The organism is Rhodococcus sp. NPDC056743 (assembly GCF_042790355.1).
GTDB lineage: Bacteria > Actinomycetota > Actinomycetes > Mycobacteriales > Mycobacteriaceae > Rhodococcus_F.
The window spans coordinates 113,327-170,997 of the sequence record NZ_JBHTZI010000012.1 but is presented as its reverse complement, the minus strand read 5'-3'; the positions used below and the strand labels follow the sequence as shown (position 1 = coordinate 170,997).

Annotated in this window: 44 protein-coding genes (2 of these 44 running past the window's edge); 22 read left to right on the top strand and 22 right to left on the bottom strand. The window is 62.4% G+C overall.

Annotation, left to right across the window (positions count from 1 at the left end):
- The 9 genes from zomB to ACFRFQ_RS26650 form a co-directional block, all read left to right on the top strand.
- Positions 1-442: the 3' portion of a flagellar motor control protein ZomB gene (gene zomB / locus ACFRFQ_RS26690; protein WP_378664521.1), read on the top strand. Its footprint begins 1,475 nt before the window's first position; only the last 442 of its 1,917 coding nucleotides appear in the window; its start codon lies beyond the left edge, outside the window; the stop codon is at positions 440-442.
- A gap of 317 nt (positions 443-759) precedes the next feature.
- Complete coding sequence (locus tag ACFRFQ_RS26685) at positions 760-1,770, top strand: alpha/beta hydrolase (RefSeq protein ID WP_378664520.1); 1,011 nt, start codon at positions 760-762, stop codon at positions 1,768-1,770.
- A 351-nt stretch (positions 1,771-2,121) separates the two neighbouring features.
- Positions 2,122-4,008: an alpha/beta hydrolase-fold protein gene (locus tag ACFRFQ_RS26680; RefSeq protein ID WP_378664517.1), complete on the top strand. Its 1,887-nt coding sequence runs from the start codon at positions 2,122-2,124 to the stop codon at positions 4,006-4,008.
- A gap of 118 nt (positions 4,009-4,126) precedes the next feature.
- On the top strand, positions 4,127-4,678 hold the full coding sequence (locus tag ACFRFQ_RS26675; RefSeq protein WP_378664516.1) for a DUF732 domain-containing protein: 552 nt from the start codon (positions 4,127-4,129) through the stop codon (positions 4,676-4,678).
- A gap of 3 nt (positions 4,679-4,681) precedes the next feature.
- Positions 4,682-5,635, top strand: a complete 954-nt coding sequence (locus ACFRFQ_RS26670) for a cutinase family protein (RefSeq protein ID WP_378664663.1) — start codon at positions 4,682-4,684, stop codon at positions 5,633-5,635.
- Positions 5,636-5,792: 157 nt separating this feature from the next.
- Positions 5,793-6,068 (top strand): hypothetical protein, encoded by a 276-nt coding sequence (locus tag ACFRFQ_RS26665; RefSeq protein ID WP_378664514.1) that lies wholly within the window; start codon positions 5,793-5,795, stop codon positions 6,066-6,068.
- Positions 6,069-6,232: 164 nt separating this feature from the next.
- A complete protein-coding gene (fadD32, locus tag ACFRFQ_RS26660; protein ID WP_378664512.1) occupies positions 6,233-8,122 on the top strand; it encodes a long-chain-fatty-acid--AMP ligase FadD32 in 1,890 nt (629 codons plus the stop codon).
- A gap of 127 nt (positions 8,123-8,249) precedes the next feature.
- Positions 8,250-13,175, top strand: a complete 4,926-nt coding sequence (pks13, locus tag ACFRFQ_RS26655) for a polyketide synthase Pks13 (RefSeq protein WP_378664661.1) — start codon at positions 8,250-8,252, stop codon at positions 13,173-13,175.
- Positions 13,172-14,713 (top strand): acyl-CoA carboxylase subunit beta, encoded by a 1,542-nt coding sequence (locus tag ACFRFQ_RS26650; protein WP_378664510.1) that lies wholly within the window; start codon positions 13,172-13,174, stop codon positions 14,711-14,713. Before pks13 ends, ACFRFQ_RS26650 begins: the two co-directional genes overlap by 4 nt.
- 84 nt (positions 14,714-14,797) lie before the next feature.
- Here the strand turns inward: ACFRFQ_RS26650 and ACFRFQ_RS26645 are convergent, their stop codons facing one another.
- Positions 14,798-15,706 carry a LysR family transcriptional regulator gene (locus tag ACFRFQ_RS26645; RefSeq protein ID WP_378664508.1) on the bottom strand — a complete coding sequence of 303 codons (909 nt, stop codon included), beginning with the start codon at positions 15,704-15,706 and terminating at the stop codon, positions 14,798-14,800.
- Positions 15,707-15,789: 83 nt separating this feature from the next.
- Between ACFRFQ_RS26645 and ACFRFQ_RS26640 the strand changes: the two genes are divergently transcribed.
- Complete coding sequence (locus ACFRFQ_RS26640) at positions 15,790-16,713, top strand: DMT family transporter (RefSeq protein WP_378664506.1); 924 nt, start codon at positions 15,790-15,792, stop codon at positions 16,711-16,713.
- A 10-nt stretch (positions 16,714-16,723) separates the two neighbouring features.
- On the opposite strand, the gene ACFRFQ_RS26635 is transcribed toward ACFRFQ_RS26640, so the two are convergent.
- The 3 genes from ACFRFQ_RS26635 to ACFRFQ_RS26625 all read right to left on the bottom strand — a co-directional run bounded on the left by ACFRFQ_RS26635 (position 16,724) and on the right by ACFRFQ_RS26625 (position 25,280).
- Entirely contained in the window at positions 16,724-19,957 is a 3,234-nt protein-coding gene (locus ACFRFQ_RS26635) for an arabinosyltransferase domain-containing protein (RefSeq protein ID WP_378664504.1), read from the bottom strand.
- Positions 19,958-20,112: 155 nt separating this feature from the next.
- On the bottom strand, positions 20,113-23,394 hold the full coding sequence (locus ACFRFQ_RS26630) for an arabinosyltransferase domain-containing protein (RefSeq protein ID WP_378664502.1): 3,282 nt from the start codon (positions 23,392-23,394) through the stop codon (positions 20,113-20,115).
- A gap of 59 nt (positions 23,395-23,453) precedes the next feature.
- Positions 23,454-25,280, bottom strand: coding sequence for a glycosyl transferase (locus tag ACFRFQ_RS26625; protein WP_378664500.1), 1,827 nt, complete (start codon positions 25,278-25,280; stop codon positions 23,454-23,456).
- Between the two features lie 353 nt (positions 25,281-25,633).
- Between ACFRFQ_RS26625 and ACFRFQ_RS26620 the strand changes: the two genes are divergently transcribed.
- Entirely contained in the window at positions 25,634-26,380 is a 747-nt protein-coding gene (locus ACFRFQ_RS26620) for an MspA family porin (protein WP_378664498.1), read from the top strand.
- A gap of 30 nt (positions 26,381-26,410) precedes the next feature.
- On the opposite strand, the gene ACFRFQ_RS26615 is transcribed toward ACFRFQ_RS26620, so the two are convergent.
- The 5 genes from ACFRFQ_RS26615 to ACFRFQ_RS26595 form a co-directional block, all read right to left on the bottom strand.
- A complete protein-coding gene (locus ACFRFQ_RS26615) occupies positions 26,411-27,043 on the bottom strand; it encodes an ANTAR domain-containing protein (protein ID WP_378664497.1) in 633 nt (210 codons plus the stop codon).
- Positions 27,044-27,173: 130 nt separating this feature from the next.
- Positions 27,174-27,782 (bottom strand): TetR/AcrR family transcriptional regulator, encoded by a 609-nt coding sequence (locus tag ACFRFQ_RS26610; protein WP_378664495.1) that lies wholly within the window; start codon positions 27,780-27,782, stop codon positions 27,174-27,176.
- 101 nt (positions 27,783-27,883) lie between these two features.
- Positions 27,884-29,728 (bottom strand): galactan 5-O-arabinofuranosyltransferase, encoded by a 1,845-nt coding sequence (locus tag ACFRFQ_RS26605; RefSeq protein ID WP_378664660.1) that lies wholly within the window; start codon positions 29,726-29,728, stop codon positions 27,884-27,886.
- 91 nt (positions 29,729-29,819) lie between these two features.
- Positions 29,820-30,581, bottom strand: a complete 762-nt coding sequence (locus tag ACFRFQ_RS26600) for a decaprenylphospho-beta-D-erythro-pentofuranosid-2-ulose 2-reductase (protein WP_378664493.1) — start codon at positions 30,579-30,581, stop codon at positions 29,820-29,822.
- Positions 30,578-32,011, bottom strand: a complete 1,434-nt coding sequence (locus tag ACFRFQ_RS26595; RefSeq protein ID WP_033235146.1) for an FAD-binding oxidoreductase — start codon at positions 32,009-32,011, stop codon at positions 30,578-30,580. Before ACFRFQ_RS26595 ends, ACFRFQ_RS26600 begins: the two co-directional genes overlap by 4 nt.
- Positions 32,012-32,075: 64 nt before the next feature.
- Between ACFRFQ_RS26595 and ACFRFQ_RS26590 the strand changes: the two genes are divergently transcribed.
- The 4 genes from ACFRFQ_RS26590 (at position 32,076) to ACFRFQ_RS26575 (ending at position 36,164) form a co-directional block, all read left to right on the top strand.
- Positions 32,076-32,549, top strand: coding sequence for a GtrA family protein (locus tag ACFRFQ_RS26590; protein WP_378664491.1), 474 nt, complete (start codon positions 32,076-32,078; stop codon positions 32,547-32,549).
- Between the two features lie 71 nt (positions 32,550-32,620).
- Positions 32,621-33,595: a PIN domain-containing protein gene (locus ACFRFQ_RS26585; RefSeq protein ID WP_378664490.1), complete on the top strand. Its 975-nt coding sequence runs from the start codon at positions 32,621-32,623 to the stop codon at positions 33,593-33,595.
- 19 nt (positions 33,596-33,614) lie between these two features.
- Entirely contained in the window at positions 33,615-34,571 is a 957-nt protein-coding gene (locus tag ACFRFQ_RS26580; protein ID WP_378664488.1) for an alpha/beta hydrolase, read from the top strand.
- A 90-nt stretch (positions 34,572-34,661) separates the two neighbouring features.
- On the top strand, positions 34,662-36,164 hold the full coding sequence (locus ACFRFQ_RS26575) for a DUF222 domain-containing protein (RefSeq protein WP_378664486.1): 1,503 nt from the start codon (positions 34,662-34,664) through the stop codon (positions 36,162-36,164).
- A gap of 15 nt (positions 36,165-36,179) precedes the next feature.
- On the opposite strand, the gene ACFRFQ_RS26570 is transcribed toward ACFRFQ_RS26575, so the two are convergent.
- From ACFRFQ_RS26570 to rfbA, 3 genes are all read right to left on the bottom strand, one after another.
- Positions 36,180-37,310: a S1C family serine protease gene (locus tag ACFRFQ_RS26570; RefSeq protein WP_378664485.1), complete on the bottom strand. Its 1,131-nt coding sequence runs from the start codon at positions 37,308-37,310 to the stop codon at positions 36,180-36,182.
- 124 nt (positions 37,311-37,434) lie between these two features.
- Complete coding sequence (locus ACFRFQ_RS26565) at positions 37,435-38,031, bottom strand: dTDP-4-dehydrorhamnose 3,5-epimerase family protein (protein WP_378664483.1); 597 nt, start codon at positions 38,029-38,031, stop codon at positions 37,435-37,437.
- A gap of 1 nt (position 38,032) precedes the next feature.
- Positions 38,033-38,908, bottom strand: coding sequence for a glucose-1-phosphate thymidylyltransferase RfbA (gene rfbA / locus ACFRFQ_RS26560; protein ID WP_378664481.1), 876 nt, complete (start codon positions 38,906-38,908; stop codon positions 38,033-38,035).
- A gap of 98 nt (positions 38,909-39,006) precedes the next feature.
- On the opposite strand from rfbA, the gene rfbB reads away from it, so the two are divergent.
- Entirely contained in the window at positions 39,007-40,011 is a 1,005-nt protein-coding gene (gene rfbB, locus ACFRFQ_RS26555; protein WP_378664658.1) for a dTDP-glucose 4,6-dehydratase, read from the top strand.
- 4 nt (positions 40,012-40,015) lie between these two features.
- Here rfbB and ACFRFQ_RS26550 read toward each other — a convergent pair whose 3' ends face one another.
- Together ACFRFQ_RS26550 and ACFRFQ_RS26545 are read right to left on the bottom strand one after the other, a co-directional pair.
- On the bottom strand, positions 40,016-40,969 hold the full coding sequence (locus tag ACFRFQ_RS26550) for a YbhN family protein (RefSeq protein WP_378664656.1): 954 nt from the start codon (positions 40,967-40,969) through the stop codon (positions 40,016-40,018).
- A gap of 133 nt (positions 40,970-41,102) precedes the next feature.
- Positions 41,103-41,819 carry a DapH/DapD/GlmU-related protein gene (locus ACFRFQ_RS26545; RefSeq protein WP_378664479.1) on the bottom strand — a complete coding sequence of 239 codons (717 nt, stop codon included), beginning with the start codon at positions 41,817-41,819 and terminating at the stop codon, positions 41,103-41,105.
- A gap of 110 nt (positions 41,820-41,929) precedes the next feature.
- Between ACFRFQ_RS26545 and ACFRFQ_RS26540 the strand changes: the two genes are divergently transcribed.
- On the top strand, positions 41,930-43,030 hold the full coding sequence (locus tag ACFRFQ_RS26540; protein ID WP_378664477.1) for a DegT/DnrJ/EryC1/StrS family aminotransferase: 1,101 nt from the start codon (positions 41,930-41,932) through the stop codon (positions 43,028-43,030).
- A gap of 2 nt (positions 43,031-43,032) precedes the next feature.
- A complete protein-coding gene (locus ACFRFQ_RS26535) occupies positions 43,033-44,031 on the top strand; it encodes a Gfo/Idh/MocA family oxidoreductase (protein WP_378664475.1) in 999 nt (332 codons plus the stop codon).
- Here the strand turns inward: ACFRFQ_RS26535 and ACFRFQ_RS26530 are convergent.
- Positions 43,986-46,196, bottom strand: coding sequence for a hypothetical protein (locus ACFRFQ_RS26530; protein ID WP_378664473.1), 2,211 nt, complete (start codon positions 46,194-46,196; stop codon positions 43,986-43,988). The genes ACFRFQ_RS26535 and ACFRFQ_RS26530 overlap by 46 nt on opposite strands.
- Before the next feature lie 145 nt (positions 46,197-46,341).
- Between ACFRFQ_RS26530 and ACFRFQ_RS26525 the strand changes: the two genes are divergently transcribed.
- Both ACFRFQ_RS26525 and ACFRFQ_RS26520 read left to right on the top strand, forming a co-directional pair.
- Positions 46,342-47,187, top strand: coding sequence for a glycosyltransferase (locus ACFRFQ_RS26525; RefSeq protein WP_378664472.1), 846 nt, complete (start codon positions 46,342-46,344; stop codon positions 47,185-47,187).
- Between the two features lie 119 nt (positions 47,188-47,306).
- Positions 47,307-49,226 carry a glycosyltransferase gene (locus ACFRFQ_RS26520; RefSeq protein WP_378664470.1) on the top strand — a complete coding sequence of 640 codons (1,920 nt, stop codon included), beginning with the start codon at positions 47,307-47,309 and terminating at the stop codon, positions 49,224-49,226.
- Between the two features lie 3 nt (positions 49,227-49,229).
- Here the strand turns inward: ACFRFQ_RS26520 and ACFRFQ_RS26515 are convergent, their stop codons facing one another.
- The 6 genes from ACFRFQ_RS26515 to ACFRFQ_RS26490 all read right to left on the bottom strand — a co-directional run bounded on the left by ACFRFQ_RS26515 (position 49,230) and on the right by ACFRFQ_RS26490 (position 54,561).
- The gene (locus ACFRFQ_RS26515; protein WP_378664468.1) at positions 49,230-50,057 is read right to left on the bottom strand and encodes a TylF/MycF/NovP-related O-methyltransferase; all 828 of its coding nucleotides are present in this window, start codon (positions 50,055-50,057) and stop codon (positions 49,230-49,232) included.
- Positions 50,058-50,104: 47 nt separating this feature from the next.
- The gene (rsgA, locus tag ACFRFQ_RS26510) at positions 50,105-51,196 is read right to left on the bottom strand and encodes a ribosome small subunit-dependent GTPase A (RefSeq protein WP_378664466.1); all 1,092 of its coding nucleotides are present in this window, start codon (positions 51,194-51,196) and stop codon (positions 50,105-50,107) included.
- A 155-nt stretch (positions 51,197-51,351) separates the two neighbouring features.
- The gene (locus tag ACFRFQ_RS26505; protein WP_378664464.1) at positions 51,352-52,248 is read right to left on the bottom strand and encodes a glycosyltransferase; all 897 of its coding nucleotides are present in this window, start codon (positions 52,246-52,248) and stop codon (positions 51,352-51,354) included.
- Positions 52,245-53,051, bottom strand: a complete 807-nt coding sequence (locus ACFRFQ_RS26500; protein ID WP_138871390.1) for an ABC transporter ATP-binding protein — start codon at positions 53,049-53,051, stop codon at positions 52,245-52,247. Before ACFRFQ_RS26500 ends, ACFRFQ_RS26505 begins: the two co-directional genes overlap by 4 nt.
- 24 nt (positions 53,052-53,075) lie before the next feature.
- Positions 53,076-53,948 carry an ABC transporter permease gene (locus tag ACFRFQ_RS26495; protein WP_378664461.1) on the bottom strand — a complete coding sequence of 291 codons (873 nt, stop codon included), beginning with the start codon at positions 53,946-53,948 and terminating at the stop codon, positions 53,076-53,078.
- Positions 53,949-54,012: 64 nt separating this feature from the next.
- Positions 54,013-54,561: a bacterial proteasome activator family protein gene (locus ACFRFQ_RS26490; protein WP_138871392.1), complete on the bottom strand. Its 549-nt coding sequence runs from the start codon at positions 54,559-54,561 to the stop codon at positions 54,013-54,015.
- A gap of 131 nt (positions 54,562-54,692) precedes the next feature.
- Here ACFRFQ_RS26490 and ACFRFQ_RS26485 point away from each other — a divergent pair, with 131 nt between their 5' ends.
- Complete coding sequence (locus tag ACFRFQ_RS26485) at positions 54,693-55,895, top strand: cysteine desulfurase-like protein (RefSeq protein ID WP_138871393.1); 1,203 nt, start codon at positions 54,693-54,695, stop codon at positions 55,893-55,895.
- A 16-nt stretch (positions 55,896-55,911) separates the two neighbouring features.
- On the opposite strand, the gene ACFRFQ_RS26480 is transcribed toward ACFRFQ_RS26485, so the two are convergent.
- The gene (locus tag ACFRFQ_RS26480) at positions 55,912-56,901 is read right to left on the bottom strand and encodes an NAD(P)H-quinone oxidoreductase (RefSeq protein ID WP_378664459.1); all 990 of its coding nucleotides are present in this window, start codon (positions 56,899-56,901) and stop codon (positions 55,912-55,914) included.
- Between ACFRFQ_RS26480 and ACFRFQ_RS26475 the strand changes: the two genes are divergently transcribed.
- A protein-coding gene (locus ACFRFQ_RS26475) for an alpha-hydroxy-acid oxidizing protein (protein WP_378664457.1) crosses the window boundary here: on the top strand, positions 56,900-57,671 show its 5' portion. Its footprint extends 473 nt past the window's final position; 772 of the gene's 1,245 nt are visible here — the first part of the coding sequence; its start codon is at positions 56,900-56,902; its stop codon lies beyond the right edge, outside the window. The genes ACFRFQ_RS26480 and ACFRFQ_RS26475 overlap by 2 nt on opposite strands.

The window sequence follows — 57,671 nt, the reverse complement described above, 5'->3', positions numbered from 1 at the left end:
GCCGATCGACGAATCGGGCGAGCATGTCGTCTTCTTCCTGAACCTCGGTATGACAAGCATGAATGTCGGACTCGACGTTCGCGTGCTCGATCAGATGGGGTTGGCGTACCCGCTCGCCGCGCACACGGAGAGGCTGGAAGACGGCCGTATCGGTCACGACAAGAACCTGTATCCGGACTGGGTGGTTGCCGACACCGGGATGGTCGACGTCCATCCGTGGCTGCCCTTCTTCCTCGACGAGGAATGGGTAGCTGACGCGAAGCTGGCGCTGACCTGCCCGGAAACGCAGGAGTTGCTGACCTCCTACCGCAGTGAGTTGACGTGGGCGAGATTCAAGCAGAACTTCCGTCAGGCATTCGACTTGGCAAAATATCGGTTCGATCGAGTGCCCGCCTACGAACTACAGCGATGTGGTCTTGTGCCACTTGAAACCCAAAAGTGACGCGTATCACTATGCCGTCGGAGAAATCATGTTGCGATCCCGTAACGCTCCCGTGATCGGCGCCGATGTATCCGAAGACGATTCACCTACCCGAAATGCTCCCGTGAGCACCAGGGGAGAAGCGCCCGGTGGCCGAGATCCATTTGTCACAACCAAACCTGTGACATAGGGTCCACCGAGCGCAGTGTGACTGGAACGAGGTCCGCTGCCAGTCTGGTTTGTCCAGGCTGGCGCACATACCTGTTCCCCGACGGAATCCGTCGGTACTTCCCCTTGTCGGGGGTAGCTACCGCAGACGAAGAGAGAGAGCAGTATCCATGCGATTTGCCCCGACGAGGCTGACACAGCGCCTCAAGCACCGAGCACTTGCCATCGGTGCGGCAGCACTCGTGCTTCCCCTTGCCGCAGGCGTCGCCGGTAGCGCAGTTGCTACCGCTGCTCCCGCGCACGCTGCGCCGGTCCAGACCGCGCCGTGGGGCGGATTCGAAGAACTGTGGGTGCCCTCCACGATGGGCAACATCAAGGTTCAGGTCCAGTGGGCCGCTCGCGGCGGAAACGCTGCCCTTTACTTGCTCGACGGCCTCCGCGCTCGTGACGACGCCAATGCGTGGTCCTTCGAGACCAACGCTCTCGAGCAGTACCGCAACGACAACATCACCCTCGTGATGCCGGTCGGCGGACAGTCCAGCTTCTACACCGACTGGTACGCACCCTCGAACTTCAACGGTCAGCAGATGACCTACAAGTGGGAGACCTTCCTCACGGAAGAACTGCCTGACTTCCTCGAGAACTACGGCGTCTCGCGCAACAACAACGCTGTCCTCGGCCTGTCGATGGGTGGCAGCGCCGCACTGACTCTCGCTGCGTACCACCGCGACCAGTTCAAGTTCGCCGGCTCGCTGTCGGGTTACCTGAACATCTCGGCTCCCGGTATGCGTGAAGCGATCCGCGTCGCGATGCTCGATGCCGGCCGCTTCAACGTCGACTCCATGTGGGGACCCCCGTGGAGCCCGGCATGGCTGCGCAACGACCCGTTCGTCTTCGCTCCTCGCCTCGAGGGCCTGTCGATGTACATCTCCGCAGCAAGTGGTCTGACCGGCAAGTACGACAACCCCAAGGGCTTGGTCGGCTACTACAACACGGCAAACGCCATGGGCCTCGAAGCACTTGCACTCGCCAACACGCGCGCATTCCAGATCCGGATGAACACGCTCGGCATCCCGGCCACCTACAGCTTCCCGTCCAACGGCACCCACTCGTGGGCATACTGGTCCGAGGAACTGTTCAAGGCCCGCGGCCAGATCCTCGACACCATGAACGCCTGGTGACCATGCTTCACCGCAAGACTTAATACAGACAAGTGCCGTTCCGGACTTCCGACAAGGAAGACCGGGACGGCACTTCTGTTTGGTTGGGGATGCCGTAAACAGGAACTTCGGTAACAATTGCACCACCAGTAACAGCGCGGCTACCCCTAGGCGGAGTCGTTTCCGTGTAGAAAGAGTTTCGACAGGGCTCTGGTCGCCGAGGTGGTGTGCGAGGCAGAGATGCCTCGCCGCGTAGGCACTGAACACGTGAGACGCCGAGTACGTGAGACACCGAGTACGTGAGACACCGAGTACGTGAGACGCCGGGTAGTAAGACACGCGGACCGGAAGTAAGGGAAAGAGAGTGAACTCATGCGAGTAGGCCTTGCCAAGAGGGACCGCAGACGGTCCTCCGGGACCTATCGAACCAAGGTCGTCGGAGCGTTGGCAGCTCTGCTGGTTCTGCCGATCGCAGCAGGCCTGACCACGGCGGGCACCGCTGCCGCTGCGCCGAGTCCGGCTCTCACCGCGCCCGCCGCAACCCAGAACCAGGGCGGCGCCACCGTCGGCAAGGTCGAATGGCTCAGCGAGCGCCGGGTCGCACTCTGGATCAACTCCCCGTCGATGGGAATCCCCATTCAGGTTCAGATTCTTCTGGCCCGTGACTGGAACGTGAACCCGTCGGCCACCTTCCCGTCCGTCTGGATGCTCGACGGCCTTCGCGCCACCGACATCGAAAACGGCTGGACCGCCGAAACCGATGCCGAGTCGTTCTACGCGGACAAGAACGTCAACGTGATTCTCCCCGTCGGTGGACAGTCCAGCTTCTACTCCGACTGGCTCGAAGCCGACAACGGTGTGTTCTACCAGTGGGAAACGTTCCTCACCAAGGAACTTCCGTCCATCCTCGAGAACGATTGGCGCACAACGCAGACCCGCGGAGTGGTCGGTCTCTCCATGGGTGGCACCGCCGCGATGTCTCTTGCCGCGCGCAACCCCGGATTCTTCAAGTTCGCCGCGTCGCTCTCCGGCATCCTCACCACGACGTCCCTCGGAATGCCGCAGGCAATCCAGTTCGCGATGAACGACGCAGGCAAGTTCAACTCCGCAGCTATGTGGGGCCCGCCGTCGAACCCGCAGTGGGCTGCCCACGATCCGTACACCCAGGCCGACAAGCTCAAGGGCGTCAGCCTGTACGTGTCGAGCGGTAGCGGCACCACCGGACCGTACGATCAGCCGTCGGGAATCCCCGGTGTCAGCACCAACTACGCCGGCATGGGCCTCGAGATTCTTGCGCGCCTGACCTCGCAGACGTTTGCGACCAAGCTCAACTCGCTCGGCATTCCCGCGCAGATCAATTACCGTCCGTCCGGCACGCACTCGTGGCCGTACTGGCAGTTCGAGCTTCATCAGCTGTGGCCGCAGCTCGCCAACGCGCTCGGCACCGAGGTCGAGAAGCCGGCGTGCGGCGCTTCGGGTGCCATTGCGGCAACTGCAGCGGCAAACAGCTGGATCGGTGACTGCGTCACCGCCGAGTACAGCGTCGCGGGTGGTCTGGCTCAGGACTTCCGCAACGGTCGCATCTACTGGACCTCCGCCACGGGTGCGAACCCCATTGCGGGCCGTATCGCCGGCGAATACATGAACACCGGTGCAGCTGCCGGTCCGCTCGGCTTCCCGACCACCCCTGAACTCGGAACCCCGGACGGTCAGGGACGGTTCAACCACTTCCAGAACGGCTCCATCTACTGGACCTGGTGGACCGGCGCCCACGCCGTCCGCGGAGCGATCCTTTCCGAATGGGCCGCACAGGGTTACGAAGGTGGTCCGCTCAAGTACCCCACCGCAGCGGAGATCGCGACCCCCGGCAAGGCCGGCAGCGTGCAGGGCTTCGAAATCGGCGCCATGTACAACAGTGCAAACGGCACGTACGCCGTGCTCGGCATGATCATGGGCAAGTACGGCGAACTCGGTTGGGAAAACGGATGGCTCGGGTTCCCGAAGTCCAACGAGGTGGCGATCAAGGACAACGGTCGCTTCACTGAATTCGACGGCGGCAACATCTACTGGAGCCCCGCGACCGGCGCCTGGTCCGTCGCCAACGGCCCGATCTTCGACGGATGGAAGAGCGTCGGCTACGAAACCGGCAAGCTCGGATATCCGCTCAGTGACAAGTTCGACATCCCCGGTGGAAATCAGCAGAACTTCCAGTTCGGCTGGATCACCGTGATCGACGGCAAGACCGAGATTCACCAGTAGGACGCAACGTACGACACACAACGCACGGCGGGCGGGCCCGATCACGGATCGGTGCCTGCCCGCTGTGCGTTGCGTAACCTGATGATGGACTTTCGACTGAAGGCAAGGACGGACATTGATGTCGCTTTTCTCGGGTAACCGAAATACTTTTGCGCGCGCGATCGCAGTGGGCTCTCTGACACTGATCACCGGTGGGATGCTCGTCGCTTGTGGAAGTGACGACTCGACGGTCACCTCCACTCCGCCCACGACGTCCGCCGCGGCATCATCGTCGGCTGCGAGCAGTTCGGCATCCGCGAGCGCGACCACAACGGCATCCGCAGCGCCCACCAGTCCCGGAGCGGCAGCCACGGCTCCGCCGGAGCAGCCGCAGAGCATCGAGGGTTTCCCGGGCCCGACAGAAGTAGAGGTCAGTCCCGAAGCGCAAGCGTTCCTCGACGGTCTGAAGGCCAAGGGAATTACGCCGGAGGGTGACGGCAGCATCGCGGTCAACACGGCTAACTACATCTGCGCCGCCAACGTCCAGGGAACGTCGGACGAGGAAATCCTTGCTCTGGTGACGGCCGTTGTGGGTTCCGCGTCGACGGATGGCACCGCGATCACGTCCGAGCAGGCCACCGCGAATGCTCAGGTCTACATCGATGTCGCCAACGCCACATTCTGCAAATAAATGATGGCGCGAGGCGGAAAGCGTCGGGGTTGCCTGATCCCGCTGCTGATCATTCTGGTGGTCGCAGCCGTAGTGATCGGCGGTTGGTACATCCTTGCCGGGCGGGTGCCGACACCCGAGCCGTTGCCACCCGGACCGGAGAAGCCGGCGTCGCAGCCGGCTAGTTGTCCCGATGTCCAGGTAGTTGCCATCCCCGGAACGTGGGAGTCCAGCGCGACCGACGACCCGTACGCGCCGTCGGCAAATCCGGCTTCGTTGATGCTCAACGTCACGGGGCCGTTGCAGAATCAGTTCGACGCTTCACGTGCGGACGTCTACACGGTTCCGTATGTTGCACAGTTCTCGAATCCGGTGGCGTTTCCGCCGGACGGGCAGCAGTCGTACAACAACAGCCGGGCTGCGGGAACTGCTGCCACCAACGACTTTCTGGTGCAGCGGCACGCTGAGTGCCCGCTGACGAGTTACGTGCTCACCGGCTTTTCGCAGGGCGCGGTCATCGCCGGTGACGTTGCCGCGAGTATCGGCAACGGTACGGGCGCAGTACCGGCGGATCTTGTGCTCGGCGTCGGTTTGATCGCAGACGGGCGTCGTGATCCCGCGTACGGAATCACCGTTGGCCCGAGCGTTGCCGGCGTGGGTGCCGAGTTGTCGCTGAACGGTTTGAAGTTGCCAGGTCTGACGATGACGGGTGCCCGTGAGGGTGGGTTCGGCAAACTGAACGATCGCACCTATCAGATCTGTGCACCGAGTGACGGTATCTGTGACGCACCGGCAGGAGCCTTGAATCCCGGAAACCTTCTGACGTCGCTGCCTCGCTTGACGGAGTACTACAACAATCCTGTGCATGCGCTGTACAACACCTTCCAAGTTGATCCGGAGGGCACGACGGCGACCCAATGGATGGCACAGTGGGCAGCGGACAAGATCAACGGTGCGCCGACGCCGCCACACAGTTGATCCTTTTTGTCGGGTTGGGGTGCGTAGGCAGGTACTCTGCTGGATTGGTCGTGGCAAAGTGCGACCACTGCTCGCCTCGTCCTCTAAAGTGCTGTCACGAACGTGACTGGCGAGTAAGTTCGGATGTTCAAGCCTGTTGACAACGGAGGAGTGATTCATGGGTTCCACCCATAGCCTTGGTGCGCGCCGCGCGCCCCGGCTCGCAGTTCTCTGCAGGGTGGGAATGATCACAACTCCAGGTCATGGCATCTTGCGGGCTGCTGCCGTGGAGCGCACGCGCGGCGCCACGGAGCCGCCAGGCTCTCCGTGCCTGGCAAGTGGCACTTTCGAGGAGCGTGAGTCGGCTGCGTCGATTCAGCTGGGCGGGATCGCGTCGATCGGTTCCTCGCTCGCCACGATCGCTGAGGCCGAGCACGCGCGGCGATGCGGATGATGCCGATCTGTAACATATCGATGGTTTGGGATCGATGAAGAGATTCAGGTGAGTTGCGCACGTAGTGCGATTCGATTGATTGACGATATACCCGAGAGAGCGAAGGAAGTCTGGGGCGCAAGCATGACCAAAAATGCTTGTGTGATCGCTTCGGAGGAGATGGAATGAACGCGCTGTTCGATGGTTTTCTCGACGAGAAGGGCCGGATTCGCCTGAAAGAGGGCTTCACTCTGGTCGACTACGTCGAGCAACACTCGCGTGTGAACGCGGACGAGCTCGCGTACCGCTACATCGATTACTCGCGTGAGCGTGACGGTGAAGCGCAAGAGCTGACGTGGCACCAGTTCGGTGTGCGTCTGCGCGCTGTTGCCGCCCGCCTCCAGCAGGTCACCAAGCCTGGCGACCGCGTGGCGATCCTGGCACCTCAGGGTCTCGACTACGTCATTTCGTTCTTCGCGGCAATCCAGGCCGGTTCCATCGCCGTTCCGCTTTTCGATCCGGACGAGCCCGGCCACTCCGATCGCCTGCACGCCGTTCTCGGGGACTGTAAGCCGTCGGCAATCCTGACTGCCGGATCTTCGGCCGCCGGCGTCCGTGCGTTGTTCCGTTCGCTGCCCGCCGCCGAACGCCCGCGCATCATCGCCGTCGACGCCATTCCCGATACCGTCGGCGAAACCTGGGTTCGCCCGGACATCGGCTTCGACGACATCGCCTACCTGCAGTACACGTCGGGTTCGACACGAGTTCCGGCCGGCGTCGAGATCACCCACCGCGCTGTCGGTACCAATGCACTGCAGATGGTCGACTCCATCGAGCTCACCGAAGATTCACGCGGCGTCACCTGGCTGCCCCTGTTCCACGACATGGGTCTGCTGACGGTCATCCTGCCTGCGTTCGGCGGCAAGTACATCACCATCATGAGCCCGCGCGCCTTCGTTCAGCGGCCCAACCGCTGGATCAAGGAACTCGCTGCGGCGTCGGACGGCGCAGGCACCTTCGCGGCCGCCCCCAACTTCGCTTTCGAGCATGCCGCTGCGCGTGGTCTGCCCAAGGACGGCGAGAACCTCGACCTGAGCAACGTCATCGGCCTGATCAACGGCAGTGAGCCGGTCACGACGGCGTCGATGCGCAAGTTCAACGAAGCGTTTGCGCCGTACGGTCTGCCCAAGACGGCGATCAAGCCGTCGTACGGCATGGCCGAGGCGACGCTTTTCGTGTCCTCGACCAAGCATTCCGACGAGGCCAAGGTCATCTACGTCGACCGCAACGAACTCAACAACGGCCGCATGGTCCTCGTCGATCAGTACGCCGACAACGCCATCGCGCAGGTGTCGTGCGGATACGTCTCACGCAGCCAGTGGGCCGCCATCGTCGACCCCGAAACGCAGACCGAGGTTCCGGACAATCACGTCGGTGAGATCTGGTTGCACGGCGAGAACATCGGTGTCGGTTACTGGGGTCGCCCCGAAGAGACCGCCGAGACGTTCCACAACACCCTGATCAACCGCCTGCCGGAAGACAGCCACACCGACGATCTGCCGTTGGACGCCCACTGGATGCGTACCGGCGACTACGGCGTCTACGTCGACGGCGAGCTGTACATCACCGGTCGCGTCAAGGACCTCGTGATCGTCGACGGCCGCAATCACTACCCGCAGGATCTCGAGTCTTCCGCTCAGGACGCCAGCCCAGCATTGCGTCCGGGATTCATCGCGGCGTTTGCCGTTCCGGCAAACCAGTTGCCTGCCGTCGTCTTCTCGAATTCCCACTCGGGTCTGTCGTTCGACGACGACGATTCCTCGGAGCAGTTGGTCATCGTCGCCGAGCGTGCGCCCGGCGCCGGTAAAGCCGACCCGCAGCCGATCGCGGATACGGTCCGCGCCGCGATTTCGACTCGTCACGGTGTGACCGCACGCGACATCCTGCTTGTTCCGGCCGGTTCCATTCCTCGCACGTCCAGCGGCAAGATCGCCCGCCGCGCGTGCAAGGCAAGCTACATCGAGGGAACGCTGCGTGGTGGCTATCAGCAGACGGCATTCCCCGATAGCGTTTGAGGAATATCCCCTTCATGATCGGTAGCTTGGTGAGTTGATGGTTGAACAAGATGGTGCGCAGGACAGTTCCGTAGACGTGAGCGCTGCTGGTGATGCGAGCGGTGTCGACATGAGCAGCGGTGTCAACATGAGCGCTGCGCAGCTCCGCGAGTGGTTGCGCAACTGGATCGCCGACGCGACCGGTCAGCCGGCCGGCGCGATCACGGACGATCGTCCGATGGAGGAGTTCGGGCTCGCATCACGTGATGCGGTTGCCCTGAGCGGCGACATCGAGGATCTGCTCGGAATCACATTGACCGCGACCGTTGCGTATCAACACCCGACCATCGCGTCACTGGCTACTCGCATCATCGAGGGTGAGTCCGAGGTGCCGGAAGAGAGCGTCGACGCGTCGTACTACGCGTCAGGCGGCAACACGGACGCTCACGACATCGCCATCGTCGGCTTGTCGACGCGTTTCCCCGGCGCCGGACATACACCGTCGCAGATGTGGGAGATGCTGGCCGCCGGCCGCGACGGCATCAGTGACCTGCCGGACGATCGTTGGGCCGAATTCAAGTCCGATCCCGCGCTCGCGGCCGCGATCGAGAACGCCAACACCAAGGGCGGCTACCTCGACGACGTCAAGGGATTCGACGCGGAGTTCTTCGCGATGTCCCCGCTCGAGGTCGTCAACGTCGATCCGCAGCAGCGCCTCGCTCTCGAATTGACGTGGGAAGCGCTCGAGCATGCGCACATTCCCGCGAGCGATCTCAAAGGCAAGCAGGTCGGTGTCTTCATCGGCAGTTCTGCCAACGACTACCAGCTGCTCGCGGTCAGCGACCCCACGAACGCGCACCCGTACGCACTGACGGGAACGTCGACAGCTGTCGTCGCGAACCGTGTCTCGTATTTCTTCGATTTCCGCGGGCCGTCCATCGCGTTGGACACCGCGTGCTCGTCTTCGCTGGTCGCAGTGCACGAGGCTGTGCGCTCGCTGCGCAGCGGTGATTCCAACATCGCACTTGCCGGCGGCATCAACATGCTGCTGGCCCCTCCCGGAACTCTCGGGTTCGATCAGATCGGCATGCTCGCTCCCGACGGAAAACTGCGCGCCTTCTCGGCGCAGGCGCAGGGAATCGTTCGCAGCGAGGGCGGCGGACTTGTTGTGCTCAAGCGTCTCGAAGACGCCGAGCGTGACGGAGATTCCATCCTTGCGGTCATCGCCGGTTCCGCCGTCAACCAGGACGGGCGCTCCAACGGACTGCTCGCGCCCAACCCGGACGCTCAGGCCGACGTGCTGCGTTTTGCGTACCGCGACGCCGGCATTCTGCCCAGCACCGTCGACTACATCGAAGCTCACGGCACGGGCACCGATCTCGGTGATCCGATCGAGGCCGACGCGCTCAGCCGGGTTGTCGGGCGTGGACGTGACGACGACAAGCCGGCACTGCTCGGCAGTGCAAAGACCAACTTCGGGCACCTCGAGGCGGCAGCCGGCGCTGCCGGCCTGATCAAGGTTGTCCTGGCGATGCAGGAAAACACGATTCCCGCGACGCTCAACTACCTCGGCCCGAACCCACACATCGATTTCGAGAAGGCGCACCTGCAGGTGACACCCGAGGCCACCGACTGGCCTCGCTACACCGGCAAGGCCATCGCCGGTGTGTCCGGCTTCGGTTTCGGTGGTACCAACGCGCACGTCGTTGTTCGTGAGTACGTTCCCGCGGCTGATGATGCTGATCTGGATGTCGAGACTGAAGCTGCGGGAGTTCTTGCCGACGCAGCCGAGTCGATGGGGCTCTCGCAAGATCAGGCAGTTGTGCTCGCAGTGTCCGGCGCATTGCCGTCGCGTCGTCGCCGCGCTGCCGCTGATCTGGCCGATTGGCTCGAAACCGAAGAGGGCAGCACGACGTCGCTCGTGGATGTCGCGCGCACACTCTCGCGTCGTAACCACGGCCGCTCGCGCGCCGCCGTAGTGGTCAAGACTCGTTCCGAGGCCATCAGCGCTCTGCGCGCCGTTGCTGCCGGAAAGCCCGCTGCCGGTGTGTTCTCGGCCGACGCACCGTCGCCCAAGGGCGCAGTGTGGGTGTTCTCGGGCTTCGGTTCGCAGCACCGCAAGATGGCCAAGCAGCTGTATCTGGAGAACTCGGCGTTCAAGGCGGCCGTCGACGAGGTCGACGTGCTGATCCAGGACGAGGCCGGGTATTCGGTGGCGGAGATGTTCCTCGACGATTCGTTCGAGTACAACGTCGAAACCGCTCAGGTTGCGATCTTCACCATTCAGGTCGGCCTGGCGGCAGTGCTGCGTCATCACGGCGCCGATGCCGACGCTGTTGTTCCGCACTCGATGGGTGAGGCTGCGGCAGCGTATGTGTCCGGTGGCTTGAACCTGGAAGATGCTGTCCGCGTTATCTGTTCGCGTTCGCGTCTGATGGGCGAAGCCGAGGGCGCTTTGGCCGGTGACGACATCCGTCTGATGGCTCTGCTCGAGTACAGCGCGTCCGAGATCGAAGCGCTGCTCCCCACGTATCCCAAGCTCGAGGTCTGCGTCTACGCGGCACCGACGCACACGGTGATCGGTGGGCCGCAGCCCGATATCGAGGCAATTGTCGCCGCCGCCGAGGCCGACGGCAAGATGGCTCGCGTTCTGCAGACCAAGGGCGCAAGCCATACGTCGCAGGTTGATCCGCTGCTCGGCGAGTTGGCTGCCGAGTTGGCCGGTATCGAAGCGTCGACGCTGAAGGTGGGCGTCTACTCGTCCGTCGATCAGGACACTTTCTACAAGGCCGGCCACGAGCCGATCCACCAGGAAGCGTACTGGGTCAAGGGATTGCGCCACAGCGTGTACTTCACCAACGCTGTGCGTCTGGCGGTTGCCAACGGCCACACCACGTTTGTGGAACTTGCCCCCAACCCGGTGACGCTGATGTCCGTTGCCGCAACGGCATTCGACGCCGGTCTGCACGATATGCAGCTCATCCAGACGCTCAAGCGTAAGGAAGACGAGCCTCTCGGCGTTCTGTCGGCTTTGGCTCAGCTGTACGTCCACGGCCACGCGGTGAATCTCGAATCTCTGCTTCCGGCAGGTGAATTCGCAGTTCTCCCGCGCACCGCCTTTGTGCGCAAGCCGTACTGGCTCGACGTTCGGGTCAACTCGGGTGGCGCGGGACGCGTCCCCGGTTCGCACGTTGCTCTTCCCGACGGCCGTCACGTGTGGGAAGCCGACGCATCCGTCGTCACCGACCTGGCTGCTCTGGTGACTGCCGCTGCAGCTCAGGTTCTTTCGGACGTGACGCTGACCGCTGCCGTGCCACACGGCGAGATTGCGGGCGCCACGACGGTCACCACCACGCTCAACCCGCATCCGGGCGGCGCGTCGGTGCAGGTGCATGCCCGCGAGAACGGCTCCTTCCGGTTGCTGTTCGACGCTGTTGTCACCTCCGGTGAGGCTTTGCCCGAGCTGGTCGTAGCCGCACCGGCTCGTCCGGCCGCTCCGATGGAAGCCCTCACCGCGGTAGTCGAAGACGCCGGCGACAAATGGGATCCCCAGGGTTCGCAGAGCCTCGACGACCGCCTGCGGATCGTTGTCGCGGAATCCATGGGCTACTCGCCCGAGGATCTGCCGGCTGAGGTTCCGCTCATCGAACTGGGTCTCGATTCGCTCATGGCGATGCGCATCAAGAACCGCGTCGAGTACGAGTTCGACATTCCGCAACTGCAGCTTCAGGCAGTCAAGGACGCAAGCCTGCTCGAGGTCAACAAGTACCTGCGCTACGCCATCGAGAACCGTGAGGAAGTTCAGGCGATGGCAGATCAGCAAGCTGCCGAGAAGTTGGCAGTGGAAACATCGGCAGGGGACGCAGCCGGCGAGGACGTTGCTCCGGCCGAGGTGTCGGTGGAACTGCCGGTCCCGACTGCGCTCGAACCTGCTGATCCTTCGCGTGCGGGTACGGCTGACGACGCCGGTTCCGACGTTCCGCCGCGAGATGCCGCTGAGCGTTTGACGTTTGCGACGTGGGCAGTAGTCACCGGAAAGTCCGCCAAGGGCATTTTCAATGCGCTGCCGACCGTCGACGACGAGACTGCACAGAAGCTGGCGGTCCGGCTTTCCGAGCGGGCCGGCGGCGAAGTCACCGCTGACGACGTGCGTGGTTCCGGCACGATCGAAGAGCTCGCGGATGTTGTGCGTCAGTACCTCGAAGACGCGGGCAAGATCGACGGCGTCGTGCGTGTTCTGCGCGCCCGGCCCGAAGGTTCCGCTGCCGTACCGGTATTCGTGTTCCACCCGGCTGGTGGATCCACCGTCGCGTATGAACCGCTGCTCAAGCGTCTGCCTGCGGGAACGCCGATGTACGGGTTCGAGCGTGCCGAGGGCCCGATCGAGAAGCGTGCCGCAGAGTACGTGCCACTGCTTCGGGAGATTCAGGGCGACGGACCGTACGTTCTGGGCGGTTGGTCGCTCGGCGGCGTGCTGGCGTATGCCGTTGCAACCATTCTGCGCGAGCAGGGTGCCGATGTGCGGGTAGTTGCCATGCTCGACACCGTCATGGCCGGTGAAGATACTCCGGACACCACGGAGGAGCGGCGTAAGCGCTGGGAGCGGTACGGAGCCTTCGCGAAGCGCACGTACAACCTGGATGTTCCACTGCCCGTGGATGTTCTGGCCGACATCGAATCCGATGAAGATCAGATGCAGTTCCTCATGGACATGATCAAGTTGAGTGGCGTCAAGATTCCCGGCGGCATCATCGAGCATCAGCGGACGTCGTTCCTGGACAACCGCGCCATCCAAACCGCCAAGTTCCAGAGTTACGACGGCGACGTCGTGATCTACATGGCGGACAAGTACCACGACGAACTGATAACGCTCGAGCCTGCATTCAAAACCCGTAAGGCTGACGGCGGTTGGGGCGCGTACGTGAAGAACCTCGAGGTTGTCTACATCGGCGGGGATCACCTGCAGATCGTGGACGAGCCGTATATCTCGAAGGTTGCGGCAGACCTCACCACAAAGCTGGCCCAGATCGAGACAGCCCAGACCAAAGCAGCGGAAACCGGAGTTCAGAAGTGACGACAACCACCGCGGAGAAGCTTGCTGAACTCCGCGAAAAGTTGGAGAAGGCAAAGGAACCCGGCTCGGCTCGGGCAATTGCCAAGCGCGACGAGGCGGGCCACAGCACGCCGCGTCAACGCATCGACATGCTTCTCGATCCAGGTAGTTTCATCGAGATCGGCGCGCTCGTGAAGATGGCGGGCGACGGCAATCCGTACGGCGACGGCGTCATGACGGGCCACGGAACGGTCGACGGACGTCCCGTCGCTGTTTTCGCGCACGATCAGACGGTGTTCGGCGGCGCTGCCGGCGAGATGTTCGGCCGGAAGGTCGCCGCTGTCAACGATTTTGCTCTCAAAGTAGGTTGCCCGGTCATCGGCATCAACGATTCCGGTGGAGCCCGAATCCAGGACGCTGTTTCCTCGCTCGCGTGGTACGCCAACATGGGTGCGCGCCAGGAGCCGTTGTCTGGTCTGTGCCCGCAGATTTCGGTGATTCTCGGCAAGTGCGCCGGTGGAGCGGTGTACGCGCCGATCAACACCGACGTCGTGGTCGCGACCGAAGAGTCCTACATGTTTGTCACCGGCCCCGACGTCATCAAGTCGGTGACCGGCGAAGAGGTCAGCCTCGACGACCTCGGTGGAGCGCGAAAGCAGGCGGAGTACGGAAATATCCATCATGTCGCCCCCGACGAGAAGGCTGCGTTCGAGTGGGTGCGTGAGTACCTGAGCTTCCTGCCGTCCTCATGCCAGGAGAAGGCTCCGCTCATCAATCCGGGTCTCGAACCCGAGATCACCGAGACGGACCTCGAACTCGACACCTTCATGCCGGACGCCGACAATGCCGGCTACGACATGCACGACATCATTCTGCGGATCTTCGACGACGGCACCTTCCACGAGATCGGTGCCCAGGTCGCGCACAACATCATCACCGGGTTCTCGCGCGTCGACGGCCGTCCCGTCGGTGTTGTCGCGAATCAGCCCACGTACCTCAGTGGTGCACTCGACGCTGCCAGTTCGGACAAGGCCGCACACTTCGTGCGCCTGTGCGACGCGTTCGACATCCCGCTCGTCTTCGTGGTCGACACACCGGGCTTCCTGCCCGGCGTCGAGCAGGAGAAGGTCGGCGTCATCAAGCGCGGCGGACGCTTCCTCTTTGCGTACCTCGAAGCCACGGTGCCGAAGGTGACTGTGGTGGTTCGCAAGTCGTACGGCGGCGGCTACGCAGTGATGGGCAGCAAGCAGCTCGGTGCCGACATCAACCTCGCGTGGCCGACGGCTCGCATCGCGGTGATGGGCGCCGAGGGCGCCGTCAACATCATGGGCCGCCGTCAGCTGGCCGAATCCGGCGACAACGCACCTGCCGTGCGGGCGCAGCTGATCAACTTCTACAACGAGTTCGTTGCTACGCCGTACATCGCGGCCGAGCGTGGATACATCGACGCCGTGATCGAGCCTTCGCAGACGCGCCTCGAAATCCGCAAGGCGCTCAAGCTGTTGCAGGACAAGGTGGTATTCAAGAACCCGCGCAAGCACAACCTGATCCCGCTGTAACTTGGTGTGATCACGTAACTTGGTGTGATCACAACGGCCCGGCACTCCTTCGGGGTTCCGGGTCGTTGTCGTTGAACGGTGCGTCTAGTGCATGGTGTCCAGTGCGTCGAATTGCTTGCGCAGCGCTTCGACCGCTGCTCGCACAGCCGGCCGCTCACTGTCGGTTCGCCAGGCCACGTAGATGTCGCGTCGTAGCGGGGGAATGGTGTCTCGCATCCGAACACCTTCCGGTGGTGTGACTCTCGCGAGACGCGGAATCAGGGCCACGGCAAGACCCTGGGCTACAAATTCCACTTGAGCGGGGAACTCGGCGACTTCGTATTCGATCCGTGGGTCGAAGCCCTGCGCGCGCAGGACTCTGACGGTGAAGGTGTGGAAATCCGTGCCGCGGGTCCAACTTGCCCACGCGTGGTCGGACAATTCGCTGAGCGCGACCACCTTGTTGTCGGCCAGTGGATGTGATGCAGGGATGGCCACTACCGCGACGTCGTCGTATACCGGCGTGAACGAGAGTCCTTCAGGGAGTTCGATGGGCAGGGTGCTCCAGCTGTCGACCACAACAACGTCCAGGTCGCGGCGGATAAGGGCGGGGAGCAGTTCCTCGGATTCGCCTTCGGTGAAGGTGATCTCGAGTTGCGGATGTGCGCGTTTTATCTGGGCGATAGCCTGCGGCACCACGGTCCGACTGGGGGACACCAGGGCGCCCAGGCGTAGGCGTCCGGTCACTTCGCTTTGCAGTGACGCGATTTCAGCCTCGGCCTGAGCGAGTACCGAGAGAACCTCGGCGGTTCGCCGGGCGAGGACGCGGCCCGCTTCGGTGAGCCGTACGCCGCGGCCTTGGGGGACGAGGAGCGCGACACCAACTTCGCGTTCGAGTTTGTTCAACTGTTGTGAGATGCCAGACGGCGTGACGTGCAGGGTGCGCGCGGCGGCGGCCACTGATCCGTTTTCTGCGACGGCATGCAGGGCACGTAGCCTCTCGAGGTTCAACACGGTAGTAATGCTACGCAATATGCGATCTGAATATTTGCTTGTGCTGAATAGTTAGCGGCAGGAACATTGTCGGAGTGACCATCGTGACCTCGCCAGCGCCGACACCCACCCGAATTGCTCAGGCTCGCTTCGATCCTCGGCTACTTGTCGTCGGCGGTGCCGCCGCTATCTCGATCAGTTCGATTCTGATCAAGCTGGCGGATGTATCGCCGTCGACGGCGGTGTTCTTCCGGTGCTTCCTGGCCCTGCCGCCGTTGGCGTGGTTGGCGTGGCGGGAGTACCGCCGGGTGGGAATGCCGACTCGGCGGGCACTGGTGCTGCAGGCAGTGGGCGGCATCCTGCTCGGCCTGGACTTTGCTCTGTGGTCGCAGTCGATTCTCATGATCGGTGCCGGGATGGCAAGCGTCGTCGTGAACGTACAGGTGATCGTGGTGCCCGCGTTGTCCTGGCTGGTGTTCGGCAATCGCGTTCCGCTGCGCTTTCTGTTTGCCTTGCCCTTCATGTTTACCGGAATTGCCCTGGCGGGAGGCGTGTTCGGCGGCGGCGCGGCAGGTGAGGATCTGCTGTGGGGAACCGTGCTGTCCCTGATCTCCGGGATCGCCTACGGCGGCTACATCTTTGTGGTCGGCCGCACCGGCGCAGCCGACCGTGCGGCGAGTCAGGTGCTGGTGTCGACGACGTCGGCTGGCATTGCCGGTTCCCTGATCGGATCACTGTGGGGGCAGATCGATTTCACCCCGGGCTGGGAAGCATTCGCGTGGCTGGCCGCTCTGGCACTGGTCGGTCAGGTGGTGGGCTGGATGCTGATGGGCTATTCGCTGCCTCGGCTGCCCGCGGAGGTAGGTGCGACGCTGCTGCTCATGCAGCCGGTGCTCGCCGTTCTGCTGGCGGTTGTGCTGCTCGGTGAACGGCCCGGCGTCGGGCAACTACTCGGGTGCGTCGTAGTTGTCGGAGCGGTCTCAGCCGTCTCCGTACGTCGCACCCGAGTAGGTAGTGCAGGCGAGTAGGTAGTGCAGGTCAGTGCACCCGCATCTCGCCGGGCATCCACATGCCCGAGCGGGTTGCGGTGCCCGTCTCCACGTCTGCGGGAACGGCATTCGGGAAGTACCGGTCGTAGCGTTCGAGTGAGCCCCAGTCGCGGGCCCAGTCGTTCTTCAGGTACGTCGGGACTGCGGTGGCCTCGGCAAGAACCTCGGTGAACCCGAGCGGCCCGCCGTTGTCCGCGGACTGCCACGTGTCGGTGGAACTGACAGCCAGCGGCCGGTCGGGGAGGATGCGGAAGTTCGGCATCTCCGCGACGCCGTTCGCGTGCGAGAACGGACGCTGGCACGGGAACTGAAGGCCGACAGCCCAGTCCAGGAGAATCGGCTGCTCGCTGCCGAGGTACGAGTTGAGTGTCTCGAGCTTCGGTACCCGCGGCGGCGTGAACGCCATCCACTGATCGCCGGTGAGGTTGGGATCGAACGCAACCACGCGGACGGCGTCGGCATCCGGTGCAAGTTCGTCGATCGGGATACGAACGTTGCGCCACGACGGCGCCGGCCCGATGTCGCGCGGCATGTACGAACCCTGCAGTGCCACTGTTCCGTCCGGCTGCGTCTTGCCGTACTCGACCAGTAGTGACTGCCCGTAGGTGACCGCGCCGGTGATGTCGACGGACCAGACGCGTCCGGCTACCGACATGACAACCAGTGGGGATTGTTCGCTGCGAGTGGGTAATTGATACCAGCTCGAAGTCAGTGACGCGGGTTCCTGCACACCGGCCTGGTAGCTTCCCATGACGGGCGTCGTGGCCGGGTCGAGCCCGTAGGGGAGTTTGGCGGTGGAACCGTTGACACCGATATTGCCGGTGCCGCCGCTGGTTCCGGAGTCCGAACCGGTTTCGAATGTGGGGCCGACACTCTGGGTGTCCGTGTTACCCATGCCCTGCTTGACCTCGATGTAGTCCGCGGTCAGGTCGGTGGGAACGCCATTGGCGGAAAAGCCCTTCGCAGCTTCACCGGCCAAGGGATCTTCGGCATTGAATCCGGGGCCGGGGATGGGCGCCAGATTGCCGGAATTGACGTCGGTCTCGACCAACACGTCTTCGGCCATACCGCAGGTTTTTCCGGCCAGGGCTTCGATGTTGCTACGGCCCAACGAGTAGGCCGGGTACTGGGAGACCGCGCCCTTGAGGAGGGAGAGGACTTCGAAGAGCACCATGAGGCCGGCAATCACTGTCAGAGGCGCTGCGGCAAACTTGCGAATCCGCTTGCCCTTGGCTGTGTTCGGCTTCTCCGGTGCCGCCGCAAATCCCTCGCGCAGGTACTGCCAGGCTGCGACGGCCAGAGCGAGCCCGAAGAGTGCAAGGAAGAGGGTGTTGGATTCGTGTCCGCTCAAGGAGACGGTCTTGTCGAACCACGGCACACCGTAACTCGAGACGTACCAGTAGCCGTTGATGCCGGCAAAGGTCAACGCCAGCATCAGAAGTAGCCCCGCCACGAATACCGAGCGGTTGCGGCGTGACCGCAGTGCCGATGCGGACACTGCAACAGCTGTCAGTGCCGCGAGCGAACCGGCGATGCCGGCGTACGCGCCGAAGTGGTGAGTCCATTTGGTGGGGTTGAACATCATGAAGAAGATGGTGCCGAAGACAACTCCGACCAGACGCCACGACGGACCCGTCGCAGCACCAGGAACGCGGCCGCGTCGGAGCAACACGAACAGCGTCGTGAAGAGGCACAGGATCATCGTCAGGAAGGCGAAGCGTCGCGCTACCGAGCCGTCGACCGTGTCGACAAAGAGGTAGTAGTACCGCAGGAAGTCCTTGTACCACTCGAGATTCGGTCCGATGACGGTGCGGACACGGGTGGCTTCGAGAACACCGGCCAGGGTTTGATCCGCGAAGATGACCACCAGCACCAAGGTTCCGGCCGCCGCGATCGGTGCCAGGAGTGGAAGTGTGCCGACCTCGCGGTGACGCTTCACAACGATCCGGACGAGGGGTCGAATACCGGCGAGAAGTGCTGCGATACACATCAATCCGGTGGGAGCAGCCGCCAGCGTGAAGGCGCCGATCAGGACTGCGATGGCAGCCGGGAACAGTCGGCCCGTCGCGATGGCGCGCTCGATCGAGCACCACGTCAACAGCGCGCCGAGCGCAACGATGGGCTCGGGTCGCAGGCCGTTGTTGTAGGCAAGCCAGAAAGCGAGGAAGACCATGCCGCCGGTCCACAGCGCGACGTTGCTCCGGCGAACTGCACGTCCGAGGCGTGGAACAACTTCACGGCTGATGACCATCCAGCACAGGATTCCGGCAATCAACGCGGGCAGACGCATGAACGGGCTGGCCGTCGAGATCTTGGCCATCACGGCCAGCACGTCGTAGTACCAACCGAACGGGGCTTCGGGGACGCCGAACCAGCGGAAGTAGTTGGCCATGTATCCGGCGTCGGGAGCAACGCGGGCCATGGTGAGGAGATAGCCGTCGTCGGACGTGTTCGCGCCGATGAAGTGCCACAACGTCAACGTGCCGACAACAACGCCGTCGAGGGCGGAGAACTTCCACCAGCGTGCGGGGAGGAAACGTCGGTGAGTACGGCCGTCGATTCCGTCGAGTTTGGCGAGGGCGACCAGCGACACGATGGTGGCCAGGGCGGCCACGATCATCGCGACCAGCTTGAGCGTCGTCGGACTGGACGAGAACCGCGAATCGATGGTCATCGAGAATCCGAGGCCCTCGGGCGCCGCACCGTCGGGGAGGTCGCTGAAGACGCCGACAACCTGGGGGCGGAAGTCGCCGTCGAGCTGTCCACGAACCGGGTTGCCGTCTGGATAGGTGAGTCCCACGAATTCCGCGGCGGTCCGGTCGACGTCGGAGTTGAACGTGATGGCGCTGCAGCGACTGGACTCGACGTCCTCGCGCGCAGCCGACGCCACGACGACATTGCGGTCCAGGACGTCGACGTTGCTTTCGGACACACGAACGAACATGGAACTGAGGGCTGCACCGTCGCCTTGGGCGGGGGCCGTCGACAGGAGGATGCCGCCGCCCGCAGGAAGCGAGCCGACCGCGGTGCAGGGTATCGACGCGTTGACGTCGATGGGGACCTGAGCCATCAGTGGTGCCTCGACGTCGCCGATGACGCCGTTCTGCGGCCAGTTGACCGCCGCCGTCGTCTGCACCACCGGTAGAAGCGGGGTGGCGAGTGCCAGAACAAATCCGATAAGACCTGCGACTATCGCGATCAATCGCGTTTGTCGGAAGCGCATCCGTGCATCCGGAACGGATGGCGGCGAACTCGGAGTCGGCGAACTGGGAGTCGAGGGTGGCACTGTAGCGACGTCTGGCACGGCTACCGATGTTATGCGAGTGTTACCCGTGGACCTACCGTGCCCGGAAGGTTTGGTAGGTCCACCGGTAACAGTTACGACTGGTAACGAATCGGACCTGGTGTCCAGGTGCCTGAACGCGTCTCGGTTGTCACGTCGATCTGAGCGGGAACTGCCGCCGGATCGAGCGGCGTGTACTGCTCGAGCGAACCCCAGTCGCGATCCCAGTCGTTGTCGAGATACGTCGGCAAGGTGCGGGCTGCGAGCAACTCACTGGTCCAGCCGAGCGGACCGCCGCCGTAGTGGTCCTGCCAGGCGTTGGTGGACTCTGCGCCGATGCGATCGGGAAGGATGCGCCAGTCCGGAACCTCGGCCACACCGTAGAGATGGTCGACCGGGCGCTGGCACGGGAACGCAAGACCGACAGCCCAGTCCATCAGCACCGGATCGGTGGATCCGACGATGTCCTGCAGAGTGCGCATGTCGGAGACCCGCGGCGGGGTGAGGGCAACCCACTTCTCGCCGCTGATGTCGCTGTCACTGGCGATCAGACGCACGGTGTTCGCGTCGGCGGGGAGCTGATCCATCGGGACACGCAGGTTGCGCCACGACGGGGACGGGCCGATATCGATCGGGTCGACCTGGCCGAGCGTGGTCACGGTGCCGTCTGCCTGCGTCTTGCCGTACTCGACGTGAACAACCGCGCCGGGTGTGACGATGCCGTCGGTGTCGACGTAGCGAATCCGTCCGGCCGCAGCGATGGTCAGTAGCGGCGCCGCGTCACTGCGTTGCGGCAAGGCGTACCAACCGGTGGTGAGGGAAGCGGCTTCCGGCGAGCCGAAGCTGCCGAGAACCGGAGTGGTCGCGGGATCGAGGCCGAACGGGAGCGCGACATTGCTTCCGTTGATTCCGGCGGTCGACGCCGACCCGCCCCCGGTTCCGGCGCCGGTTCCCGGGGTGGTGGTGCCGTTTGCCGAGGTAGTGGTGTCGAGGCTGTTGGCGCTGCCCGCCGCCTGGTCCTCGGCGTCAGCGGTCAGGTCGCTCGCCACTCCGTCCGGGGTGAATCCGGTTGATTCGGTTGCTCCGAAAGCGCCGGCGCCGGCAAGGTCGGTGGGCGGGTCGATCAATTGCAGAACCCCGGTATCGGGATCCGATTCGACGAGGACCTCACCGGCGAGTCCACAACTTCCGCCGAAGACGGATTCGACGTTGGACTTGCCGATCGAGTACGCGGGATACTGCGCGACCGCACCCTTGAGAAGGGACAACACCTCGAACAGCACAACTGCGGCTGCCGCGATCGTCAACGGGGACGCTGCGAGGAGGCGAGCCGTCCGGCCGTTGCTCTTCTGCGGTTTCGACTTCTCGAGCGGTTCGCGCACGTGGTACCACGCAGCCAGCAGCAACGCGAGAATGGTCAGGCCCAGGAACGCGGTGGAGAAGCCCTTACCGGCGATGGACGGCGGCTTGTCCCACCACGGGACGCCGTAACTCGCGACGTACCACCAGCCGTTGGAGCTGGTGAACGCCACGGCGAGGATGAACAGGATGCCTGCGGCAAAGAGCGCGCGGTTTCGTTTGGAACGCATGCTCGACGCACTGACTCCCACCGCCGCGAGAACAGCCACCGTTGCTGCCAATCCCGCGTACACACCGAAGTGGTGGGTCCACTTGGTCGGCGTGAACTGCATGAGGAGCAGCGACGCGAACACGATTCCCAGGATCCGGCGCGACGGCCCGATCGCGGTGCCGGGAATGCGGCCCTTCCGCAGAATCAGCATGACGCAGAAGATCAGTCCCACGATCATCACGAACATGCCGAAGCGGCGTGCCAACGAGCCGTCGGGGGAGATGGTCATCAACGCGTCCCAGCGGACACGCTCCTCGAACCACGGGACGTTGGGGCCGATAGCTGTTCGCACCCTGGTCGATTCGAGCACCGTTGCCAATGTCTGATCGGCAAACACCGCAACAAGGACGACGGTTCCGGCCGCGAGGACCGGCATGATCTGCGAGAAGAATCCCACTCGTTTACCGCGGGCGATCAAGATCTGCACGATGGGGCGCGCGCCGGCCAGCAGCGCACCGATCGCGATGAGTCCCGACGGGCCGGCGGCGAGCGAGAACGCGGCAATCAGCACCGCAACCGCCGCAGGTAGCAAACGGCCTGTGGCAACGGCACGTTCGATCGAGCACCACGTCAGGAGTGCGCCGAGCGCGATGATCGGTTCGGGACGCAAACCGTTGTTGTACGGCAGCCAGAACGCGAGGAACACGAGGCCGCCGGTCCAGATGGCAACCTTGTTGCGGCGCACCGCAACACCGAGCCGCGGGATCACCTCGCGGCTGATCACCATCCAGCACAGAATGCCGGCGATCAACGCGGGCAACCGCATCCACATGCTGGCAGTGCTCACCTTGGTGAACGCAGCAAGGACGTCGTAGTACCAACCGAACGGCGCCTCGGGCACACCGAACCAACGGAAGTAGTTGGCCATGTATCCCGAATGTTCCGAAACGCGGGCCATGCCGAGGAGATAGCCGTCGTCGGACGTGTTGGCGCCCAACACATGCCACAGCAGTAGCGTTCCGATGACGAGGCCGTCGACGCCCGTGAATTTCCACCAGCGCGCCGGAAGGAAACGGCGCGCGCGTCGGCCGTCGACGCCGTCGATCCGGTGTAGTGCGTACAGCGAGACGATCGTGGAGAGTGCCGCAACGATCATCGCAAAGAGTTTGAGAAGTGTTGGACTGGAGGAGAATCGGGAATCAACATCCATGTCGACGGAGAGGCCAGCCGGTGGCGCGCCTTGCAGATCGGTGAAGATGCCGACAACCTGCGGACGATAGTCGCCGGTCAGGGTTGTTGTCAGACCGTCGATTCCGGTGATGGTGGCGACGGTCTGCTGGTAGTCGCTGGTGATGGTCAGCGCGGTGCATCCGCCGAGTTCGCCTAGTGGCGCCGAGATCAGGACGGACTCGCGGGTGAGCGCTTCGAGACGCTCTGCGGTGGTCCGAACGGTCAGGCCGCGCGCATCGCGGTCGGGCGCACCGTTCGGCATCGTCGAGATCAGCGTGCCGCCCTCTTCGCCGAGTTGGCCAAGCGTCGAGCACGGGATGGTGATGTCGAGGGAGGTCGGGGAGTACGAGATCAGCGGCGCCGAGACACTGTTCAAAGAACCGTCCTGCGGCCAACTGAGGCTTGCTGCCTTCTGATCGACCGGGAGGAACGGGGTGGCAAGCGCAAGCAACATGCCGAGCAGGCCCGTGACTATCGCGATGAGTCGTGCCTTCTGCACCCGGTGGGCATCCGACTCGGGACGAGCATCGGGGCCAGTGGGGGGAGACTGCGGGGGCACTACTACGTCAGACGGCACAAGGAACGATGTTAGGCGAGTGTCGGCGGTTACATCCTGAGAGACGACTTAAGAGAGTGCTACTTGTTGGTGGTCTTGCCGCTCACCAGGTCACGGACGTCCCACACCCAGACGTCGTCGACCGAGGTGGCGTCGAAGCCCACGAGGGCGTTGACCGTCTGGCGCAACGCGTTGTCGTTGCTCGCTTTCGGGAGCACCAGGACGTCGGCGCGCCAGAATCGCAGGTCGGTGAGTGCGTCGGCGCGGGTGGTGGCGTTGACAACGGGTATCTGGCCCGTTTCGTTGGTCTTCACCAGAAGCGACGACGTGGGGCGGGACTCGGCTCCGTAGATGCCGCCGCGGGTCACCGAATGCGGGCCGACGAAGTAGCCGCCGGCGATCGGGAAGCCGAAATCGGCGTCGATCTGCCAGCGCATGGCCCGTGCTTCTTCGCCGCTGGATACGGGAACCGACACGAGGCTGCCGTCGCTGACGTAGTTCTCCCACGATCCGCTGGTGATGAACCGCGGGGTATCGGGGCGTTCGACGGTATCGATGCGCGTCGGAATCAGGACGACCACCGCAACAGCCAGCACCGCCAACCAAGCTCCGGGCACTATCCGGGCCGGGCCACGAGGATTACGAAGCTCCACCAGCGCGCGATACGTGCCCAATGTCAGAAGCAACCCGATAGCGGGAATTGCACCCATGGCAAAGCGCGACTCCAGGACCGACTCGAACAGCGGCAAATGCGCCAGGAACTTCCAGGGCAGCGTGATGCCGGTGTGATCACCCTTGTAGACAAGCTCGGACCCCAGTGACAACACGCCCATGACGACGATGACAGCCGCAGCGGCGCGGGTGATTTTCATCTTCCACAGCCAGATGGTTGCAAAGAAGATCAGAATGACGATCGGCCAACCGAAGTACGAGTTCTCCTCGGTGGGGTTCATGCGGTACTCGGCGCCGGTTTTGTCGCCGCCCAGCGATTCGGTGGGCAGGGTGGTGAATGCGCCGAAGTCGGCTCCCGCCTGGCCGTGGCCGACGCCGTCGTAGCTCGCGGGGCCGAAGAACTGTGAATGGAGCGGTATCGCAGTGATGAGGATGGACACGATCGCGCCGACGGCCAAGCCGGGCAAGCTGCGTTTGATCGCCGCCCGCGCTCTCGGAAGATCCGAGAGTGCGTACACCGCGCCGAACACCATCGCGGACATCGTGAAGATCAGTAGTGGTTCTTCGCCGAGGAAGATCTGCCACGCCATGAGAAGGCCAAGGATGACGCCGTCCCTGACCGGGTTGGTTCCACGTGAAACGCGGATAACCTGCATGAAGATGAACGGAATGACAAAGAAAGCCACAAAATTCGGGTGACCGTTCGCGTGCGAAATCATGGCAGGCGCAAATCCGCAGAACCCGCCGCCGATTGCGGCCGCACACTTCGTCCGAACTGAAACGCCCGTAAGCACATGCCGGGAAAACGTCCAGTACCAGGCGATTGCGGTACCGGCCAAGCCTAAGGTCAGCCCGATCGCATAGGTCGGTGTCGGCCCGAAGATCAAGGTGAGCGGTGCCAGCGGCATGCTGATGCCGAACATCGCGGTATTGGCCATCAAGTTCACACCGAGCGGATAATTCAGCAGGTCGCTGAACAACGGTGTGCGGAACTGCGAGAGCGCATGCGCCGTGTCGGCGAAGAACCATTCCCACATCGACTGGTCGCGGCCTGCGTTGACCAGATAACCGGACTCCAGATTGCGCCAGAGATTCGACATCACCCAGAACGCAGCAAGGACAAAGATCACCATGACGGCGAGATCGACCATCCGGCCACGGCTGATAACTGAACGGACCCGCCCCGGTGTCGCCTCGACCAGCTGTTGTTGAGGTTCGGGCAGAGTCTCGGTCATACAGTCGGCGCCTTTCGGATGAAACCAATCTCGGTGGTTTCCTCGGTGGGTGACTCGGGGTTGACTCGACGGTTACGAGGCAGCACTCAAGGTATCGATTCGATAACTTATCCCGCCAGCGTAACGAACAATGCCCTCGAGGCCTGCCTACAGCAGCGCGAGCAGGCCGGATTCGGGGCAGTTCCGGCCCTCTCGTGCCTGATTCGAGATAACCGGTCGGTCGAGTTTGGCGCCTTTGTGACCTGGGTACCTCGGAGGTGTCCTGCTCGAATTCGTGTACCCCGAATTCGTTCACACAGCCCCGACGGATCGCGTTCCCCGACAAAGCGGGAATCCATCGGGGTCACAACCTGATGGGATGGTGCTTGTGCATGACGAAGACACGGGTTTGCGGCGGCGCAGGGGGTAAACGCGCATCGGGTAGGAACAAAGCTCGTAACAGGGCTCGGATCGGGGCGGTCGGGGCAGTGGCCGCCCTTGCCGTCGCGTTCGGCAGCACCACCGCGTCGGCGGGAGTCGACAACGCGAGTTCGATCACGGACGTCAAGGGAAACCGAATAGAAGTCCTGCAGATGGATACGGCAATCCACACAGTCCCGCCGCTCGACAGTTCACCGCTCAGCGTCGAGTTCTTCCACGACGGCGTTGCGTCGGTGCGAATCGACGGCCCAGGCGCCGACAGTTTCACCGGAACCCTACTGACGATCGGCTATCAGATCGGCTACCCGATCGCGTTGGCCGGTGCCACAGTCGTCCTCAACAGTCCCGGCCTGGATTGGGGAGTGGAGAGCGGAACCAATCTCGGTATCGGGTTCATTCCCGAACCGGCGCTGGGTATCGACATCTCGAATGCGTTCGTACTTGGTGGCGACATCATCCCGTCGCAGGAACTCGACGTTGATCTGGCGCCGGGCGGAATCACGGACGTGACGCTGTTGGCAGATCAGGCCTTCGACGGGCCTGAAGCAACGGTGCGGTTGTCAGGAATCCACGGTTACGTGCAGGGCGCAATCGGTCCGGTCACCATCCGGCCATACGCAAAGGCCGTGACATCCAATGGGGACACTGTCGTGACGTACGGAGTTCCGCAGAGGCTTTAAGAGGTATGAGGAAATTCCTCACTCTCACCGTCACGCTGCAACAGTGTGACGGTGAGAGTTATTGGAAGCCTGTGTATTTGGCCGGTAGCTGTTAGTGATCGACCGGCGGCGAGTGTGGGAGGCGCGCAGGACTTTCATCGTGAGCGCCACTGCCGCCCACGCCGTGCTTGCCGCCGTCACCAGAAGTAAGAGCGCCCAGTCGTGAGCAAAAAATCCCACTATCGCCGCAATGGTGAATGCCAGCGACACAAAAACAATGCGACCGGCAAGATCGGTCGACAGTAGGTAATCGACAGCTGGTTCGTCGGCTGGGTGACCGTCGATCTCGAGGCCGTCGGTGTCGTGGGTGTGAAGGTCGTGGGTGTGAAGCGTTTCCCGAGTGGGGAGATCGAGAATTGCTCCCCATTCCGCCACGGCGACGGTATGCGGCAGATCAGTCGGAAGACTCTCTTGCTCACGTGTTTGAGACACGTCGATGAGGGCCCTCGCCAACGTGAGCACCGCGATCCGATGCTGTGTCGCAACGCTGAGCAACTCGTGAAATGCCTGCTCGGGGCCATACGGTTTGCCTCGTGCAATGACAAGAGTGTGCTCTGCTGCGTCCAGGATCGCGCGATGTGGAACCAATTCGTGACTCTGCGCAACGAGTTCGCTCAATGTCATCACCTGCCCCGCCACGATGGGTGCGCAGTTGTTATGTCAACCGCGTCGTGAAGCAGTCGAATACCCCAGTGATGGCGAGGACAAACTCGACCCCTGTCTTACCAGGAGTCTTTACTTGGGTCGGGTCTGATCAGACCTGGGGCGGCGGCGCGTTCAACGCGCCGAGGCAACTCTCGATCAGATCGGCCACGATCAGCTTGGCTTGCGCAGGGCTGTGAACTCGTCCTTCCCAAGTAGCAAATGTCACGATGCTCAAAATGCTGAGTGTGCCGGCGCGAAGTTCCGCGATATCGGCGGGCAACGAGGACGCCGACGCAATGCGCTGCTGAACATCGCGAAAGGTCGCCGCCTGCAGGTGGTCCCGGATGACCGTCGACATCCCCGGATCGAAGATGGACTGCACCAGAAAACGCGCGTACAAACTGTGCTCACGTTCGATCGTCTGCTCGGCCAACGGCAGCACCGACGCCTCCACGAGTTGACGCATCGTGGGCGGCTGCTGTGCGACGTCGATCGCGTTGAGGAGATCGTGTCGACGCTCGGCGGCCGGCTTCATCCGTGAGTCGATCACCGCGGACAGCAGGCCTTCGCGTGAACCGAAGTGGTACTGCGCTGCCGACTTGTTTGCCTGCCCAGCCTCGATCTGGACATCGCGCAAGGTCAGTGCTGCCAGACCGCGTTCCGCCACCAATCGCTCAGCCGCGTCGATCATGGCTGTGCGGGCATCGGTTTTTGTCACGATATGAAGTTAGGGGTGCGGAGGGGGCGCGTCAACGACCGTCCTCGGCAAGCCGACTGTGAAGAATATCCCGTTTGTTTAATGTTATCGGGGGTACCGGGTCAGTTGCGGGTGACAACTACGAACGGTCCCTGCTCCGTGACCGTGAAGCGAGGATCGTCGAACAGTTCCTTGGGGAAGGTAACCGTATAGCGACGGACATTGGGATCGTTGGGGTAGACGTCCTCGGCCAACCGCAGCGTGTACCCGTCGGCGCCCTGGCGGAAGACAAAGGCGTCGGGTGCCCGCCACGGCGCCGAATCCAGGGCAGCGATCAGTTCGTCAGGGGTCTTCAGTTCCGACCACTGCTCGATCAGTTCGGCCCGGGCCCGGAAGTCCGCCAACGGATTTGCGTAGTGCGACGTCAACCCCTGGAAACCGAAATACGGGTAGAAGCTGAGGAATCCGATGTCGGCTGTCAGGACCACCAGATCGTGGGGTTCGCGGCCGAGTTGTTCGCGGATGATGCGGTCGATGTCTGCGTAGTTAGCTTCGGCTCCCGGCGGGCGCTTGTCCCCGCGCTCGCCGTTGCCGTCGGTATCGCTGTATGCCACAGCGATATCCGGGGCCAGTACCTGCGGGATATTCTGCGCAAAGGAAATCGCACCGATGACGCCGAGCGCGACGAGTACCGCTTTGACCCGCGGATTCTCACTGGTCGCCAACACGATCCAACCGGCGAACTCGAAGAAGCCGAACACACCTGCTGCGGCAAGGAGTGCGATCAGCACGGGTTCGAGTCGGAACCCGAGGAGCGTGCTGCCGGCAACCGTGAACATCATCGACAGCAGGGCCCACAGGTACACGGCGATGACGCCGATACCCAGTGCCCGTGCCCGGCGTGAGAACAGGAATCGGGAAATCAACCAGATCGTGCCCAACATGCACAGTGCGCCGACGAGTGAGAAGTGCAGCATCGGGAAGGGAAGTACCGCGCCGGAATCCGGGAGGTAGTGGAACGCTGTGCCGGATTCGGAAGTTGCCCCTGAAAGTGCTTTCAACAGGTACGGAGTCCAGACCGTGAGGGCTACTACACCTGCGATCGCGGCGATCACTGCCAACCGGATCAGCGGATTCAGTGCTGCCTTCCACGTGTTTTTGGCCCTCGCGGCCATTACTGCTGCTACGACGGCCATCAAAGTGACTGAGAAGGCGGCAAAGGCGAGGTACAGCGTGTAGACAGTGGCTGCGTATCCGAGGAACACGCCGGTGCCGAGCACTGCGCCCGCTCCGGCAAACCGGGACGAACCCGGCCGATCCAATGCACCCCACGCCAGAATCAGGACCGGCGGAATCAGAAGATTGACGACGGCGCCGTACGCCTCAGGAGAGTTGTACGCCAACACAACCGCGGTGACGGCCAACGCCGCGACCACCGCCCAATCGCGTCGAATGAGCTTGGTCCACAACACGAGTGCAATCACGGCGACAACTGCGATCGACCCGATTGCGTAGGGCTTGAAGGCTTCCCAGCCGTCCATGCCCAGCAGATTTGCGACGCGTCCACCGACCCAGAACCAGCCGGCCGGGTAGAACGGCGGGAGATCCACATACGTCATGTCATGCAGCGCAGCGGAATCCGTGAGCCGAGTCAGGTATTCGGTGCGGAATTGTTGATCGACCGAAACGCCGTGCAGATACAGCGTCGTCGCGGCGAGGGGGAGTCCGAGCGTCGTGGTGACGAAGCCCGAAAGGCCGGCCCACGAGAGGAGTTTTGCTGTCCGCTGCGCCTTGTGGGCGCGGAACATCAAAACGGCCACGCCGATTACGGCGATACAGACGACTTGCAAGACCGTGGTGACGGCCTGAGTGACATTCGACGACGTGAAAGCCGGCCAGTCGACCTGGCTGAACGCGAACAGTCCGACAGCGGCGACGACTACGGCCACCAGGGCCGCGAGCGCCATTTCCACCACCGTCGCCGCGGCGTTACGCCACGGCGACGGGGAGACAGTTGTCAGAGTTGGTTCAGCTGTTGTCTGTGACACGAAAAAGAGCTTAGACGGGCAGCTTCCGGAAGATAGGTCGCGGCACGTGGCGTAGAGCCATCATCACGAAGCGGAACGGGCCCGGAGCCCAGACAATTTCCTTGCCCTTGTCCGACGCTGCAACAGCAAGCTTCGCGACGTCTTCCTTGTTGACCGTCAAAGGCGCTTCCTTGACGTGGGCGCTGAACTTGGTGCGCACCATGCCCGGTCGAACCACGGTGACGCTCGGGCCGAACTCCGCCAAAGCCTCGCCGAGGCCCAGGTAGAAACCGTCCAGGCCGGCCTTGGTGGAGCCGTAGACGAAGTTGGCGCGCTTCACGCGCTCGCCGGCAACAGACGACATGGCAATGATCTTGCCGAAGCCCTGAGCCTTCATCTTCTCGCCGATCAGCACGCCGACCGACACCGCTGCGGTGTAGTTGACGTTCGCGACCAGTACAGCCTTGCGCTGGTTCTGCCACAGTTCTTCGGCGTCACCGTCCAAGCCGAACGCAACGATCGCGACATCGACATCGCCGCCTGCCCAGGCCTTGTCGATGACGTCGGGGTGGCTGTCGAACTTCACGGCGTCGAAGTCGACGACCTCGACCTTGGTGGCGCTCTTGGCTTCGAGCCCCTTGACTGCGGCATCGGTGCCGGGGTCGCCGGGCAGCGTCGCCAAAATGATGCGCAGCGGCGACTTCTTCAGGTACTCCTCGCACATCGCGAGGCCGATCTCGGACGTTCCACCGAGAAGCAAAACAGTTTGCGGATTACCTACAGCGTTGATCACAGTTCCAGCCTTCTGGACATATCGGAGGCGAAAACGCCTGTGGGGTCGTACTTTCGGCGCGTCGCCATCCACTCGTCGATGCGCGGGTACATGGAATGGAAGGTCTCTGCTGACGTCCGCGAATCCTTCGCCGTGTACAAGCGTCCGCCGAATTCGAGAACCCGCTTGTCGAGTTCGGTGACAAATTCGTTGAGGCCCGGCTTGATGCGGAAATCGACGCAGATGTTCCAACCCGGGATCGGGAAGCTGAGCGGCGCCTGATTGCCCTCGCCGAAGAGCTTGAACACATTCAGGAACGAGTGATGACCACTGCGCTGAATGTCGACGATGATCTTCTTGAACTCTTCGACAGCCTCCGGCGGAACCACGAACTGGTACTGCAGGAATCCGTTGGATCCGTAGGCGCGGTTCCACTCACCGAACATGTCGAGCGGGTGGTAGAACTGCGTCAGATTCTGGACCTTGCCGCGGTATGTTCCCGACTTACGGAACCAGACTTCGCCGATCGCCGAGAAGTTGAACTTGTTGGCGAGGCCGTTCGGGAAGATATCGGGGAACGTCAGCAGCTGCGGCGCGTCGAAGGCGAGCGGGTTCTTCTGCAGCTTGGCCGGAAGCTGATCGAGCTTCGCCAGGGATCCTCGCGAGATTGCCGCACGGCCGAGCTTCGGCGGCGCTGCGATCGCGTCGAACCAGGCGCTCGAGTACTCGTAGTTGGCCTCGCTGCCGTCGCTGTGCAGCGCGATGGTCTCGTCGAGGCTATTTGTGACGTCGCCGTCGGCGATGAAATATGCCGTCTCGGTCGGTGTCATCTTGATAGTCGCGCGCAAGATGATGCCCGTCAGGCCCATACCGCCGATCGTGGCCCAGAACAGCGCGGCCTTGGGATCGTTACGCCCGCCCTTGGGAGTGAGGGTACGAACCTTGCCGTCGGCCGTCAGCAGATCCAACGACACGACGTGGTTGCCGAAGCTGCCCGCGCTGTGGTGGTTCTTGCCGTGAATGTCGGAACCGATGGCGCCGCCGATCGTGACCTGACGAGTACCCGGCAGCACCGGAACCCACAGACCGAACGGCAGAGCAGCCTTCATCAGCTGATCCAGATTCACCCCGGCGTCGACGTCCACCAAAGCAGTGTCACGATCGATGCGATGAATACGGTTGAGCGCATTCATGTCGATGACCAGGCCGCCCGCGTTCTGCGCCGGATCACCGTACGAACGGCCGAGACCGCGTGCGATGACACCGCGTCGCAGGTGCGACGGCTTGGACTCGTTCTTCTCCGCAACCTGGGCGACCGCACTGGCGATCACTTCCACGTCAGGGGTGGACAACACCTGTGCAGTGGTGGCGGCGGTGCGTCCCCAACCGGTGAGGGTGCGGGCTTGGGTGTGGAGAGCCTGCTTGGGCGTCTCTTCTGCTGTCGTGGACATCAACGTAGAGGTTACCTGGGAGTAGAGCCGGACGGAGTGGGCCGGAGTCGTTACGCTCGTCGTCGTGCCCGAAACGCCTGCGAACCACCAGCACGAACCCCACGTCCCTTTGCCGGTGGAGATTCCCGTCACGACGGACCTCGCCGATGACGCAATTGACCTGAAGACGCAGATCGTCCGGTTTGTTGCGACGGGTGGGCTGTCCGCGATCGTGGATTACGGGTTGTATGCGCTGCTCCACGCGTTGGGATTGTCGTTCACCGCAGCAAAAGCTCTGAGCTTCGTTGCCGGCACCACCACGGCGTATCTGATCAATCGCCGGTGGACATTCAAAGCGGAGCCGTCGCGTGCCCGGTTCATCGCCGTTGTGGTGTTGTACGCGGTGACCTTTGCCGTTCAGGTCGGTCTCAATGCAGTGATGTTGCACGTGCTCGCCGACGAATGGTGGCGTATGCCTTTGGCGTTTGTCATCGCGCAGGGCACCGCAACGGTCATCAACTTCATCGTTCAGCGAGCTGTGATCTTCAATATCAAGTAAATGAGGGATCAAGTAAATGAGGGCTGCGTGAATTAGCGCATTCGTCCCGTTCTTGAGGGAGAATGCAGGTCATGATCATCGTCCTCGACTCCTCTGCCTTGGTCCGGGGCGCACGGTTCGACAATTCCGTCGCCGACGCCAAGACCCGCGGACTTCGCGTTGTCGTCCCGCGTCTCGCTGTCCTCGACGTCGCCAATCGCTACCGCAAGGAATCAGCGGACATGATCGCCGCACTCAGCGTGCAGGCGCGGATGTACGACCGCCTCGGCCTACGCCGGGACCTCACCCGATTCATCGACGCCGCCCACGACAAAGCGGACGGCTATGTCCAGGATCTGGTCGACGACCTGCAGGGAATCGGAATCGAGGTCATCGACCCTGTCGACGTGCCGCACCTGCTTGTGGCGGAGCGCGCGATAGCGATGCAACGGCCGTACGTCGACAAGAAAAAGCGCGACGGCTATCCCGCGACACTGAACTGGTTGACCCTGCTCGATCTGGCCGATCGGAATCCCGGCACCGAAATACTGTGGGTCAGCGACGACACACGAACCTTCGGTGACACTCAGGAAGCGTCGTGGCATCCGGAACTTCTTCGCGAACTCGACTCGCGGTGGTTGGACAGCCGCGTCCGCTGGGCACTGGAATTCCCCGTATTTGACGGGCCGGCGCAGGTCGAGGCGACGGTTGCCTTGCCTGAGCTTGTCGAAGTAGCCGAGGTTGTGGAAGTGGCTGAGGTTGTGGAAGTGGCTGAGGTTGTGCTGCCTGAAGTTGTCGAGGTGGCTGAGCTGATTGTTGACACCGCGCCGGCCGTTCCTGCTGCTTCTGTTGTTCCTGCTGCGCCCGTTATTCCTGCAGTACCGGTGGTACCCGCTCCTAAGCCGGTGCAACGTGCGGCCCGCACCCGCGTTGCACCCCAGCGCATCCCGCCCGCACCCAAGCCGGCATCCGGTGGATTACGCAACCTCGGGAAAGTGATCGGTGGACGGAAACGAAAAGTCACTATCGTCGAAGATCTTGACGAAGTCGACCTCACCGGGAACTGACCGCACTTAATCTAGGCGGATGTCCCCGTCTCCGATAATCACTCGTCGAACCGGCACCCGCTACGGCAGTCCGAGTGTCGAGTCCCGGATTCTCTACAACGTGTGTCGCGCGATGGTGCGTCCGGTTGTCGGAGCGGCGCCGTTGACACACGGCGCAATTCGTCGCGCTGCGGTATTGGACTCCGCGGCAGGGATGCGAATACCGTCGGGAATCGATCGCGAGGTGATTCGTTTCCCTGATCGCGGCGGGGGATCGGGTTTCGACGGAGAATTGGTGCGCATCGCCGGTTCGACGGCCGATATTCGCGACGGAGCGGTTTTGTACCTGCACGGGGGCGGCTTCATGTGTTGCGGACTCAACACACATCGTCCCGTGGTCGCGAGCATTGCCAAGCGGACGGGTCTGCCGGTATTGCATCTTGCGTACCGGCAGTTGCCGTACACGAGCATCAGCGGATCGGTCGATGATTGCCTGAGCGCCTATCACTGGCTTCTCGCGCAGGGCGGATTGCCGGAAAAGACTGTCTTCGTCGGTGATTCGGCGGGCGGATTTCTGGTGTTCGCAACAGCGTTGGCCGCGGCGGCCACTGATCTTGCGCCTGCCGGGTTGGTTGGGTTGTCGCCATTCCTCGATCTGGACTGCACCGCCAAATCTGCACACGCCAATGCTCGACGCGATGTCATCGCCCCGGTTTCGGCCTTGACGGCAATCGGTGCGTTGGGCGGCGTGATGGAATCGCCGGTCGACGGGGATCTTGCGGGGCTTCCGCCGTCGCTGCTGATAGCAGCGGAATCCGAAGTGCTCAGAGTGGATTCGGAACTGATGGCACAACGACTTTCGGCAGCCGGCGTCGAATGTTCACTGCAAATCTGGGACGGTCAGATTCACGCTTTCCCAGCGGTGTGGCCGAGCCTCCCGGAAAGTCGTGCGGCTCTCCGTGACGTCGCAACGTTCATTCGGGTGCGCATCGCCTGAGTCTTGACGGATGCTCGTTCGTTGTCGAGCCTGGACTTCTTGTCGGACCCTCGGAATAGGGTGTGGTGCAAGTTCGAACCGGGGGGTTCAGTGAGCGATATTGCACCAGATGACGGGGGTCATCGCCAGTTGGTCGATGTGTTGTCCTGCGCTGCCGAAGAATTGGTGCAGTGCTCGTCTTCGGCGTTGACCGACGACGGCATCATCGCTGCTTTGCGAGATCTCGAGCGAGCAGTTCGGCTGGTTGATGCTGTTGGGTACCAGCTCGTGGCCGAGGGAATGGAACGCTGTCTCCACGTGGGGCAGGGGCTTCGATCGCCCAATCAACTGCTCGTGCAGGTTCTCCGAATCTCCGCGTCCGATGCATCGCGGCGCGTCCGGGCGGCCCGGTCTGTGGTGCAACAAGTCTCGGCGTTCGGGGAGTCAACTCCAGCTGTGCTTCCCGAGACCGGAGACGCTGCGCGTGACGGGGATATCGGCCGAGATCACATATCGGCGATAGCGGATGTCATGCACAAAGCGCCTGCGGCACTTGATTTCGAAGACCGACAAAGCCTCGAAATGGTGCTTGCCGAATATGCGCGTACGGGCACTCCCGAAGCGGTGACGGCAGCCGGAATCGAGGCATTGGCCTGGCTCAACCCCGACGGTGAACTAACCGACGACAGGGATCGGCGACGGCGGCGGTACCTCAGCGTGCGCAGGCAGGACGCAGATCTGATGTCGCGGATTTCCGGTGAGCTCGATCCGGTTGCAAAGGCCCAACTTGATGTTGTGCTCGCCAAATGGGCAAGACCAGGGATGAACAACCCGGACGATCCGGAATCACCTGGTGGGGACTGCTCCGAGGTGGGCGAGTCGGAAATTGCAGCAGCCGCGTCTCGTGACACGCGTACCGCCGGCCAGCGAAACCACGACGCGTTCTCTGCACTGATGAAATGCGTCCTTGACGGAGGTGCGTTGGGCAACCATCGCGGTCTTCCTGCGACGGTCATCGTCACCATGACGTTGGAACAGTTGGAGGAATCGATCGGTGGTGTCGCAACCACTGCAACCGGCGGTATCCTGCCGATTCGAGACGCACTCGCGATGTCCGAGAAATCTCATCCGGTGTTGGTTCTCTTCGATCATGACGGCCGTCCATTGCATTTCGGCCGTGGGAAGCGCCTCGCAACTGTTGATCAACGCCTGGCTCTGATTGCAGCTGATCGAGGATGTACGCGGCCCGACTGTGACGCACCGCCATCGCGGTGCGCCGTCCACCACATGACCGAATGGAATGATGACGGACTCACCGACATCGAAAACCTCACCCTTGTCTGTGACAGTTGCCACGGCCTGGTGAAAAAGGGTTCGCATGGCTGGAAAACCAACTCGCGGAACGAGAATGACGGACACGCCGGACGAACGGAGTGGACACCACCGGCGCACATCGATCCGGAACGGCGGCCACGAGTGAACTCCCGGCACCATCCACGGGAACTGCTGGAACGAGCGCATTCGATCATCGCGTGGCGCAAGAAACTCCACCGAGGAGACCCGAATCGGCAGCGAAGGCATTCGGGCGAGGTTCAAGATCCTGAGCCGAATTGACGAGCTTGATGTGGTTCAGCGCGGCGGACCCTCGTCGAGGACGAGGGAACCTGACCGCTGTTGACCTTGCGCGTCGAACCAGATCAATTCGACCGTATCGCCGGGGCGGCGCATGCTCATCGCGATATTCAGGTCGGACGTCGAGGTGATGTGAGCACCGCCGAACCCGGTGATCACGTCGCCTTTGGCAACCCGGGTCACCTCGGCGGGCGAATCGAAGCTCACTGCAACCACTTCCGCGCCGGGAGGCGATCCCACGTGATCTTTGACTGCCACGCCCAGCACCGGCGTGGGCCCCACCCGCACCGTCTCCGAGGAGCGACCGCTGAGTATTTGGTCGACAATCGGAAGAGCCGTGTCGATCGGGATCGCGTAAGACTGCGGGGCGGGTGAGACTTCCGTTCGATCTTCGATGGCATTGCCGGCGCTACTGACTCCGATCAATTCGGCAGCCGCATTCACAAGAGGTCCGCCAGAATCGCCAGGCCGGATATCGGCATTCACCTCGATGAGACCCTTCAACTGATTTCGTGAGCCATCCGTCGAATTTCGAGTGTTGACTGTAACCCCGAAACCGGTGATGGTGCCGGGCGCAGGAAGTGGAACTCCCTCTCCGTCAGCGTTTCCGATGGCAGTAACCGGGTCGCCTCGAGCGGCTCTCTGTGAACTTCCCACCGTGGCGGTCGGGAGGTCGGACGCTCCGACGAGTCGGAGTACTGCGAGGTCCTGGCCGCTGTCGTAGCCGAGTACTTCCACGTCGTAGATCAGTCCGTTGGACATGTTCACGGCCGTGATTTCGGTGCCGCCACTGATCACGTGATGGTTGGTCAATACAACCCCGTCCGGAGACAGGACGATGCCTGTTCCCGCTGTGGTGGTGAACCTGGCGGAAGAAGTGATGGTGACGATGCTGGGGACGACTCGCGCGACCAGTTCCTGCGGCGTGAGCGAAATCGCAGGCGGCGGTGGGGTGGTGGTGATGACCGTGACTGGAGATTGCGCGTCTGGTTGCAGTGAGCTCGGTGGTTGCAGTGAGCTGGGTGTCAGCGGCGGCGCGGCCAGAGTGAGGCCACCGAGCCCCAGTACGAGTAGGGCGGCGATCCACAGGCCACGTTTGATGCCCCCGCTACCACTGCTTTCGCTCATCCGTGTACCCATGTCGTTGGTGTACTCATGCCAGTCCGTGTACCCAGTGCCCCTTACCCAGTACCCCTTACCTAATACCGCGGAACCTTATTTGCTGCAGATTACCGATTCGGCGCCGGCACGATCACAAAACGGGGCACTCGAACCGGGGCAAAAGTCCTTGCGCACGAAGTGACTCGAGTGACGGTGCATCAGAATCTTTCGCGGACAGTTCGTAGGCCAGGGGTTGACCTGCCCGGTCGGTGGTGGGCCAGGCGATGTTCAATTCCGGATCGAATGGGTTGAGATCGCGGTCGAATTGTGGGGAGTACTCGATGCTGCAGAGATACATGACGGTTGATCCGTCTTCGAGGGACAGGATGGCGTGCCCCAGGCCTTCGGACAAGTAGACGGCTTTGCGGTCGATGTCGTCAATCAGGACGGAATCCCATTCACCGAAGGTCGGGGATCCGACACGCAGGTCGACGATGACGTCGAGGAATGCTCCTTTGACGCAGGTGACGTACTTGGCTTGCCCGGGAGGGGTGTCGGTGAAGTGGATTCCGCGCAGACTACCTGCCGCGGATACCGAGCAATTAGCTTGCGCCAGTTCGAGTTTGCGGCCTGTTGCGGCGGTGAAGGCTGAGCTTTTGAACCACTCGAGGAAAACGCCGCGGTTGTCGCCGAACTGTCGGGGAGTGATTTCCCAAGCTCCGGCAATTTTCAGTTCACGGATGTCCATGTCACCATTCCTTGCCGTGTTCGAGTAGGGCGAGGAGATAGTCGCCGTAGCCAGATTTTCCCAAAGTTTCTGCTTGGGAGCGCATTTGGTCGGAGGTGATGAATCCCTGCCTCCAGGCAACTTCTTCGGGCGAACCGATTTTGAGGCCCTGGCGGTGCTCGATTGTTCGCACGTAGTTGGCGGCTTCGAGAAGGGAGTCCGAGGTTCCGGTATCGAGCCAGGCGGTTCCGCGGGGGAGGATGTCCACTTGTAGGCGGCCGGCATCGAGGTAGTGGCGGTTGACGTCGGATATTTCGAATTCGCCTCGGTCGGAGGGCTTCAGGTCTCGCGCGACGTCCACAACGTCGCTGTCGTAGAAGTACAGTCCGGGGATGGCGTAGTTCGATTTCGGAGATTCGGGCTTTTCCTCGATGGAGATAGCACGTCCGGCGTCGTCGAACTCGATGACACCGTAGGCGGTGGGATCGGCGACCCAGTAGGCGAAGATCGCTCCTCCGTCGATGTCCGAGAATCGTTTCAGTTGGGTGCCCAGGCCTGGGCCGTAGAAGATGTTGTCGCCCAAGACAAGTGCAACGGAGTCGTTCCCGATGTGTTCGGCGCCGAGGACGAATGCTGTTGCGAGTCCGTTCGGTTCGTGCTGGATCGCGTAGGTCAGATTGACGCCGAATTGAGAACCGTCACCGAGCAGTCGCCTGAATTGTTCGGCGTCGTGCGGTGTGGTGATGATGAGGATGTCGCGAATATTCGCCAGCATCAATGTGGAAAGCGGGTAGTAGATCATCGGCTTGTCGTAGATCGGCAGCATCTGCTTGCTCACTCCGAGAGTGATCGGGTGCAGGCGAGAGCCTGTGCCGCCGGCCAGAATGATTCCACGCATACGTGCAGTGTCCTGTACGCGTGCGGATCGAAGCAAACGGATCGGGCACCGATGAGCGGTAAGGTTCGAAGGGGTTCGGCAAGCTTGAGGAGATGAAGGTGCGACTGCTGGTCACTGGGGGTGCCGGGTTTATCGGCGCCAATTTTGTTCACCAGACGGTGGCGTCGCGTCCGGGCGTCGAGGTTACGGTTCTCGATGCTCTCACCTATGCCGGTAATCGGAGCTCGCTAGCCGAGGTGGAGGACCGCATCCACTTCGTCCATGGTGATGTTGCCGATCAGGCACTGGTGGACGAGTTGGTGTCGCGGTCCGACGCAGTGGTCCATTTTGCGGCCGAAAGCCACAACGACAATTCTTTGAGTGATCCGGAGCCTTTTATCCGGACGAACGTGATGGGTACGTTCTCGCTGTTGCAAGCTGTTCGGGCGCACAAGGTCCGGTACCACCACATCTCGACGGACGAGGTGTACGGCGATCTCGAGTTGGATGACCCGACGCGTTTCACCGAGTCGACGCCGTACAACCCTTCGAGTCCATATTCGGCGTCGAAGGCGTCGAGCGACCTGATTGTGCGGGCGTGGGTGCGTTCGTTCGGTATCGAGGCGACTATCTCCAATTGCTCCAATAATTACGGTCCGTTTCAGCATGTCGAGAAGTTCATTCCACGTCAGATCACAAATCTGATCGATGGTGTGCGTCCCCGGTTGTACGGGGAAGGCCGCAACGTCCGAGATTGGATTCACGTCGACGATCACAACCGTGCGGTGTGGGACATCCTGGAACGAGGAAAGTCGGGTGAAACGTACCTGATCGGCGCGGATGGTGAAACGGATAACCGGACGGTGATTGCCGCCCTGCTCGAAATTTTCGGGCGCAAACCGGACGAATTCGACTTCGTCACCGACCGCCCAGGTCACGATATGCGGTACGCGATCGACCCGAGAAGAATTCAACGGGAACTGGGATGGCAGCCGCTGTACCGCAATTTCCGCAGTGGATTGGAAGCCACGGTGGAGTGGTACCGCGACAACGAACAGTGGTGGCGTCCGCAGAAAGCCGTCACCGAGGCGGGCTATTCAGCTTCAGAAGCTGTCGTGGACTGAGATCTCAGGCTTTGCTGGGATTCGGCACTCGTGAATGCTCGTGAACAAGCGCGTTGCGAAGAACCCGCGATCCGGACAGCGCAGCTACGACGCCCGCAAATACTTCACAGAGCGTGAAGAGCAGTCGCGAGGCCAGGGCGAGGCCGAGCGCGACGCCGGCGTCCATGAACGGTGACAGTGCTGCGACGATGACGGCCTCGCGGACGCCGATGCCGGACGGCACCACGAATACCAGGACGCCTGCGCACATGCCGAGGGCGAGGGCACCGATGCATTGGACGAGCCCACGAATTTCGAAGCCCGCGGAACTGGATGCCAGTAGCCACAGTTGGATTCCGTAGAGGACCCAACTCACCGCGCACCAGCCCAATGCGAGGGCGATCTTGTGCATCGTGAGCGGTTTGTGGAGTGGCGTGCGGCGGAGCAGTTTCAGTGCGAGGTTCACCAGACGCGTGAGCACCGGCGGGTACGCGCAGATGAGAGCGATCGGAACCAGGATGATCACGCCGACCGCGGCTACCGTGCTGACCTCGAACAGGGCAGGTAGACCGAAGAGTCCAACGACCAATGCCGAAGTTGTACTCAAACCCACCGTGACCAGCACCGCGACGAAGCCTGCTGCCCGGGACACCCCGGCGCGCCTGACGAGTTCCGTTTGCAGAACGAATGCCCAGACACTGCCGGGAAGGTACTTGCCGAGCTGGCCGACCAGATAAGCGCGCGCGGCGTCGAATGCTGGGATTGGTTGTTCCAGGGCGCCGAGTGCGTGTTGCCAGGACCGCACTGCGGCGCCCATACCGAGGAAGATGAACAGCGACGACGCAGCGAGCGTCCACCAGTTCAGTTCGGTGATGGTGTTCTTGACTTCGGACCATTGGGACTTCACCGCGAAGATGATCGCGACGACGATCGCCAGTGTGACGAGAACCTTGAACCCGTTCACGAGAAGACCGCGCAGAGCGTTCGGTTGTGCAGCCGGTTCGACCGTCTGTTCGGATTCGGGTTGTTCGGATTCGGGAGAAGTACTCACGCGCCTGAAACTTCCCACCCGCTGGTCATTTCGCTGACGATACCAATCAGGATTCTCACAGCTAAACCACGAGTGGTTTGTCAGCCCGCTCGCGCCACCACGTGAATGCTCCGGAAAGTGAGTCGGGGATGGTCGATGGCGCACCGAAACTTCCGGCCGCGTAGATCGCTGCGACTGCCTCGATGTCTTCTTCGGAGATACCCGAACGACTCATACCGATCCGGTTGACGCCGTGCAGGGACACCGGATTGCCGAAAGCTTTGGCGAAAGGGGGAACGTCTTTGACCACCACTGTTCCCATGCCGATCATGGACCCGGATCCGATGACGCGTCGCTGGTGGGCGACGGTATGCATCCCCAGATTGACGCTGTCGCCGACGCTGACATGCCCGGCGAGCGTCGTCCCGGATGACACAACGCACCGGTCGCCGATCTGTACGTCGTGTTCGATGCCGACGCGGTTCATCACGAAGCAGTCTTCGCCGATTTCGGTGCGTCGTTCGCTGCCCTGGTGGACGGTGGTGAGCTCACGGATTGTGGTTCGGGCGCCGATGCGGATTCCCAGGCCGGCACTTTCGGACCACGATGTGGGATGGACCGCGCCGAGGATCTCGGGCGGTGCCCCCAGTACTGCTCCCGCGCCGATCCAGCAGTCGTCGCCGATCTCGAGTGGGCCGGTCAGGACGGCGTTCGGTCCGATCGTCACACCGGTGCCGATCTGTACTTCGGCGCCGATCAGTGCAGTGGGATGGATATGGCAGTCAGGTCGTGAAGACATGCGGGTTCCGGAATCCTCTCGAAGTATCGAATTGCGTTTCGATACGCTTCGTTGGTTGTCGGGGTATTTCGTTCCGACGACAGTCGGATGAATCTATCGGAGGTAACTCAGTGATCGCGATATCCAGCATCTCGTTCGGGGAAGAAGTCGAGCGCGAGGTGCTGGACACTCTGCGATCGGGGATCGTCGCGCAGGGCCCCAAGGTCAAGCGGCTCGAGGACGAGTTCGCGGCTCTGGTCGGCACCCGTCATGCGGTGGCGGTGAACAACGGCACTACGGCGCTGATCGCGGCACTTCAGGTCCAGGATCTGCAGCCCGGTGACGAGGTTTTGACCACACCGTTCACCTTTGTTGCCACGTTGAACGCGATTCTCGAGGCGGGGGCGACGGCCAGGTTCGCCGATATTTCGGAGTCCGATTTCAATCTGGACCCCGCGGCCGCCGCAGCTCGAATCGGCGACCGTACGAAGGTCTTGATGCCCGTTCACCTCTACGGCCAGTCAGCCGACATGGGGGCGTTGATGCCGCTGGCGCAGACGCACGGCCTGACCGTCGTCGAGGACGCCGCTCAAGCGCACGGTGCCACCTTCGAGGGACGCGGCGCCGGCAGTTTCGGGTTGGGCTGCTTCTCGTTTTACGCGACGAAGAACCTCACGACCGCCGAAGGCGGCATGATCACCACCGACGACGACGCGACAGCCGATCGACTTCGTGTCCTGCGTAACCAGGGGATGCGGGCGCGCTACCAGTACGAGATGGTCGGTCAGAACTACCGGATGACCGATCTTCAGGCAAGCTTGGCGTTGCCGCAGATGGCGACGTACATGCAGCAGGTCGAGGCACGCCGACGCAATGCGGAAGCATTGCGCGTCGGTTTGAAAGATGTCGACGGGCTGGTCCTGCCTACTGAGCTGTCCGGTCGCGGACATGTCTGGCACCAGTTCACGTTGCTGTTGGCCGAGGATGCACCGATCACTCGCGACGAACTCAGCGAGCGTCTCGCCGCGAAGGACATCGGCAGCGGGATCTACTACCCGAAGGCCGTGTACGACTACGAGTGCTACCGCGACCATCCGCGGGTAGTCATCGAGGAGACGCCGGTTGCCACGTCGGTGGCGTCGCGGTGCCTGAGTATTCCGGTCCACGCGGCGTTGTCCGCCGGGGACGTCGATCAAATTATTGCCGCCGTACGCGGCGCTATGGAGGCCTGAAGATGACCGCGAGTCTTAATACGACTGCAAGCAAGCCCCGTATCGCCCTTGTCGGCTCCGGCCAGATGGGTTCGCTGCATGCGCGTGTCATCGCGCAGTCGGCCTTGTGCGAGTTGGAGTTGCTGATCGAGCCCCGTGAGGAGCAGGGCAAAGCTGTTGCTGAGCGCTTCGATACGCGCTGGGCTGCGGATTTCGACACGCTTGACGGCATCGACGCTGTGGTGATCGCCGCCGCTACGCCGGCTCACTACGAGCTGGCCGGTCGGGTTCTCGATCTGGGTAAGCCCGTTCTGGTGGAGAAGCCGTTGGCCGCGACGTACGAGCAGAGCGTCGATCTGGTCGATCGTTCACGCGCGTCCGGTGTTCCGCTGATGTGTGGTCTCCTCGAACGCTTCAATCCAGCTGTTCGCACTGCTCGTGAGTTCTCCGGCGACGTGTGGCAGGTTAACGGTATTCGTCACTCTCCGTTCGTTTCTCGTATTCCGACGGGCGTCGCGACGGACTTGTTGATTCACGACGTCGACTTGGCTATCGGATTTGCCGGATCGGAGCCGAGTTTGGCGAAAGGCGAGTTCGGTTACTTCCATCCGACTTCCGTGCAGAACCGGTCGGAAGATTGCGCTGACGCTGTTCTGCGTTTCGGTTCGGGTGCGGTAGCAACGATTTCGGCCAGCCGGATCAGTCAGCGCAAGATCCGTCAACTGTCGTTGCTCGAGGCTGACCGACTTATCGAGATCGACCTGCTTCGCCGCGGCATCACGATTTACCGGCACATCGACGACAGCATGCCGGCCGATCGGGACGGCTATCAGCAGCAGACGGTTATCGAGATTCCGACGATCCGTTACAGCGAGGAACCGTTGGCTGCGCAGTTGACGCACTTCCTCGGATTGGTGCAGGGAACAGGTGACGCGGACGGTGAGCGGGCGTCGATCCTGCCCGCTCACCGCGCGGTTCACGAGGTCACGGAATCTGCGGTCGCCGCGACGCTCTCTTCCTGATCCTTACGACGCGTTCGAAACGCCCAGGCGCCCTGGGACAAGGCGACGAGTAGTCCGACGCCGGCGATACCCCATCCGAATGTGCTTCCTGGCGGGCTGAATTCGATGGTGAGTGTCGATCCGGCGTCGGTGCTCGGCGGTAGATCGACTTGCAGCAAGCCGCCGGGGCTGGCCTTCGTTTCCACGGACTGTCCGTCCACTGTTGCGGTCCAGCCGGGCCAGGCGAGCAGCGCGAAGGTGACGGTGCCGGATCCGGTGTACTCGACGGTTTCCCGGGTGTCCGTTGCGGCGGCATCGCTACGCACGTCGAGCCCCGGCGCTGTTGCGGAAACCCGGCCCTCGGGCCACTGATGTTCGGTGGTGCGCCGACCGACGGTGACGACGCGATCAGGCGAAACGGTCCACTCGCCCTCGGGAAGGGCATCGAGAGCGCGTTTTCCACCGTATGGTCCGGAATTCTGAACGACGACGGTGTCGACGCGCATCGCGTCGAGCCAGGACACACCGGTGCCCGGTGATTCGGCCAGTAGCCGATCGACTGCGTCGGGGCACTGCACGCCGCCGTAGTAGTTCAGGCACAGGGCTTGAACGAAATCGTTGTAGCTGATTCCGGCGTAGCTGTTGACGGCGTCGACACCCGCCGGCTGCCAGGCATTTCCGAACAGCAGATCGCCCCACTGCCCGGTTTGGTTGTCGGGCGGAATGTTGATGGGATCTGCGATCGCGAAAGTGGTTCCTTGGTATCGGTCTTCGAATTTCGATTCCAGGAAAGCGATCTGCCGCGGGAACTTCCACGGGGTGACGTTGTAGTTTCCGGTGAACCAGAAGTTTGTCTGGGCACTGAGCACCACGACGATTCCGGCCGCGAGTGCACCTGCCAGGTATCGGGGTTTCCGGTAGGCCACGATCAGTGCGATAGCCGTCAGGACCACGGTGATGACAAGTGACGCAGCGTGAATGCCGATGTCTTCGGGCACGTTCGACCACGCGAGATAGAACTGGAGCACCAGCAATCCGGCGGTGATGATCGATCTCACGCGGATTCGATCACGATGCAATCCTGCAGACAGCGCGACTGCCGTGACGACAATGGCAGGCAATTGCCCGTATTCGAGAAGCCGTGCCGGCCAACGGAACAGCCAGAGATTCGACGGTCCGAGAAGCAGCACTACGTAGATTCCGCCGAAGACGAAGAGCGAAACACTGTGACGCCCCAGCGTCTTGAGCGAACTCCATCGAATCCACGGTGCGAGCGGTATGAGGAACCAGGCCAGGTAGACCAGGGGAATCGTCATCGCCGGGAGTGCAAACGCCGTGACGTACGGCTGGTTCGACGGACCGGAGAGGTTGAGCAGGTCGCCGAGATCGGGCCGTAGCGAACCGTCGTTCGCGATTCCGGACTGCGTGCGAACGGACACGCCGGTGGTGAACAGAAGTGGCAGATACACGATCAGCGACATCATGAGGATCGCTGCGCCGCTGATCAGAAGGGATTTGATACTGCCTGCCCGTTTGACCGCTATGCACTCCGCGATGACGGCGATGTAGACGACAGCGACACCGACCGCTCCGTACGGGTTGCCGGTGGTCATGGCGAGATAGCCGAATGCGATCGGTACCAGCGGATTCACACGTCCGAGTGCGCTGGCCCGCGTAGACCACCACACGTGGGGGATCCACGCGAAGGCGATCAGTCCGGATGCCCAGCTCGAGGCGTCGAAGTAGAGCGTGTAGCCGGCGAACGGCATGGCAAATCCGGCGATGAAAGCCATCGACCGGTTGGCGCCGTACTGGCGAGCCACCAGGTAGACGCCGACGGCGAGTATCGCCATGAATTGCATTTTGACGAGGGTGATTCCGATGCCGAGGTTCGGAATGAGTGCGATGGCAACCGAATCCAGAAGGATGACGGGATTGTATGTCCCGTACAGGGCTTCGGCGGTGACGTTTCCGCCGGCCCACAATTCGGGAATGAGCGTCGGCCACGATCCCGACAGAATCTTTTCGCCGATCGTGTGCCATCCGGGCGTGAAAGCTGCAGCACTGTCGTCCCAGTAGTAGAACCACCGATTGGAGATCAGTGGGATCGCCGCGACGATCGACACCAGAGCGGCGAGCAGAATCGGCGGCACTACGCGTTGAGCGAGCGTCAAGTCAGATTTCACGATGTGCTTTCGTCCTCGGGTCGATTGGCTGTCGTTCGGAGCCGGGGCCGTGCCCTGTCTCTCGGAGCCTGGGCCGTGCCCCGTTTCTCGGAGCGTAGTATTCCGACGAGTTCGAACTGCAGTCGGGGAAGAAGGAGATCGGGACGTGGCGACATCGCGGACGGAACCCGTTCGTGGGGAATCAGCTACGCCGGAACTTTCGGTCGTCATCCCCGCATACAACTCAGGTGAAGTACTGGAGTCGACGGTGCGACAGTTCGCCGAGTACTTCAGCACCAGCGCTACCAAGAGCACCAGCCCTACCGAGAGCACCAGCCCTACCGAGAGCACCAGCCCCGTCGAGATCATCGTCGTGGAGAACGGTTCCACCGACAACACTGCGGACGTGTGTGCCGCGTTGTCGGCAACTTGGTCCTGGCCAGGCGTGAGCTTCCGTCCCATGAGCAGTGACAAAGGTATGGGTGCGGCGCTCCGGGCGGGAATCATCGCGTCCCGGGGCGAGCGTGTGTTGCTCACCGCGGACGATCTGCCCTTCGGTTTCGGCGACATCGAGGGCGCAAACCGCGTGATGGCGGATATGGGGTCGATCCCCCCAGCGGTCATCGGCTCGAAGGCGCACGCCGAATCCGAGGTGGAACGCGGCTTGCTACGAGCGATCATGACCGGTGGTTTTGCCACTCTTCGGCGAGCCATCCTAGGTACCCGGACGGGTGATCCGCAGGGAACGTTCATCGTCGACGGCGCCTTGGCGCGTCGGATCGCGCCCGCTTTGGCCGAGCGAGGTTTCCTGTTCACGACGGAACTGGATTACGCGCTCGAGTTGGCGGGTGTGCGCCCAGTGGAGGTCCCTATCCGGCTGAGTGACGATCACCTCGCGCATGCAAGCCGGATTTCGCCCAAGGACGTGGTTCAGATGGCGAACGGATTGTTGTCGCTGCGTCGGCGTAAGAAGGAACTCGCGGCTGTGGCCGGGACCGGCTACCGCGGGTAGAGCCGTGATCTCGGGTAGCGCTGTGATCTAGACCTGCGTGATCTAGACCTGCGTGATCTAGACCTGCGTGATCTGGTGCTCGCGGCATCGCTGAGTGTGTTCGCGATACCCTGCGGGGTGTGGATACCGTGAAAGTGACCGATGACCAGTCCGACTCCGGACAGTCTGACACCGGGCAGTCTGACAGCGGGCAGTCTGACACCGGGGTCGAGTTGACCGAACGTCGTGCGAGCTCGGACCGCCTGGTGGCACAGCGTACGTTGTTCACCGGAACCTCACCGGTCGCCAGTGACGAGTTGTACGCGGTTACCAAAGTCGGCATGTCGACACGATCTCGCTTCGAACTGCGACTTCAGCCCGGAGCCGTCGCGCACACCAACACATTCTTCGGTCGATTCCCGGCCAGCTACTGGCAGCGCTGGACGGCCGTCACCGAGGTCACCGTGACCGCGCGCGTCGTAGCCGAGACGGCCTGCCGCGTCCAGATTCAGGCGTCCGACATCGGTGGTCACCGTCGTATCGTGACGAACGTCGTTGTGACCGGCACCGAGCAGATTTCCATGACTGCTCCGCTCGACACTTTTGTCGACGGAGGTGCCCTGTGGTTGCAGTTCGAAGCGCAGGGTGGCGGCGCGGTTGTCGACGACGTCGAATGGTCCGTCGTTTCGCCGAAGTTGCTCCGGCCGGTAGCAGTAGCGATCTGCACGTTCAACCGCGCCGACGACTGCGCTCGCACGGTCGAAGCGCTTGCGTCCGACGAGCGCGTACTGGCATTGCTCGACGCGTTGTACGTCGTCGATCAGGGAACGGATCCGGTCGAGAGCCGCGAGTTGTTCCAGAAAGTGTCGAAGAAGTTCGGTTCACGGTTGCAGTACCTGCGGCAGGCGAACCTGGGTGGGGCCGGCGGCTTTACCCGCGGCCTGTACGAGGCGTCGGAGGCCGGACCGCACTCTGACGTGATCCTGATGGACGACGACATCCTGTGTGAACCGGAATCGGTCCTTCGACTGAGTGCGTTCGCGAACATGACAACGGAACCGGCTCTGATCGGCGCTCAGATGCTTTTCCTCTTCAATCCCGACTATCTGTTGGCTTCGGGTGAGCGCGTCGATCTGGGCACGCTTCAACGTGGTGTGCCGACGGACGAGCACGGAGTCCGCAACCGGAGTGTGCTCGAGAAGCTGCCGGAGCGTCGAGTGGACGCCGAATACAACGGCTGGTGGACGTGCCTGATCCCCGCCGAAGCTATCGAGCGCATCGGGTTGCCGCTTCCGGTGTTCTTTCAGTGGGACGACGTCGAGTACAGCTTGCGAGCTGGGCGAGCCGGGATCCCCACCATCACGTTGCCGTCGGCTGCCGTCTGGCATGCGGACTTCTACTGGAAGGACGTCGACGGTTTTGCCCACTACTTCAGTACTCGCAACGGCCTGATCACCGCGGCACTCGACCCTGGTTTTGCGCCGAAGGCACTGGCCAAGCAACTCGCCCGAGACATTTCGCATTCCATCGTCGGGTTGCAGTACGGCCTAGCGCACACACAAATCCGGGCGATCGAGGGATTCCTCGAAGGTCCGGCAGGCTTGGCGGACGGTGGCCAGAAGGCGTTGGCGACGATCAACCAGGAGCGAAAGCGTTTCCCGGAGACGGTGACTCGTCCGGCGTCCGAGTTGCCGGGACGGCTGCCGATCCGACGCGTTGCGCCCAGCCCGAAGACCGGTTTGTGGACCGACCTCGTCCTTGCGAAACGTGCTGTGACGCAGGCTCGTAACCAGCTCGAGCGCGGTCCGGTGGCGATCTCGTACGAGGATGCGCAGTGGTGGCACGTCGGACGGTTCGATCATGTCTTCGTGACCGACGCGTCGCAGGGAGGCGTGCGCGAACGCCGCTTCGACAGCGAGAAGGCCGCGGAGATGAGTGGCCGTCTCGCCGGCGTGATCAAGCGATTCCTTGCCGAAGCGCCAAGTGTCGCTCAGGAATTCGCCCAGGAGTTCCCGCAGCTCACCAGCCGCGAGAACTGGGCTCGCCTGTACGAGAAGTGACGCTCACCTGACTATCTTGGCGATCACCTGCTCGTTGTCGAAGGTGTAACCGACGTACTCGAACGAGATGCCGGTGCGTGTGACGAATTCCGTCCATGCCCGGTACTCGTGGTTCTGCCACCCGGGGTAGTTGAAGAATTCGTCGAACACGATGATGGATCCCGGGGCGAGGCGGTCGCCGAGGAGATCGAGCACCGTCTTGGTCGACGAGTAGAGGTCGGCGTCGAGGTGCAGGAACGCAATGGTTTCGCGTTCCTGCTCCAGGAATGTCGGTAGTGTGTCTTCGAAAAGTCCTGGAACAAGTTGTGCGCCAGGTACTTCGGGGAGTGAGTCCTGAGCGAACTCGCCGGCCGGAAATCCGGTTCGCCAGGTTTCCGGCAGACCTGAGAACACGTCGAAACCTGCGACGATGCCATCGCGTTCGTGGAATTCGTCGGCGATGATCTTCAAGGTCGTTCCGGATGCGACGCCGAATTCGAGTGCTATTCCTGGGATCTCGACCAAATTCAGTGCATGCCGCAGAGTGTCGTGAGGATGCCCGAACGTCTGTGCCAGCCGCATGTGCTGGAGGACGAACCTCGCACTTGTCGCCGTTGCTTCCAGATCTACTGCGTACGCAACGTCGCGGCGTTGGCGGAATTCCAGTTCTTCGATTCTGTTCCGAAGGCCCGCGATATCTTCGCGGGCCCCGGCCAGTTCGTCGTGCGAGCGCGCCAGTTCGTCGAGAATCTGCCGCGTGCGATCGGCATTATGGCGGTCGGCATTCTCGATCACCTCGGATACCGCACGCTGAAGCTTGGTCCTGGCGCTGGAACGGAACTGCTCGAACATGGCAACCTCTCGTCGGGATCACCTCCCATGCTGCCAGGAGTCGGCCGCTACTGTCTTCGCCCCCGGTAATGATCTTTGATGCGGCGGGAGAGCGCCTTTACCTCTCGCGCGCGTTCTGCCTGCAGGCGGGCATCACCGCGGGCGGCATTCCATGCGTTCTCTCGCTGCAGTTTCCGGTAGCTCCGCAGTCTTCGCTCGTCGATGTCACCACGTTCGAGCGCGCCCAAGACTGCGCACCCAGGCTCGGAGTGGTGCGCGCAATCGGAGAACCGGCAGCTCGAGACGAATTCCTCGATCTCGGGGAACGTCTTGTCGATGCCCTCGCCGGCGTTCCACATGCCGACACCCCGCAGCCCTGGAGTGTCGATGAGCGTCCGGCCGCCGGAAAACGGGATCAGTTCCCTTGTGACGGTGGTGTGGCGTCCTTTGCCGTCGCCGGTCCGCACGCGACCTGTTTCGAGCACACTGCCTGTTTCGAGCACACTGCCTGTTTCGAGGCGCCCGCGCCCGGCGAGGAGTGCATTGGCAAGGGTCGATTTTCCTGCTCCGGAAGGGCCGAGTATCGCAACGGTGCCGTCCAGAACAGCGTCGAGTACGTCCATACCTTCGCCGGTTTCGGCGCTGACGGCCAGCACTGTTGCGCCGGGCGCGATAGCGGAGACTTCGGTCAGCAGGGTGAAAATATTATGAGCTGCATCGGATTTGGTGAGTGCAACGACGGGAGTTGCGCCGCTTTCCCAGGTGAGTGCGAGTAGTCGCTCGATGCGTCCGAGATCGACGTCGCCGTCCGCCGCCGTGGTGATGACAACAGTGTCGACATTCGCGGCCAGAATGTGGCCTTCGGATTTTCCGGACGCGGAGGATCGAACGATGCTGCTCGACCGTGGAAATATCGAAGTGACCGTGGGTGTTTCGGTCTCGCTCGTGGCGTTGGCGACTGTAACCCAGTCGCCGGTGCACAGCGAATTGCTGCCACTGAGCGTGCGGACAGTGCCCGCTGCGACCGCAACGTCACACTGGCCACGGTCGACGCGGATAACGCGTCCGGCTACGACGCCAGGTGAATCGAGTGCGCCGAAAATATTCGAGAGTGTTGCGTTCCAACCGTATTCGGTCAGCAGTGTGCTGTTTTCTGGCATGGTGAATGTGTCCTCGAGTACGAAGAATTGTGAGTATTGACGGTGCTGAAAGTGCGGGACACGACAGTCATCAATACTCACTCCTCGAAACCTTCAGGACGCACCATGCGTCGACACAGAATCGTCTCAGGCAGTGGCCGAGCTGTGCAACCGAATTAACTCGGTCGCTCGAACTTCTCTTCCCGGCCGAGTTTGCGCAGCCGCATCCACTCGCGCAGACCGGCCGGATCGCGCCGGGTGATCAGGAAGTACCAGCCGAACCGAACCCATTCCTGCGGAAGCAGTTTGCGCATTCCGGGTTGCGAGAGGATGTACCCGCGGTTGCGGTACGTGAAGAAGCGCTTGGTGTCGTTGTCCGGGTATTGCGTGTGCATCCGCCCGCCGAGGATCGGCTTGAATTCTTCGGCGCCGTTGGGATGTACGTAGGCGGTCTGCAGGCACGTGCCGAATTTGAGGCCGGATCGTACGAGTCGACGGTGTACTTCCACTTCGTCCCCACGGACGAACAGTCGAAGATCGGGCACTCCGACGGCGTCGATGGCGTCGGCGGTGAACAGAGCGCCGTTGAAGAGTGACGCGATTCCGGGCAGGAGATCCTCGGAGCCCAGCTCGCTACGCAGCCGCCGCCAGGAGGTGCCGCGGCGCAGTGGGAACGCCAGGCGGTCAGGATCGTCGATGTCGCAGACAACAGGGGAGACCTCGGCGAGATCGTGTCGCACCGCGCACGCGAGCAGGGTTTCGAGCACTTCGGGTCCCTCGGGGCGACCGTCGTCGTCGGCGAGCCAGACCCGGTCTGCGCCGAGTGACAATGCATACAGAATGCCCAGGGCAAATCCTCCGGCACCGCCGAGATTGTGCTTCGAGCCGATGTAACTGGTGGGCAGGGAAGCACCCTCGACCAGTTCACGTACAGCGTCTTCGTCGGCGTTGTCGATCACAACGAGGTGATCGAGCGGCCGGGACTGAGTGCTGAGCACCTTCAGGGATTCGGCCAGCAGTTCACGACGCTTGTGTGTGACAACGACCCCGACAATTTTCTCGGGTGTGCTCACGCGGGCGTCTCCCGTTCCATGTCTCTGATCACATGGCGGACGTGTTCGGCTGCGTCGTCGCCCTCGTACGCTCGGACAACGTCTTCGATGTCACCGTGCATGCGGATCTGGCCGTGATCGATCCACATCGCGCTGTTGCAGAGTTGAGCGAGGAACTCGTTGGAGTGGCTTGCGAAGACCAGGATGCCGGAGCGTTCCACCAGTTTCTGCAGGCGAACGCGGGCCTTCTTCATGAACTCTGCGTCGACGGCGCCGATGCCTTCGTCGAGGAGAAGGATTTCCGGGTCGATGCTGGTGACGACGCCCATGGCGACGCGCACGCGCATGCCGGTGGAGTAGGTGCGCAGCGGCATCGAGAGGTATTCGCCGAGTTCGGTGAAGTCGGCGATCTCATCCATCTTCGCGAGCATCTGCTTGCGGGTCTGCCCGAGGAACAGGCCGCGGATGATGATGTTCTCGTAGCCGGAGATTTCGGGGTCCATGCCGACACCGAGGTCGAAGACGGGTGCGACGCGGCCGCGGATGGTGGCTGTTCCTCGGGTCGGTTCGTAGATCCCGGAGAGTAGGCGCAGCAGGGTGGATTTGCCGGCGCCGTTGTGTCCGACCAGTCCGATGCGGTCGCCTTCCTTGAGCGACATGGTGATGTCGCGGAGTGCTTCGACGACAACGACATCGGAGTCGTTGCGGCCGATGGATCCGCCGGCCTTTCCGAGGAAAGCCTTCTTGAGGGACCGTGATTTAGCGTCGAAGATCGGGAAGTCGACGCACGCGTTCTGCGTGTGGATGCTGACTGGCTGACTCATGTGTTTCCTCTAGCCCTTTTTCCTCTAGACCCAGTAGGGCACGCGGGCCCGGTACTTGCGGAGTGCCAGGATCGCGATAGCCCAGCCGATCACGGTGAGGGCGATGACGATGTACCAGTGGTAAGCCTGCTGGTCAGCTCCGATGAGTGGTGCTCGGATGATCTCGAGGTAGTGGTACAGCGGGTTGAGTTCGGCGAGCTTCACTCGCTCTGCAGCTTCTGGACTTTGATCCTTGAGCGCCTGCGTCGTCCACATGATGGGCGTCAGCACGAACAACAGCAGGGTGAGGCTGCCGAGGATGGGTGCGATGTCGCGGTACCGGGTGGAGAAGATGCCGAACACGATCGACACCCACAGTGTGTTCGCCACGATCAGCACAAACGCCGGTATTGCAGCGAGTGCTGTCCAGCTCATGTTCTGCCAGATGCTGAACGCGAACAGGAGAACTATGTAGATCGCGAAGTTGTGCGCGAAGAACAGCACCTGACGCCACACCAGGCGATACACATGCACGCTCAGTGCCGACGGCAACTGCTTGATCAGGCCTTCGTTGGCAATGAAGACTTCGGAGCCTTCGAGGATGCTGGCACTGATCAGGTTCCAGACGATCAGTCCGACCGTGACGTACGGCAGGAACTCCTTGAGCGGGATGTTCAGCAGTGCGGAGTACAGGAGGCCCATTGCCGCGGCCTGGACGCCGGTGGCGATGGTGATCCAGAAGGGACCGATCACCGATCGGCGATACCGCTGCTTGATGTCCTGCCAGCCGAGGCTCAGCCACAACTCGCGCTGCCGCAATCCATCGCGCAGGTCTTTGAAAGCGCGATGGAAGCTCTGGGAGTCGGACACGGGCACGGGTTGCTCCGACGTCTCGGATTCGGTTGCGGATGCTGACACGGAGGTCGAGCCTACCGGCCCCGGTTCAGCGCGGACTTTTCCTTGGGCGTTGTGGTGGTCGGAGTTACAGATATTGGCCGGTGCCGGGTGACTGTTGGTCGGGGTGCCCCGGGTTCCCGGGTGTGTGGGGGACGCCGATGCTCATGCCCGGAGGTAGTGCGCCTTGACGCATTTGTTCGAGTTGAGCGCGTGCCGCCATCTGCTGGGCGAACAGTGCCGTTTGAATGCCGTGGAAGAGGCCTTCGAGCCATCCGACCAGCTGTGCCTGCGCGATCCGCAGTTCTGCGTCGCTCGGAACGGAGTCGTCGGTGAAGGGAAGGGTCAACCGTTCGAGTTCTTCGCGAAGTTCCGGAGCGAGGCCCTGTTCGAGCTCACGGATCGAGGATCGGTGGATTTCCTTGAGTCGTACTCGGCTGGCGTCGTCGAGCGGTGCGGCGCGCACTTCTTCGAGGAGCTGTTTGATCATGGTGCCGATTCGCATGACCTTGGCCGGCTGCTCGACCATGTCGGCGATGGATTCGCCTTCCGGTTCCTTGGCGTCCTGGCGATCGGTGTTTGTCTCCGCGCCGTCGGGGCCGATGACCAGGATCCGTTCTTCCTCTGGCTTGTTCATAGCTCCATCTTGACGTGTCAGGCCGACAAACTGCACTTAACCCCAAAAAGGTAACCAAATGATAACTGTACCGACGGGTATTTCGGTGTCTGCCTTCGACTACGGAGCCGCTTGCCCCTAGAGTGTCGAGCATGGCTTACGACGTTGCCCGCGTTCGGGGATTGATTCCCTCACTCGGTGACGGCTGGATCCACCTCGACCCGCAGGCGGGTATGCAGATTCCCGACGCAGTCTCTCGGACAGTGTCCACCGCATTCCGGGCAGCCGCGTCGTCGTCGTCCGGTCGGCACGTCTCGAACCGTCGTAGCGCGGCAATCCTGGACAGTGCTCGGTCTGCTGTCGCAGATCTCGTCGGTGGTGATCCGGCAGGTGTTGTCCTGGGTTCGGATCGGGCGGTCCTTCTGGCCTGGCTGGCGGAGTCCCTGAGTTCGCGCCTGGGCCTCGGTACCGGGCTGGTGCTCTCGCGGCTCGACGAGGAAGCAAATGTGGCGCCCTGGCTGCGCGTCGCCGGTCGGTACGGCGCACAGGTGCGTTGGGCAGAAGTTGAAATCGAGACTTGCGAACTGCCCAGTTGGCAGTTCAATGAGCTCATTACCTCCACGACGCGACTTGTAGCTTTAACTGCGGCTTCGCCGATCGTGGGTTCGGCGCCCAATGTGCGTGCAGCGGCGGATCGACTGCACGAATTCGGCGGTCTCATGGTCGTCGACGCCGTCGGTGCTGCTCCCTACGCCCATTTGGATATGGCCGAACTCGGCGCGGACATCATCGCGGTCAGTGCGCCGTCCTGGGGTGGTCCGCAGGTGGGTGCGCTGGTGTTCCGCGATCCCGGCCTGCTCGACCGTATCCCCGCAGTTTCGCTCAATCCGTATGCGCGTGGCGCCGAGCGTCTCGAAGTGGGTGGGCATCAGTTCGCGCTGTTGTCCGGACTCACAGCGTCCATCGATTTCCTCGCCGGCCTCGACGAATCGGCCACGGGCAGTCGTCGCGAGCGCCTCGAGACATCGATCAGTTCACTGCAGAACTATCAAGACGGTCTTTTCGAGCACCTGTTGCGTTCGTTGTCCGCGCTGCCTCACGTGATGGTCATCGGGCATGCGCCGACGCGGGTTCCGACGGTCAGTTTCACGCTCGAAGGTACGGCTGCCGACAAGGTCGCAGCTCATCTTGCCGACAAGCGGATTGCGGTCATGAGCGGCACGCACGGCAACTCGCGCCTCCTCGACGCGTTGGGTGTCAACGACGAGGGCGGCGCAGTCACGATCGGGTTGGCGCCGTATACGACGCGGTACGAGATCAACCAACTTGTTGCCGAACTCGGCACGCTGGGCTGATCTCGTACCTGTTACGTCACTTCACGGTGAGGATGACCTTGCCGACCGTTTTGGGTGAATCCAGCAATTGATGAGCTAATGGCGCTTCGGCAATCGGTAGCTCAATGGAAACGACCGGTTGGACGGAACCGTCGGCGATCAGCGGCCACAGTTTGGCTCGAACGTCGGCCACGATTTCTGCTTTTCCACCCGGACCGGTCAGCGGACGCCCACGTAGGCCCGTCGCGGTGATGCTTCCGCGTTTCCCCATCAACTTGCCGAGGTCCACTTCGCCCTTGCGTCCGCCCTGCATCCCGATGACGACGATGTGCCCGTCCATCGCGAGGGCATCCACGTTCCGGCCCAGGTACGACGCTCCCATGTTGTCGAGAATGATGTCCGCGCCGTGTCCGTCGGTGGCTTCGGAGAGGGCGGCGACGAAGTCCTGGTCGCGGTAGTTGATCGTGATGTCCGCGCCCAGTTCACGGCAGCGAGCCAGTTTTTCCTCCGAGCCGGCGGTGACGGCAACTCGTGCACCGAGGGCTTTGCCGACCTGGATGGCGTGGGTGCCGATTCCGCCGCCGCCGCCGTGGATCAGCAGTGTGTGTCCGCGGCGCAGTCCGGCGCGCATGACCACATTGGACCAGACCGTGCAGGCGACTTCCGGCAAGGACGCAGCGACTCGCAGATCTACCCCCTCGGGTACTGGAAGGAGTTGTGTCGCAGGTACTGCCACCTTCTCGGCATATCCGCCACCGGCAAGCAGTGCGCACACTTCGTCGCCGACGGCCCAATCGGTGACACCTTCGCCGAGTTGGCTGATGACGCCGGAGCATTCGAGTCCGAGGACGTCGCTCGTGCCGGGTGGCGGCGGGTAGAAACCTTGGCGTTGCAGGAGGTCGGCACGGTTGACGGCGGTGGCGGCGACGTCCACCAGCACGTGCCCACGAGGCACTTCCGGATCGGACTGCTGCGCCCAGGTCATGACCTCGGGGCCGCCTGGCTGGTCGATAGTGGTGGCGTACATGGATACGACGCTAGCGAATCCCCCCGCAGTAGGCGGGTTTGGCGCTACGGTCGCTGTCGTGACTTACTTCGGGAACATGCAGAACGAGATCTATCTGAGCGGCCTCGGCGGTACCGTCCCGTCGCTGCCCATGACGGCGGCCGGGCTGGAAGCTGCCGCGCGTGAGCAACTCTCACCGGAAGCCTTCGGGTATATCGCGGGCAGCGCCGGGACCGAGCGCACTGCCGCATCGAACCTCCGGGCGTTCGAGAGGCACGCGATCGTGCCGCGCATGTTTCGCGGCACCGCTGCCCCAGACGCCCGTGATCTGAGCGTCGAGGTGCTCGGTACGCGTTTGGCTGCGCCGATTTTGACTGCGCCCGTCGGTGTACTCGGTTTGGTTCACGACGACGCGGAGGTCGCGGTCGGTTCGGTCACCGCGGAATTGGGGATCGGCTCGGTTCTGTCGACTGCGGCTTCGTCGACCATCGAAGACGTCGGCGCGGTGTCGGGCGAGAACTGGTGGTACCAGTTGTACTGGCCGGCGGACGACGAGCTTGCCGAATCGCTCGTCCGCCGTGCTGACATTGCGGGAGCCAAGGCCATTGTGGTGACGGCCGATACGCCTGGCATGGGTTGGCGTCCAAGAGATCTGACATTGGGGCACCTACCGTTTCTGCGGGCGAAAGGCATCGCGAACTACCTCTCCGATCCGGTCTTCCGCTCGAAGTTGGCGTCGCCGCCCGAGGAAAGTGCGGAGGCGCTGCAGATTGCGGTCTTGACGTGGGTGT

What these genes read in the sequence shown, in the direction of transcription:
- ACFRFQ_RS26685 (WP_378664520.1), top strand. Translation starts at nt 760, where the DNA reads ATGCGATTTGCCCCGACGAGGCTGACACAGCGCCTCAAGCACCGAGCA.
- ACFRFQ_RS26680 (WP_378664517.1), top strand. Translation starts at nt 2,122, where the DNA reads ATGCGAGTAGGCCTTGCCAAGAGGGACCGCAGACGGTCCTCCGGGACC.
- ACFRFQ_RS26675 (WP_378664516.1), top strand. Translation starts at nt 4,127, where the DNA reads ATGTCGCTTTTCTCGGGTAACCGAAATACTTTTGCGCGCGCGATCGCA.
- ACFRFQ_RS26670 (WP_378664663.1), top strand. Translation starts at nt 4,682, where the DNA reads ATGGCGCGAGGCGGAAAGCGTCGGGGTTGCCTGATCCCGCTGCTGATC.
- ACFRFQ_RS26665 (WP_378664514.1), top strand. Translation starts at nt 5,793, where the DNA reads ATGGGTTCCACCCATAGCCTTGGTGCGCGCCGCGCGCCCCGGCTCGCA.
- fadD32 (WP_378664512.1), top strand. Translation starts at nt 6,233, where the DNA reads ATGAACGCGCTGTTCGATGGTTTTCTCGACGAGAAGGGCCGGATTCGC.
- pks13 (WP_378664661.1), top strand. Translation starts at nt 8,250, where the DNA reads ATGAGCGCTGCGCAGCTCCGCGAGTGGTTGCGCAACTGGATCGCCGAC.
- ACFRFQ_RS26635 (WP_378664504.1), bottom strand. Translation starts at nt 19,957, where the DNA reads ATGCGCTTCCGACAAACGCGATTGATCGCGATAGTCGCAGGTCTTATC.
- ACFRFQ_RS26625 (WP_378664500.1), bottom strand. Translation starts at nt 25,280, where the DNA reads ATGACCGAGACTCTGCCCGAACCTCAACAACAGCTGGTCGAGGCGACA.
- ACFRFQ_RS26620 (WP_378664498.1), top strand. Translation starts at nt 25,634, where the DNA reads ATGGGATGGTGCTTGTGCATGACGAAGACACGGGTTTGCGGCGGCGCA.
- ACFRFQ_RS26615 (WP_378664497.1), bottom strand. Translation starts at nt 27,043, where the DNA reads ATGACATTGAGCGAACTCGTTGCGCAGAGTCACGAATTGGTTCCACAT.
- ACFRFQ_RS26605 (WP_378664660.1), bottom strand. Translation starts at nt 29,728, where the DNA reads ATGGCGCTCGCGGCCCTGGTGGCCGTAGTCGTCGCCGCTGTCGGACTG.
- ACFRFQ_RS26595 (WP_033235146.1), bottom strand. Translation starts at nt 32,011, where the DNA reads ATGTCCACGACAGCAGAAGAGACGCCCAAGCAGGCTCTCCACACCCAA.
- ACFRFQ_RS26585 (WP_378664490.1), top strand. Translation starts at nt 32,621, where the DNA reads ATGATCATCGTCCTCGACTCCTCTGCCTTGGTCCGGGGCGCACGGTTC.
- ACFRFQ_RS26580 (WP_378664488.1), top strand. Translation starts at nt 33,615, where the DNA reads ATGTCCCCGTCTCCGATAATCACTCGTCGAACCGGCACCCGCTACGGC.
- ACFRFQ_RS26570 (WP_378664485.1), bottom strand. Translation starts at nt 37,310, where the DNA reads ATGAGCGAAAGCAGTGGTAGCGGGGGCATCAAACGTGGCCTGTGGATC.
- ACFRFQ_RS26565 (WP_378664483.1), bottom strand. Translation starts at nt 38,031, where the DNA reads ATGGACATCCGTGAACTGAAAATTGCCGGAGCTTGGGAAATCACTCCC.
- rfbA (WP_378664481.1), bottom strand. Translation starts at nt 38,908, where the DNA reads ATGCGTGGAATCATTCTGGCCGGCGGCACAGGCTCTCGCCTGCACCCG.
- ACFRFQ_RS26545 (WP_378664479.1), bottom strand. Translation starts at nt 41,819, where the DNA reads ATGTCTTCACGACCTGACTGCCATATCCATCCCACTGCACTGATCGGC.
- ACFRFQ_RS26535 (WP_378664475.1), top strand. Translation starts at nt 43,033, where the DNA reads ATGACCGCGAGTCTTAATACGACTGCAAGCAAGCCCCGTATCGCCCTT.
- ACFRFQ_RS26515 (WP_378664468.1), bottom strand. Translation starts at nt 50,057, where the DNA reads ATGTTCGAGCAGTTCCGTTCCAGCGCCAGGACCAAGCTTCAGCGTGCG.
- rsgA (WP_378664466.1), bottom strand. Translation starts at nt 51,196, where the DNA reads ATGCCAGAAAACAGCACACTGCTGACCGAATACGGTTGGAACGCAACA.
- ACFRFQ_RS26500 (WP_138871390.1), bottom strand. Translation starts at nt 53,051, where the DNA reads ATGAGTCAGCCAGTCAGCATCCACACGCAGAACGCGTGCGTCGACTTC.
- ACFRFQ_RS26490 (WP_138871392.1), bottom strand. Translation starts at nt 54,561, where the DNA reads ATGAACAAGCCAGAGGAAGAACGGATCCTGGTCATCGGCCCCGACGGC.
- ACFRFQ_RS26485 (WP_138871393.1), top strand. Translation starts at nt 54,693, where the DNA reads ATGGCTTACGACGTTGCCCGCGTTCGGGGATTGATTCCCTCACTCGGT.
- ACFRFQ_RS26480 (WP_378664459.1), bottom strand. Translation starts at nt 56,901, where the DNA reads ATGTACGCCACCACTATCGACCAGCCAGGCGGCCCCGAGGTCATGACC.